This is a genomic window from Cytobacillus eiseniae, assembly GCF_017874625.1.
In the GTDB taxonomy this organism is placed as follows: Bacteria; Bacillota; Bacilli; order Bacillales; family Cytobacillaceae; genus Cytobacillus; species Cytobacillus eiseniae.
The window spans coordinates 1-56,918 of record NZ_JAGIKZ010000024.1 but is presented as its reverse complement, the minus strand read 5'-3'; the positions used below and the strand labels follow the sequence as shown (position 1 = coordinate 56,918).

At 35.5% G+C, this 56,918-nt stretch carries 49 protein-coding genes, 3 tRNA genes and 1 pseudogene; 44 read left to right on the top strand and 9 right to left on the bottom strand.

Features of this window, described 5'->3' with window-relative positions; all coding sequences use genetic code 11:
• Positions 1-560 precede the first annotated feature (560 nt).
• The 18 genes from J2Z40_RS15865 to rlmH (J2Z40_RS15780) all read left to right on the top strand — a co-directional run bounded on the left by J2Z40_RS15865 (position 561) and on the right by rlmH (J2Z40_RS15780) (position 20,804).
• Entirely contained in the window at positions 561-2,555 is a 1,995-nt protein-coding gene (locus tag J2Z40_RS15865; protein ID WP_162840506.1) for a methyl-accepting chemotaxis protein, read from the top strand.
• A gap of 250 nt (positions 2,556-2,805) precedes the next feature.
• Positions 2,806-3,750 carry a YybS family protein gene (locus J2Z40_RS15860; protein WP_066398831.1) on the top strand — a complete coding sequence of 315 codons (945 nt, stop codon included), beginning with the start codon at positions 2,806-2,808 and terminating at the stop codon, positions 3,748-3,750.
• 16 nt (positions 3,751-3,766) lie between these two features.
• Positions 3,767-5,740 (top strand): DHH family phosphoesterase, encoded by a 1,974-nt coding sequence (locus tag J2Z40_RS15855; protein ID WP_066399645.1) that lies wholly within the window; start codon positions 3,767-3,769, stop codon positions 5,738-5,740.
• On the top strand, positions 5,737-6,186 hold the full coding sequence (rplI, locus tag J2Z40_RS15850) for a 50S ribosomal protein L9 (RefSeq protein ID WP_066398829.1): 450 nt from the start codon (positions 5,737-5,739) through the stop codon (positions 6,184-6,186). Before J2Z40_RS15855 ends, rplI begins: the two co-directional genes overlap by 4 nt.
• Before the next feature lie 163 nt (positions 6,187-6,349).
• Positions 6,350-7,711 carry a replicative DNA helicase gene (dnaB, locus tag J2Z40_RS15845; protein ID WP_066398824.1) on the top strand — a complete coding sequence of 454 codons (1,362 nt, stop codon included), beginning with the start codon at positions 6,350-6,352 and terminating at the stop codon, positions 7,709-7,711.
• Positions 7,712-8,183: 472 nt separating this feature from the next.
• Positions 8,184-9,476 (top strand): adenylosuccinate synthase, encoded by a 1,293-nt coding sequence (locus tag J2Z40_RS15840; RefSeq protein WP_066398823.1) that lies wholly within the window; start codon positions 8,184-8,186, stop codon positions 9,474-9,476.
• A 693-nt stretch (positions 9,477-10,169) separates the two neighbouring features.
• Positions 10,170-10,245 (top strand) — tRNA-Lys (locus J2Z40_RS15835).
• Between the two features lie 11 nt (positions 10,246-10,256).
• A tRNA-Glu gene (locus J2Z40_RS15830) sits at positions 10,257-10,328 on the top strand.
• A gap of 204 nt (positions 10,329-10,532) precedes the next feature.
• Positions 10,533-10,605: transfer RNA gene (locus tag J2Z40_RS15825), tRNA-Phe, on the top strand.
• A 407-nt stretch (positions 10,606-11,012) separates the two neighbouring features.
• Positions 11,013-12,482, top strand: coding sequence for a M23 family metallopeptidase (locus tag J2Z40_RS15820; protein ID WP_066398821.1), 1,470 nt, complete (start codon positions 11,013-11,015; stop codon positions 12,480-12,482).
• Between the two features lie 180 nt (positions 12,483-12,662).
• Positions 12,663-13,373 carry a response regulator YycF gene (gene yycF / locus J2Z40_RS15815; protein WP_066398819.1) on the top strand — a complete coding sequence of 237 codons (711 nt, stop codon included), beginning with the start codon at positions 12,663-12,665 and terminating at the stop codon, positions 13,371-13,373.
• 9 nt (positions 13,374-13,382) lie between these two features.
• Positions 13,383-15,212, top strand: a complete 1,830-nt coding sequence (walK, locus tag J2Z40_RS15810) for a cell wall metabolism sensor histidine kinase WalK (RefSeq protein WP_066398816.1) — start codon at positions 13,383-13,385, stop codon at positions 15,210-15,212.
• Positions 15,209-16,540: a YycH family regulatory protein gene (locus J2Z40_RS15805; RefSeq protein ID WP_066398814.1), complete on the top strand. Its 1,332-nt coding sequence runs from the start codon at positions 15,209-15,211 to the stop codon at positions 16,538-16,540. Before walK ends, J2Z40_RS15805 begins: the two co-directional genes overlap by 4 nt.
• Positions 16,527-17,327 carry a two-component system regulatory protein YycI gene (locus J2Z40_RS15800; protein WP_066398811.1) on the top strand — a complete coding sequence of 267 codons (801 nt, stop codon included), beginning with the start codon at positions 16,527-16,529 and terminating at the stop codon, positions 17,325-17,327. Before J2Z40_RS15805 ends, J2Z40_RS15800 begins: the two co-directional genes overlap by 14 nt.
• A gap of 6 nt (positions 17,328-17,333) precedes the next feature.
• Entirely contained in the window at positions 17,334-18,128 is a 795-nt protein-coding gene (locus J2Z40_RS15795) for an MBL fold metallo-hydrolase (protein WP_066398808.1), read from the top strand.
• A 545-nt stretch (positions 18,129-18,673) separates the two neighbouring features.
• Entirely contained in the window at positions 18,674-19,894 is a 1,221-nt protein-coding gene (locus J2Z40_RS15790) for a S1C family serine protease (protein ID WP_066398803.1), read from the top strand.
• A gap of 188 nt (positions 19,895-20,082) precedes the next feature.
• Positions 20,083-20,244, top strand: a complete 162-nt coding sequence (locus J2Z40_RS15785) for a CxxH/CxxC protein (RefSeq protein WP_066398800.1) — start codon at positions 20,083-20,085, stop codon at positions 20,242-20,244.
• A gap of 80 nt (positions 20,245-20,324) precedes the next feature.
• On the top strand, positions 20,325-20,804 hold the full coding sequence (gene rlmH / locus J2Z40_RS15780; protein ID WP_083953984.1) for a 23S rRNA (pseudouridine(1915)-N(3))-methyltransferase RlmH: 480 nt from the start codon (positions 20,325-20,327) through the stop codon (positions 20,802-20,804).
• Here the strand turns inward: rlmH (J2Z40_RS15780) and J2Z40_RS15775 are convergent.
• Both J2Z40_RS15775 and J2Z40_RS15770 read right to left on the bottom strand, forming a co-directional pair.
• Positions 20,706-22,463 carry a recombinase family protein gene (locus tag J2Z40_RS15775; RefSeq protein WP_066398799.1) on the bottom strand — a complete coding sequence of 586 codons (1,758 nt, stop codon included), beginning with the start codon at positions 22,461-22,463 and terminating at the stop codon, positions 20,706-20,708. The two genes, rlmH (J2Z40_RS15780) and J2Z40_RS15775, sit on opposite strands and share 99 nt — an antisense overlap.
• Positions 22,463-23,239 (bottom strand): hypothetical protein, encoded by a 777-nt coding sequence (locus J2Z40_RS15770; RefSeq protein WP_066398798.1) that lies wholly within the window; start codon positions 23,237-23,239, stop codon positions 22,463-22,465. The genes J2Z40_RS15775 and J2Z40_RS15770 overlap by 1 nt, the downstream gene beginning before the upstream one ends.
• Before the next feature lie 127 nt (positions 23,240-23,366).
• Here J2Z40_RS15770 and J2Z40_RS15765 point away from each other — a divergent pair, with 127 nt between their 5' ends.
• The 4 genes from J2Z40_RS15765 to rlmH (J2Z40_RS15750) all read left to right on the top strand — a co-directional run bounded on the left by J2Z40_RS15765 (position 23,367) and on the right by rlmH (J2Z40_RS15750) (position 25,581).
• Positions 23,367-23,522, top strand: a complete 156-nt coding sequence (locus tag J2Z40_RS15765; protein ID WP_157087865.1) for a hypothetical protein — start codon at positions 23,367-23,369, stop codon at positions 23,520-23,522.
• A gap of 56 nt (positions 23,523-23,578) precedes the next feature.
• Positions 23,579-24,595, top strand: coding sequence for a hypothetical protein (locus J2Z40_RS15760; RefSeq protein WP_066398794.1), 1,017 nt, complete (start codon positions 23,579-23,581; stop codon positions 24,593-24,595).
• A gap of 97 nt (positions 24,596-24,692) precedes the next feature.
• Entirely contained in the window at positions 24,693-25,028 is a 336-nt protein-coding gene (locus tag J2Z40_RS15755; protein ID WP_066398792.1) for a hypothetical protein, read from the top strand.
• Positions 25,029-25,101: 73 nt separating this feature from the next.
• Positions 25,102-25,581, top strand: a complete 480-nt coding sequence (gene rlmH, locus J2Z40_RS15750) for a 23S rRNA (pseudouridine(1915)-N(3))-methyltransferase RlmH (protein WP_066398790.1) — start codon at positions 25,102-25,104, stop codon at positions 25,579-25,581.
• A 319-nt stretch (positions 25,582-25,900) separates the two neighbouring features.
• On the opposite strand, the gene radC is transcribed toward rlmH (J2Z40_RS15750), so the two are convergent.
• The 4 genes from radC to J2Z40_RS15730 form a co-directional block, all read right to left on the bottom strand.
• Positions 25,901-26,509: a RadC family protein gene (gene radC, locus J2Z40_RS15745; RefSeq protein ID WP_245350131.1), complete on the bottom strand. Its 609-nt coding sequence runs from the start codon at positions 26,507-26,509 to the stop codon at positions 25,901-25,903.
• A 195-nt stretch (positions 26,510-26,704) separates the two neighbouring features.
• Positions 26,705-27,463, bottom strand: coding sequence for a hypothetical protein (locus J2Z40_RS15740; protein WP_066398786.1), 759 nt, complete (start codon positions 27,461-27,463; stop codon positions 26,705-26,707).
• 25 nt (positions 27,464-27,488) lie between these two features.
• On the bottom strand, positions 27,489-27,995 hold the full coding sequence (locus J2Z40_RS15735) for a hypothetical protein (protein WP_066398784.1): 507 nt from the start codon (positions 27,993-27,995) through the stop codon (positions 27,489-27,491).
• A gap of 37 nt (positions 27,996-28,032) precedes the next feature.
• Positions 28,033-28,236: a hypothetical protein gene (locus J2Z40_RS15730; protein ID WP_066398782.1), complete on the bottom strand. Its 204-nt coding sequence runs from the start codon at positions 28,234-28,236 to the stop codon at positions 28,033-28,035.
• Between the two features lie 340 nt (positions 28,237-28,576).
• Between J2Z40_RS15730 and brxF the strand changes: the two genes are divergently transcribed.
• The 12 genes from brxF to J2Z40_RS15670 all read left to right on the top strand — a co-directional run bounded on the left by brxF (position 28,577) and on the right by J2Z40_RS15670 (position 46,717).
• Positions 28,577-29,029, top strand: coding sequence for a BREX-3 system P-loop-containing protein BrxF (gene brxF, locus J2Z40_RS15725; RefSeq protein WP_066398776.1), 453 nt, complete (start codon positions 28,577-28,579; stop codon positions 29,027-29,029).
• A gap of 14 nt (positions 29,030-29,043) precedes the next feature.
• Complete coding sequence (locus tag J2Z40_RS15720; protein WP_066398773.1) at positions 29,044-32,727, top strand: DUF6079 family protein; 3,684 nt, start codon at positions 29,044-29,046, stop codon at positions 32,725-32,727.
• A gap of 10 nt (positions 32,728-32,737) precedes the next feature.
• Positions 32,738-35,503 (top strand): DNA methyltransferase, encoded by a 2,766-nt coding sequence (locus tag J2Z40_RS15715; RefSeq protein ID WP_066398769.1) that lies wholly within the window; start codon positions 32,738-32,740, stop codon positions 35,501-35,503.
• Positions 35,504-35,519: 16 nt separating this feature from the next.
• The gene (gene pglZ, locus J2Z40_RS15710) at positions 35,520-37,424 is read left to right on the top strand and encodes a BREX-3 system phosphatase PglZ (RefSeq protein ID WP_066398766.1); all 1,905 of its coding nucleotides are present in this window, start codon (positions 35,520-35,522) and stop codon (positions 37,422-37,424) included.
• Between the two features lie 13 nt (positions 37,425-37,437).
• A complete protein-coding gene (locus tag J2Z40_RS15705) occupies positions 37,438-38,154 on the top strand; it encodes a hypothetical protein (RefSeq protein WP_066398764.1) in 717 nt (238 codons plus the stop codon).
• 118 nt (positions 38,155-38,272) lie between these two features.
• On the top strand, positions 38,273-41,491 hold the full coding sequence (locus J2Z40_RS15700) for a DEAD/DEAH box helicase (RefSeq protein WP_066398762.1): 3,219 nt from the start codon (positions 38,273-38,275) through the stop codon (positions 41,489-41,491).
• A gap of 20 nt (positions 41,492-41,511) precedes the next feature.
• Complete coding sequence (locus J2Z40_RS15695; protein WP_066398761.1) at positions 41,512-43,176, top strand: GmrSD restriction endonuclease domain-containing protein; 1,665 nt, start codon at positions 41,512-41,514, stop codon at positions 43,174-43,176.
• A 22-nt stretch (positions 43,177-43,198) separates the two neighbouring features.
• A complete protein-coding gene (locus J2Z40_RS15690) occupies positions 43,199-43,615 on the top strand; it encodes a hypothetical protein (RefSeq protein ID WP_066398755.1) in 417 nt (138 codons plus the stop codon).
• A 262-nt stretch (positions 43,616-43,877) separates the two neighbouring features.
• Positions 43,878-44,957, top strand: a complete 1,080-nt coding sequence (locus J2Z40_RS15685; RefSeq protein WP_066398750.1) for a YecA family protein — start codon at positions 43,878-43,880, stop codon at positions 44,955-44,957.
• 139 nt (positions 44,958-45,096) lie between these two features.
• On the top strand, positions 45,097-45,831 hold the full coding sequence (locus tag J2Z40_RS15680) for a hypothetical protein (RefSeq protein ID WP_157087864.1): 735 nt from the start codon (positions 45,097-45,099) through the stop codon (positions 45,829-45,831).
• A complete protein-coding gene (locus tag J2Z40_RS15675; protein ID WP_066398741.1) occupies positions 45,828-46,151 on the top strand; it encodes a hypothetical protein in 324 nt (107 codons plus the stop codon). The genes J2Z40_RS15680 and J2Z40_RS15675 overlap by 4 nt, the downstream gene beginning before the upstream one ends.
• A complete protein-coding gene (locus tag J2Z40_RS15670) occupies positions 46,151-46,717 on the top strand; it encodes a hypothetical protein (RefSeq protein WP_157087863.1) in 567 nt (188 codons plus the stop codon). The genes J2Z40_RS15675 and J2Z40_RS15670 overlap by 1 nt, the downstream gene beginning before the upstream one ends.
• A gap of 286 nt (positions 46,718-47,003) precedes the next feature.
• On the opposite strand, the gene J2Z40_RS15665 is transcribed toward J2Z40_RS15670, so the two are convergent.
• Positions 47,004-47,630: a methyltransferase domain-containing protein gene (locus J2Z40_RS15665; RefSeq protein ID WP_066398737.1), complete on the bottom strand. Its 627-nt coding sequence runs from the start codon at positions 47,628-47,630 to the stop codon at positions 47,004-47,006.
• Positions 47,631-47,927: 297 nt separating this feature from the next.
• On the opposite strand from J2Z40_RS15665, the gene J2Z40_RS15660 reads away from it, so the two are divergent.
• From J2Z40_RS15660 to J2Z40_RS15650, 4 genes are all read left to right on the top strand, one after another.
• A complete protein-coding gene (locus tag J2Z40_RS15660) occupies positions 47,928-48,185 on the top strand; it encodes a hypothetical protein (RefSeq protein WP_066398736.1) in 258 nt (85 codons plus the stop codon).
• Positions 48,182-48,370, top strand: coding sequence for a hypothetical protein (locus J2Z40_RS19880; RefSeq protein WP_245350129.1), 189 nt, complete (start codon positions 48,182-48,184; stop codon positions 48,368-48,370). The genes J2Z40_RS15660 and J2Z40_RS19880 overlap by 4 nt, the downstream gene beginning before the upstream one ends.
• Positions 48,349-48,564, top strand: coding sequence for a pepsin/retropepsin-like aspartic protease family protein (locus J2Z40_RS19875; RefSeq protein ID WP_245350128.1), 216 nt, complete (start codon positions 48,349-48,351; stop codon positions 48,562-48,564). Before J2Z40_RS19880 ends, J2Z40_RS19875 begins: the two co-directional genes overlap by 22 nt.
• A 159-nt stretch (positions 48,565-48,723) precedes the next feature.
• On the top strand, positions 48,724-48,915 hold the full coding sequence (locus J2Z40_RS15650; protein ID WP_066398735.1) for a hypothetical protein: 192 nt from the start codon (positions 48,724-48,726) through the stop codon (positions 48,913-48,915).
• A 281-nt stretch (positions 48,916-49,196) separates the two neighbouring features.
• Here J2Z40_RS15650 and J2Z40_RS15645 read toward each other — a convergent pair whose 3' ends face one another.
• Together J2Z40_RS15645 and J2Z40_RS15640 are read right to left on the bottom strand one after the other, a co-directional pair.
• Positions 49,197-49,721 (bottom strand): GNAT family N-acetyltransferase, encoded by a 525-nt coding sequence (locus tag J2Z40_RS15645; RefSeq protein WP_066398732.1) that lies wholly within the window; start codon positions 49,719-49,721, stop codon positions 49,197-49,199.
• A 281-nt stretch (positions 49,722-50,002) separates the two neighbouring features.
• Positions 50,003-51,244: a hypothetical protein gene (locus tag J2Z40_RS15640; RefSeq protein ID WP_066398730.1), complete on the bottom strand. Its 1,242-nt coding sequence runs from the start codon at positions 51,242-51,244 to the stop codon at positions 50,003-50,005.
• 108 nt (positions 51,245-51,352) lie between these two features.
• On the opposite strand from J2Z40_RS15640, the pseudogene J2Z40_RS20175 reads away from it, so the two are divergent.
• The 6 genes and pseudogenes from J2Z40_RS20175 to J2Z40_RS15610 all read left to right on the top strand — a co-directional run.
• Positions 51,353-51,427 (top strand): annotated as a pseudogene (locus tag J2Z40_RS20175) (VanZ family protein); the annotation flags it as partial.
• A 120-nt stretch (positions 51,428-51,547) separates the two neighbouring features.
• On the top strand, positions 51,548-52,234 hold the full coding sequence (locus J2Z40_RS15630) for a response regulator transcription factor (protein ID WP_066398728.1): 687 nt from the start codon (positions 51,548-51,550) through the stop codon (positions 52,232-52,234).
• A complete protein-coding gene (locus tag J2Z40_RS15625; RefSeq protein ID WP_066398725.1) occupies positions 52,231-54,090 on the top strand; it encodes a sensor histidine kinase in 1,860 nt (619 codons plus the stop codon). Before J2Z40_RS15630 ends, J2Z40_RS15625 begins: the two co-directional genes overlap by 4 nt.
• Positions 54,091-54,237: 147 nt before the next feature.
• Positions 54,238-55,089, top strand: a complete 852-nt coding sequence (locus J2Z40_RS15620) for a polysaccharide deacetylase family protein (RefSeq protein ID WP_245350127.1) — start codon at positions 54,238-54,240, stop codon at positions 55,087-55,089.
• Between the two features lie 25 nt (positions 55,090-55,114).
• A complete protein-coding gene (locus J2Z40_RS15615) occupies positions 55,115-55,822 on the top strand; it encodes an N-acetylmuramoyl-L-alanine amidase family protein (RefSeq protein WP_157087862.1) in 708 nt (235 codons plus the stop codon).
• Positions 55,823-55,987: 165 nt separating this feature from the next.
• Entirely contained in the window at positions 55,988-56,869 is an 882-nt protein-coding gene (locus J2Z40_RS15610) for a hypothetical protein (RefSeq protein WP_066398720.1), read from the top strand.
• Positions 56,870-56,918: the final 49 nt, after the last annotated feature.

The following is a 56,918-nucleotide window of genomic DNA, read 5'->3' as shown; positions in this document are numbered from 1 at the left end:
CTATACTATATTATACTAGTAGTCCTTCAAAAAAATTGAAGATGAAGGGCCTTATTCAGTAGTGCCCTCTAGCCAAAAAGTGTTTTCATACAAAAATATAAATTTAAATGTTGTAGATAATTTTGCGACAAGTTCTGCGTCCAGCTCCACAAGGAATACTTCGGCAGCATAAGCATCGCACGACTATAAGTGTATTTCTTATAGGAGGAGCGCCTACCCCCGACGTACAGGACGTCGCGTTTTTGTCGACCTCGAGGTCACAAGCCAATCCTCCCAAAAGGTAAAGGACACCTTTCCGTGAGGATTGGCTTGTGCTATGCCTGAGGCTAATCAAGGCGCTTGCGCTTTGTTCTGTCTATTTCTTACTAAGTGGTTGAATTTGTAAAATTTACAATCATCTTTCATTTCGTCAAACGATTTAAGATGTGATATTATAAACCATATGTTGAATAATGTCGAATTGCCAGCTTAGTTCAGCTGATTTGTATTAAAGGGGAGATACAAATCATGTAAGCGAGAACAAATAGATGGAAAAAAAAAAGGTGACAAAGGGGGAGAAAATGTTGTTGAAATCAATAAAAAGCAAATTAATTTTGCTGATTTCTGCATTATTTATTGTTGTTTTATCAGCAGTAGGTTTTTTTGTATACAACCAAACATCAAAAGAAGTAGAATCTGATGTTGTTAGTCAAACTAAGGGAATTGTGTCTGAAATGAATAATTCACTTTCCTTATTTCTCGATAAATTTTCAACACAAATGATCTATTTATCTGAATCACAGCGCGTAATTGATTATATAAAGCAAGCGGAAGACCCAACTGCAAATACTGAATTAAAGAAGGATTTTGATAACTTCCTTGATAAAAATAAGGATGTTGCCTCAGTTTATGCTGCAAGTGAGAATAAAGATTTAATGATTATTCCAGCTGTTGATTTAGGCTCCGACTTTGATGCAAGAACAAGAGATTGGTATAAGGATGCCATTTCTGCTCCTGGTGAAGTGATTTGGAGCGAGCCATATGAGGATCCAGCCACAAATGAATATGTTGTGACTGCCTCTTTTGCTGTGAAAGAGGGTTCGAAAGTTGTTGGAGCAGTAGGTTTAGATATTAAATTGACTGATCTTACGAATATGGTTAGTGCAGTCCAAATCGGCTACAATGGTTATCCATTTGTCTTTTCACAAGAAGGGGTAGCAATTGTTCACCCAACTGAAAGAAGCAATAATTTGATGGATCTTTCTTTTATCAAGGAAATGTATGAGAATCAAGATAAAGACGGTGTAATTGAGTACGTATACGAAAAAGAAGATAAGTTGCTCGTATACGATACAGTTGCTGCTACTTCGTGGAAGGTTGGTGCAGCTTATACAACTTCTGACTTAATGACTACAGCGATTAGTATCAGAAATAGCATCTTGTTAATATCTGTTATCGGAATCATCATTGCGATTGCAATTACTTCTATCGTCGCTTCAAGATTGACCAAGCCATTGTCATTCCTTAAGAAGGCATTTAGTCAAGTTTCAGATGGAAACTTAATGGTTAAAGTGGATATTCAATCAAAAGATGAGATTGGTGAATTGGGCAGTCATTTTAATGCAATGGTAGAGAATATGAAATCACTACTAACTGTCGTAAATCAATCGGTAAACAATGTGAAGGAATCTGCTGAAAGCTTAAGTGCGGTTTCAGAAGAAACAAATGCCTCAAGTGAGGAAATGGCTGCTGCAATCAATGAAATTGCCAAAGGGGCATCTCAATCGGCGGCTGAGGCTGAAACAGCTAATCAGTTATCCCTTCAACTAAGCAATCAGATTAATGACATTAGTGGCAAAGCAGATGAAATGACGTCTTTAGCTGAAAAGGCAGATGTGATGAACCAATCAGGAATGAAACAAATTAATGATCTGAAAGGTTCATTCTTGATTTCTAAGGAATACTTAGGTTCAATGGAAGAAGTAATTAATGATTTAGAAGATAAAATTGAAAAAATTGAAAAGGTAATGACAACTATTACAGAAATCAGTTCACAAACTAATTTACTAGCATTGAATGCTAGTATTGAAGCTGCTCGTGCTGGAGAGCATGGAAAAGGCTTTGCTGTAGTTGCTGAAGAAGTAAGAAAGCTGGCTGAACAATCAGTTGCAGCAACGGATGAAGTAAAGACGACGATCACTGATATTCAAAGTGGAGCATTGCGAGCAGTTGAATCAATGGATCGGACAAAAGAAACATTTAATCAACAGTCTGATGTTGTTAAGGAAACAGAATTGAATTTCAATAATCTTTCCGAGTTTGTCGAAGGAATGAGACAATCCATCCTTTATATAAGCAATGAAATGATTCATATTGCTGAGAGCAAAGAAGAAGTAATCGGTGGCATACACAATATGGCTGCAATGTCGGAACAGTCAGCAGCATCATGTGAGGAAGTAAGTGCTTCAACAGATGAACAGGTTCATGCCTTACAATCAGTTGCAGCATCTGCTGAACAATTAACTGAGTTAAGTAATGAATTAAAAGAAGTCGTTGACCGATTCAAAATCAATTAAGTTTGGCAGGGATATCAATTCATTTGATATCCCTTTTTTTATGGTCTTTGTTGCTTTTAAATCAAATGTTTGATCAACCTTTCTTAATAAGCAACAATGTGTGCGAAGACAGCCTTTCAATAAGAGAAAATTTAGTAGAGAAAGTACGTACCATTCATTTTGACTGCAGTAAAAGTACGGGATGGTTGAATATCCCTTCTTTACTAGATAAAATAGACTTTATGGGTATACCCACGTAGGGGGTGGAAATTTGAAAAATGTACATAAGCTAACAGAAGGGGCCATCCTTTTAGCTGCTTTTGCAATATTGATTATAATGACGGTTTATATTCCAGTACTTGGCGTAGCAACTAATTTGTTTTTAGCTGTGCCGTTTATTTTATTTGCAGCAAAAAATACAAAGATGAATTCATTTGTGTTTTTTATTGCTGCAATCATCCTTTCCTTCATCGTTGGATCTATTCTTGCATTGCCGCTCACCTTTTCTTACGGATTAACAGGACTTGTTATCGGTTACTGTCTTCAGCAGAAAAAGGGAAGAACTCTATCATTTCTTGCTGCTGGCCTCGTTTTTTTATTTACAATTGTAATGGAATATGCGGCGATGGTCGTTTTATTCAAAATCAACTTTATTGAGGAATTTCTAGTTATGATGAGATCCTCCATTGATCGTTCCGTAAGCATATTAGAATCACTTGGCCAAAAGGTTGAAGGATCGATGATGGACCAATTTGAACTCATGTTGGATATGGTTGAGTCATTAACACCTAGTCTATTCGTTGTGGCTTCCTTCTTTGCTGTTCTTATAATTGAGTTGGTTTCTTTTCCAATTGTAAAAAGATTAGGTGTTGCTGTAGATCAAAGCAGGCCTTTCAGGGAAATGAGCTTACCTAAAAGCATTCTTTGGTACTATTTATTAACGCTCATTGCTTCATTAATATTTAATCCAGTTGAAGGGGATTATTGGTATTTAGCCTTTGTGAATCTTGCGTTTGTTTTACAAATATGTATAGTTATTCAAGGATTATCATTTGTTTTTTACTATTGTCATATGAAAAGCTTTTCAAAGGCCGTTCCAATTATTGCAACAGTTAGTGCATTCCTTTTCCCATTTATTCTTTCTATTGTGAGGATATTAGGTATAATTGATTTAGGGTTTGAATTAAGGAAAAGGTTAGAACAGAGCAATGAATAATACGGAGCTGAAAAACATGCCTGCATATTTAGAAAAGCGGTCCATTCGCTATCCAATCTATGGATTGATGGGCATAACAATCGTGCTACTCGGATTATTAGCATACTATAACTGGCTTTTGAGCTTGATTGGCGTTCTTCTATGTTTTCTTCCCTATTATTATATTTTCAAGATGAATGGGATGCGGCGAAAGGAAACAGAAGAATACATATCAACATTGTCCTACCGGGTGAAGAAAGTTGGAGAAGAGGCATTGATGGAAATGCCTATTGGGATTATGTTGATCAATGATGATTATTATATTGAGTGGACAAATCCCTTTCTAGCATCATGCTTTGATGAAGATACGTTAGTAGGAAGATCCCTTTATGATGTGGGAGATATTCTCGTTCCTCTCATCAAACAAGAAGTGGAAACAGAAGTTATTACTCTTCATGACCGGAAATTCCGTGTCATCCTTAAACTTGAAGAACGGCTTTTGTATTTTTTTGATGTGACCGAACAAGCGGAAATTGAGAAATTGTATCAAGAAGAGCGAACTGTTTTATCTATTATTTTTTTAGATAATTATGATGATTTAACACAAGGAATGGATGATCAGACAAGAAGCAGCATTAATAATACTGTAACTTCTATCCTTAATAATTGGGCGATAACGAATGGTGTTTTCTTAAAAAGAGTATCATCTGAGAAATTTATTGCTGTTTTTAATGAGCAAATTCTCCATCAGCTGGAAAAAGGGAAATTTACGATTCTTGATGAAGTAAGAGAGACAACATCCACACATAATGTTCCTTTGACATTAAGTATTGGTGTTGGTACAGGAGTCTCTTCTCTCCCAGAGTTGGGTGTTCTTGCTCAATCCAGCCTTGACCTTGCTCTTGGACGAGGCGGAGATCAAGTTGCGATTAAACAGACAAATGGAAAGGTGAAATTCTACGGGGGAAAAACAAACCCAGTTGAAAAAAGGACGAGGGTTCGTGCACGCGTCATTGCTCATGCGTTAAAGGAATTAATTGCAGCGAGTGATAAAGTTTTAATTATGGGACATAAATACCCGGACATGGATGCGATTGGATCAGCAATCGGTATTCGGAAAATTGCTCAAATGAACCATCGCGAAGGCTATATTGTCGTGAATCCGCAAGAGTTTGAAACTGGGGTTCAAAGATTAATGGCAGAAATTAAAAAGAATGAGCCATTCCACATGGATTTTATCAGTCCAGCACAAGCTTGGGAAATGGCAACCGAGGACACCTTAATCGTAGTTGTGGATACACATAAACCATCGATGGTCATTGATGAAAAATTACTGCAGCGGCTTGAACATGTCGTTGTCATTGATCATCATCGCAGGGGAGAAGAATTTATTAACAATCCATTGCTCGTCTATATGGAGCCATATGCCTCTTCAACAGCAGAGCTTGTAACGGAGCTGCTTGAATACCAGCCGAAAAATGGAAAAGTCGAAATGCTCGAGGCAACTGCATTGCTAGCTGGAATCATTGTTGATACGAAGAGCTTCTCACTAAGAACAGGATCAAGGACATTTGATGCAGCCTCCTATTTGCGCTCGCTTGGGGCAGATACTGTGCTCGTTCAGAAGTTTTTAAAGGAAGACGTGGAAACCTATATTAAACGATCAAAAATAATTGAAAATGTTTATTTTTATCGAGAAGGGATTGCCATTGCTAAAGGCCAGGAAGATGAGGACGTCAATCAAGTAATCATTGCACAAACGGCTGACACTTTATTGACAATGGAAGGCGTATTAGCTGCCTTTGTCATTTCGAAGCGGTCTGAATATACAGTAGGTGTAAGTGCTCGGTCATTAGGCGACATAAATGTTCAAGTCATCATGGAAAATCTAGAGGGCGGCGGTCACTTAACAAATGCGGCCACACAGCTTGCTGACGTTTCAATTGCTGACGTAGAAGATCGTTTGAAAATCGCCATTGATGATTATATCGAAGGGAGAAAAAAATCATGAAAGTAATTTTTTTAAAGGATGTAAAAGGAAAAGGAAAAAAGGGAGAAATGAAAAACGTAGCCGATGGATACGCACAGAACTTCCTTATTAAGCAAGGTTTAGCTGTAGAAGCGAACCAAACAAATGTGAGTACATTAAGTGCCCAAAAGAAAAAGGAAGAAAAACTAGCAGCTGAAGAGCTTGCAGAAGCAAAGAAATTAAAAGAAACAATGGATAAAATTACTTTAGAGTTTCAGACAAAAGCGGGTGAAGGCGGCCGTTTATTCGGCTCTATTACAAGTAAGCAAATAGCAGAAGAGCTTCAAAAGGCACATCAAATAAAAATTGATAAGCGTAAGATTGAATTACCAGATGCTATTCGTACATTAGGTTATACAAAGGTTTCTGTGAAGTTACATACGGAAGTCACTTCCGTTTTAAATGTACATGTAAAAGAAGCACACTAAAATTGGAAGTTCCATTTACTAATAATCATGTTAAAATAATAGGGTTGGGAAAAATGTGATCGGTAGTTGCTGGTCACATTTTTTCTAGTCATTTAAATTGTAATAAGAGAATAGTTAACTAGTAATTTATATAAATGCATTTAAATGAAGGAGGTTTTAATCGATGAGTGATTTATATGCAGATCGTCTCCCGCCCCAGAATATTGAAGCGGAGCAGGCGGTTCTTGGTGCCATTTTCCTTGAACCATCATCTCTCACATTAGCCTCTGAGATCTTAATTCCTGAGGATTTCTATCGTGCAGCACACCAAAAGATTTTCCATGTTATGTTAAAATTGAATGATCAAGGGAAAGCGGTCGATTTAGTTACTGTAACAGAGGAATTGAGTGCAGCTAAGCTGTTGGAGGATACAGGAGGAGTCGGCTATTTAAGTGAACTTGCTGGGTCTGTACCTACAGCTGCCAATATTGAATATTACGCAAAGATTGTAGAAGAAAAGTCATTGCTGCGGAGACTTATCCGTACGGCAACTGGCATTGCTCAAGATGGGTATGCCCGTGAAGATGAAGTGGAAGTTCTGCTTGGTGAAGCTGAGAAAAGCATTCTCGAAGTGGCGCAACGAAAAAATGCGGGGGCTTTTCATAATATAAAGGATGTCCTTGTCCGCACATACGATAATATTGAGGTCATGCATAATCGAAAGGGCGATATTACCGGTATTGCAACAGGCTTTGCAGAGTTAGATAAGATGACGGCTGGCTTCCAGCGCAATGATTTAATTATTGTCGGTGCACGGCCTTCTGTTGGTAAAACAGCCTTTGCCTTAAATATTGCTCAAAATGTAGCGACAAAAACAGATGAGAATGTGGCGATCTTTAGCCTAGAGATGGGTGCCGAACAGCTTGTAATGCGTATGCTTTGTGCAGAGGGGAATATTGATGCGCAAAGGTTACGGACAGGTTCCCTCACGGATGATGATTGGGGCAAGCTGACAATGGCAATGGGAAGCCTATCGAATGCAGGGATTTTCATTGATGATACCCCAGGTGTCCGCATTACTGAAATTCGTTCCAAATGCCGCCGCTTAAAGCAGGAGCATGGCCTAGGAATGATTTTGATCGATTACTTACAATTAATCTTAGGAAGTGGCCGTTCAGGTGAGAATCGCCAGCAAGAGGTTTCTGAGATTTCCCGTTCATTAAAGGCGCTAGCTCGTGAGCTACAAGTACCTGTCATTGCCCTGTCACAGCTCTCTCGTGGAGTAGAGCAACGTCAAGACAAGCGACCAATGATGTCAGATATTCGTGAATCCGGAAGTATTGAGCAGGATGCCGATATTGTTGCCTTCCTTTACCGTGATGACTACTATGATAAAGAATCAGAGGATAAAAACATTATCGAAATTATTATTGCTAAACAGCGTAATGGTCCAGTCGGAACCGTTCAATTAGCCTTTGTGAAAGAATATAATAAATTTGTGAACTTAGAGCGGCGATACGATTCATCTATGCCTCCAGGTGCATAATTCGGTTATTAAGGGAAAAGACTAGTTTTCAGTACTAGTCTTTTTTTATATGCTCTTTTTTAATGGCTGTTTTCTTAAAGATTGTTGTTTTTAAATCAAATGTTAGAATGAATAGTTTACCAAAAAGGTCGGTTGATTGGAGAGGAAATCAACCTTTACCAACTTTATCTTAATATGCAACAATGTTTGCGAAAACAGCCTTTCTAAAAGATTGAAAAGTGATTGAATTAGTCGGTTGAAAGCAAATGGTTGACCCATGACGGGTTAATTAGGAATAATATTTGTGAAATAGGCCTTTTTTAATAGAGAACTAACGAACGAAATTTATAATTTTATATAAAATGTTCGTGTTTTATTGACTTTTATTGAGGGGAATTGATAAAATAGGAATGTTTGTAAGGGATATAATGTTTATTTTTATATATGTAAAGACATTCAAAAAATGAATGGAAATTGCGGAGGTGCTTTAACTATGTCATCAGTAGTAGTTGTTGGAACACAATGGGGAGATGAAGGAAAAGGGAAAATTACCGATTTCCTATCTGAAAATGCAGAAGTGATCGCTAGATACCAAGGTGGAAATAATGCAGGGCATACGATTAAATTCAATGGAGAAACATATAAGCTGCATTTAATTCCTTCAGGTATTTTTTATAAGGAAAAAGCCTGTATTATCGGAAATGGAATGGTTGTGGACCCGAAAGCACTTGTTAAAGAGCTAGCCTATCTTCATGACAAGGGTGTAACAACGGATAACCTCCGAATTAGTAATCGTGCACATGTGATTCTGCCTTATCATTTGAAACTGGATGAAGTGGAAGAAGCAAGTAAAGGTGCGAACAAAATTGGTACGACGAAAAAGGGAATTGGCCCTGCTTATATGGATAAAGCAGCTCGAATTGGCATTCGTATTGCAGATTTATTAGACCGTGAAGTGTTTGAGGAAAAGCTTGCTCGAAATCTTGAAGAGAAGAATCGTTTATTAGACCGGATATATGAAACAGAAGGTTTTACAATAGAAGAAATTCTTGATGAATATTATGAATATGGACAGCAAATCAAGCATTATGTATGTGATACATCTGTTGTTCTTAATGATGCCCTTGATGATGGGAGAAGAGTTTTATTTGAAGGTGCACAAGGGGTTATGCTTGATATTGATCAAGGGACATATCCATTTGTTACTTCTTCTAATCCTGTTGCAGGCGGTGTAACGATTGGATCGGGTGTTGGACCTTCAAAGATTAAACATGTAGTTGGTGTATCAAAAGCCTATACGACTCGTGTTGGAGACGGCCCATTCCCGACTGAGCTTGATAACGAAATTGGGCACCAAATTCGTGAAGTGGGTCGTGAATATGGAACAACAACAGGTCGTCCTCGCCGAGTAGGTTGGTTTGATAGTGTTGTCGTACGCCATGCTCGTCGTGTAAGTGGACTTACAGATCTTTCACTTAATTCAATTGATGTATTAACAGGCATTGAATCATTGAAAATTTGTGTGGCTTACCGCTATCAAGGGGAAATCATTGAAGAGTTCCCAGCAAGCCTAAAAGTATTAGCCGAGTGTGAGCCTGTATATGAAGAGTTAGAAGGCTGGACAGAGGACATTACAGGATGCAAAACGTTAGATGAATTACCAGCAAATGCCCGCCACTACCTGGAGCGTGTATCTCAACTAACGGGCATTCCACTTTCAATCTTCTCTGTTGGCCCAGACCGCACACAAACAAATGTAGTAAGAAGCCCTTGGCGCCAAAACTAGTCGAAGAAGGAAAAGTCTCATAAAAGTAGCCTATGGGACAAAACATCAGAAAAAGCAAGAGGAAATGTCCCATAGAGAAGTTCTATGGGACAAAAGATCAGAATAGGCAAGAGGAAATGTCCCATAGAGGGGTTTTATGGGACAAAAGATCAGAATAGGCAAGAGGAAATGTCTCATAGAGGGGTTCTATGGGACAAAAGATCAGAATAGGCAAGAGGAAATGTCCCATAGAGAAGCTCTATGGGACAAAAGATCAGAAGAAGCAAGAGGAAATGTCCCATAGAGGGGTTTTATGGGACAAAAGATCAGAAGAGGCAAGAGGAAATGTCTCATAGAGAAGCTCTATGGGACAAAAATCTCGATAAGCTACAAAATTCAAAGATAATCAAGTATGAATAACCTATCAATTGTAAAGTAAAAAGAGAAACTAACTCAAAAAGTGCATTCATCAACAACCTCCTAACTTCTCCTTTATCTTTGCAGTAAAAAAGTTATTGCATTTTACTTAGTTTATATGATATTATAAAAAACGTCGTCATAATGAAAGTATTGTTTCGAGCCATTAGCTCAGTCGGTAGAGCAGATTGCAGTCCGAAGCGGATCATCACCGAATAGCAATCTGTGACAAAGCACGCAGAGCTTTGGAACATCTGTCAGATTATAAACGATCTTTATGAAGCAAAATTTTATATCGAGCCATTAGCTCAGTCGGTAGAGCATCTGACTTTTAATCAGAGGGTCGAAGGTTCGAGTCCTTCATGGCTCACCATGATTTATTTAGGCCCCTTGGTCAAGCGGTTAAGACACCGCCCTTTCACGGCGGTAACACGGGTTCGAATCCCGTAGGGGTCATGGCAAATAACGGTCAGTAAGTGGCTGGCAAGTACGGCCTTCTTGCTGATTGTTATACTATATTTTATGGCTCAGTAGCTCAGTCGGTAGAGCAGATTGCAGTCCGAAGGGAACCATCCCAGAATAGCAATCTGTGACAAAGACTAAAAGGCTTTGGAACAAAGGCAATTTACAAACGGTGTGTATGATATAATAACTATATATGGCTCAGTAGCTCAGTCGGTAGAGCAAAGGACTGAAAATCCTTGTGTCGGCGGTTCGATTCCGTCCTGAGCCATCATTGAAAAATAGGAAAAAGGGAACATGAATAAATTCATGTTCCTTTTTGTAATATATTTGTAATAAAAAGCCTGCTTTTGAAAAATCACATGATTAATCCCTCAGCTTCTTTTTGATTTCCTCCTCATTTAACAGAAAAATGGTAGAAACCTTGATAAATTAGGCTTTACTACTTATGTTTTCAGTAACATTCCGACAATTTACCCTATAATCCTTCGTATTTCAATATAAAAAATGGTAATAAAATGTCATCAATTATACAATTCTGTTACATTATGCATACTAGCGGTCTTTCTAGATCATTTTGTGATAAAGTAGAGAAGTGAAAATTTGCAGGAAAATTTAAATAGTTACATAGCACTATATGAAAGTGTGTTTGTTACCGTAGTCTAGGAGGATGTAACAATGCAAGAATCCATAAAAAAATTAATAGAAATGAAAAATAATACATATAATAGATGGACAAAAATAGTTAAAAAGACAGCTATTACTGCTCTTGCTGTAGCAGCCATTTCCTTTACAGGAAGTTCTGCTGCATTTGCAAATGGAGAAAAGTTAATGACTGTCTATTATGTTTACGTAAATGACGAATACATAGGTACTGTTTCTGATAAAAAGATGATTGAAGATCAAGTAAATGCAAAATTAGGGGAATCAAAGGCAACGTATAAAGATATGAACTTATCTATAGCTGCTGAAATATCCTATGTTCCAGAGCAAGTATTCCATCTAAACGCTGCGAATAATGCTGAGGTAGCAAAAGAAGTAGTTAATGAGATTAGTATAAAGGCAGATGCATATGCCATTGTAATTGAGGGCAAACCGGTTGCTTATGTAGAAACAGCGGATCAAGCAAAGGATGTCATCCAGAAGTTAAAATCCAAGTATGTATCTGAAGCTGAACTGCAAACTTTAGAAGCACAAAAGGAAGATCAGTCCACACTTCCACCTTTAAAAGAAAATGAATCTCGTATATTAGACGTTCGATTATCAAAAGAAGTGACAGTTTCTAATGAAAAAATAGAACCTGCAAAAATGATGTCAGTTGAGGATACGATCAAGCTTCTTGAAAAAGGATCAGTTGAAGAAGTGAAGTATAAAGTGAAAGAAGGAGATGTCCTTGGAGGCATTGCCCATGCACATAACCTTGATGTAGAACAATTACTTTCGATTAATCCTGGATTAACAGAGGAAACGCTTTTACAAATAGATCAGGAATTAAATGTAACTGTATTAAAGCCATATGTTCAAGTGATTGTTGATAAAGAAAAGTATGTGAAGGAAAACGTAGCATTTGAGAAAGAAGTGGTCGAAGATTCCTCCATGTTTAAAGGAGATACAAAGGTTAAACAGGAAGGAAAAGATGGAATTCGTGAAGCAACTTATCGAATTTCTGAGCAAAATGGCCAAGCCATTGCAAAAGAATTGACGAAGGAAAATATTTTACAAGAACCAGTTAAGCATATCGTTATTAAAGGGACAAAAGTAATTCCATCTCGTGGTGATGGCAGCTTCATCTGGCCAGCGAATGGCGGATATGTCTCAAGTAAGGTAGGACATCGCTGGGGAAGAATGCATAAAGGAATTGATATCGCAAGACCAAGTAACCGTACAATCAAAGCAGCAGATAACGGAGTGGTCGTATCAGCTGGTTATGATGGCAGCTTTGGAAATAAAGTAGTCATTGATCATAAGAATGGCTATAGAACACTTTATGCACATTTATCTTCTATTACTGTGAGTGTTGGTCAAACGATTTCTAAAGGTTCTAAAATTGGTGTAATGGGCTCTACCGGTAACTCAACAGGCGTCCATTTGCATTTTGAAATTCATAAAAATGGGAAAATCCAAAATCCATTAAATTATATTCGTTAATAAGAATGCTAAGCAAAGTCTCTAGGTACTCTCTAGAGACTTTTTTCCTTTAAGTGATTTAGGATACTTCTTTCTAAGTAAGTGTATTCCCAATTGAAAAATGGTAAAGTAACATTATTACTACACATAAAGCTTGTAACGAATGAATTCCCAATAATCGAGTAGGAAAGGGAGAATAATATGGAAAAGAAAATTCTAGTTGTCGATGATGAGAAGCCAATTGCAGATATTCTACAATTTAACTTAAAAAAAGAGGGATACGAGGTTCATTGTTCATATGATGGCAATGATGCTTTAGAAAAGGTTGAAGAACTTAAGCCAGACTTGATTCTGCTTGACATTATGCTTCCTCAAAGGGACGGAATTGAAGTGTGCCGAGAAGTTAGAAAAAAATATGATATGCCGATTATCATGCTGACAGCTAAAGACTCTGAAATTGATAAAGTAATTGGTCTTGAGCTTGGTGCAGATGATTATGTAACAAAGCCTTTCAGTACGCGGGAGCTTATCGCCCGTATTAAGGCAAACTTAAGACGCCATCAGCAAATTACAGCAAATGCAGTTGATGAGGATGAATCGAATGAAATTACAGTAGGCTTACTGACTATTCATCCAGATGCTTATATCGTTTCAAAACGAGGAGAGACGATTGAGCTAACTCATCGTGAATTTGAGCTCCTCCATTATTTGGCTAAGCATATAGGTCAAGTCATGACCAGGGAGCATCTGCTGCAAACGGTTTGGGGATATGATTATTATGGAGATGTTCGAACGGTGGATGTAACAGTTAGACGTTTACGTGAGAAAATTGAAGATAACCCAAGTCACCCGAACTGGATTGTTACTCGAAGAGGCGTAGGTTATTATTTGCGAAATCCTGAACAGGAGTAAGGATCACTAATGAAAAAAGTTGGTTTTTTCCGTTCGATTCACCTGAAGTTTGTCATTATTTATGTTTTGTTAATTTTGATTGCCATGCAAATTATTGGTGTTTATTTTGTAAGGCAGCTTGAATTTACTTTAAAGGATAATTTTAAAACAACGATACAGGATCGGATTAATTTGCTCGGTTATTATCTTGAAGAGCAGCTAATGAAAGAGCGCTTGTCAGATGAAGAGGGCCCTACGCTTGAGGAAGATGTTTATAAGCTCTTAAAAGACTTCTATTCGCCTGATATTACAGAAGTAAGGGTCATTGAAGGGGATACGTTAAAAATCATCGGAACATCTGACCAAGACAATCAAGGAGTTGTTTCACAAAGGACAACGGAAACCCTCATTCGAATGTCGATTGCAACAGCTCAACAAGCAAGTGAGAATCGCATTGACGAGGCGGGAAATCGCATATGGGTATTGGTTACACCGATTACGCATAATGGAGAGGTAGAAGGGGCGATTTATTTAGTCGCCAAAATAGAAAATGTCTTTCAACAGATGAGGCAAATTAATAATATCTTTATTTCTGGTACAGCCATTGCACTCGCAATTACGGCCGTATTAGGTGTTCTTTTAGCACAAACAATTACAAGGCCAATGTCAGATATGAGAAGACATGCACTTGCGATGACGAAAGGGAATTTCTCCCGAAAAGTAAAGGTATATGGGTATGATGAAATTGGCCAATTAGCGATGACATTTAATAATTTAACGAAAAAGCTTCAAGAAGCACAGGCAACGACAGAAGGGGAAAGAAGAAAATTGTCTTCTGTTCTTTCCTATATGACCGATGGGGTCATTGCAACTGACCGGAAAGGACGCGTCATTTTAATTAACGAGCCAGCAGCGGAAATGCTGAATGTTTCACGTGAAACAGTCCTCACGTTGCCGATCGTTTCCCTCCTTGGGTTAGAAGAGGACTACACGTTTGATGAGCTCCTCGCTGAACAGGATTCTGTTATTTTGGATTATAGTCAGCCGTCGCAAACATTGATTTTACGGGCAAATTTTTCTGTTATCCAGAAGGAAACAGGGTTTGTAAATGGCTTAATCACAGTTCTTCATGATATTACAGAGCAGGAAAAAATTGAAACTGAGCGTCGGGAATTTGTTGCCAATGTATCTCATGAGTTACGAACGCCTTTAACAACAATGAGGAGCTATTTAGAAGCACTAGCAGAAGGGGCATGGCAGGATCAAGACATTGCACCGAAGTTTTTAGATGTCACCCAGACAGAAACTGAGCGAATGATCCGTCTAGTCAATGATTTGCTACAATTATCCAAAATGGATAGCAAAGACTATCGCTTAAAAAAAGAATGGGTCGATTTCATTTCGTTCTTTCACCGGATTATCGATCGGTTTGAAATAACGAAGCATCAAAATGTGACATTTGATCGGAAGCTTCCAGCCCATACAGCTTTTGTTGAAATGGATGGGGACAAGCTTACTCAAGTATTGGATAATATTATATCGAATGCACTGAAATACTCTCCAGAAGGTGGAAAGGTCACTTTTCGCATGGAAGAGAATATGGATCTGATTATTATTAGTATTTCTGATCAAGGGGTAGGAATACCTAAGGAGAATATTGAGAAAGTATTTGACCGGTTTTATCGAGTGGATAAGGCGAGAACAAGGAAGCTTGGTGGAACAGGGCTTGGCCTTGCCATTGCCAAGGAAATGGTGGAAGCGCATGGCGGGGAAATTTGGGCAACAAGTAAAGAAGGGAAAGGAACAACCATTTCATTCAGCCTGCCCTATGTTCGTACGGAAGAGGATGATTGGGAATGACATATGAAAATATTAAATCCGCCATATTAATCATTTTAGTATGTTCTAGTGTGCTATTAACGTGGAGCATATGGACATACCAGCCGAATGTTGAAGTAATGGATAAACAAAATAATACCGTTGAAAAAGTAGCCATTAGTGATAAAAAGGAAGTAGAAGAAATAGTGAAGCCAGAGCGGATTTACTATCATCAGGATAAGGAAAGGCATTTTGGCACGGTAGATAATAACGAAATAAAGAAAGTCATTGCTGAAATAAGCAGATGGAATTTTACTGATTTTGAGAATGTCATGAGCGAAATCAGCAATTATTCTTCTTTCATACATCAATCAGGTCATGCAGTCATTGTGTTCCCTGATTCCGTTCCAATCGATCTCTACAGATCAAGCATTGATATAAAAGAGAAAGAACTGCCTAATTTTCACTTTGATCGGATTGTGATTGATGTAGAAGGGACTGAAAAGGAACAAAGCTACGTATATTTCGTTTCCTCTCAAGGAGATCAAGCATATAGAAGCCATGTTGCCTCTTCTTTTGTCCATAATTTTAATACGGGCTTCTTTAAGAATGTGGAGTACAATTTAAATTATGATAAATATTTCTCCTATCAAATAGCGGAGGAACGCTTATTGTTCTTGCCCGTACAGGAAACAAAAATGCTCAGATACCAGTATTTATCGAATCCATTAGATGCAGAGAAATATAAATATGCGCTATTTACAGATCCAAGTGTTGTTCAGAAAAATTTTCAGTCATCAGGCGAAGAGTATAAGGATTATTCAAGCCTCATGCGAGTGAATAATGAAAGAAATACACTTTCTTATGTGAATCCAGTCGAGAGTAGTAAAAATCATTTTACTTCTAATAATCTATTGAAACGAAGCATCGATTTCATTAATGAACATGGTGGCTGGACAGGGGACTATCGCTATGTTGATGTAGATGAATCGACCCACGATGTCTTATTCCGCTTGTATGAGAGCAATGGCTATCCAATCTTTAGTGAGGAGTATGGCATCTCTGAAATTAGTCATACTTGGGGACAAAATGAAATTATTGAGTATTCACGAAGCAATTTCTCATTAGGTACTCAAATAGATACATCTGAAGTGGTTCTCCAAGCTGGCCATGAAATTATTGATGTACTCGAAGGGATGGACGAAATCAAAATGGATCAGATTCAAGATGTCGTAATTGGTTATACGATGAAGAAGGACTCGCAAACCGTATTAGTCCATCTTGAACCGTCTTGGTATTATAAATACCATGATTCATGGAGCAAAATTTCCGTCAACGAAATGGGAGGAGGCAATCATGGATTGGAGTAAAATTAAAACAATCTTTATATTGACCTTCCTAGTCCTAAATACGTATTTAATGTATGAATTCTTTAAATTAAATAACTCCGAATATCAATTTATTACAGAGGCATCTTTTGATAAAAGACTGAAGGCTGACGAAATTGAGTATGGTGAGCTCCCGAAGAATTTCCAAAAAGATATGTATTTAAGTGCTAAGCCTAAGGATTTCAATAATGAAAAGCTGGAAGAGATGGAAATAGACATCCTAAAAGAACAGAAAGTAACAATTAATGATGGGATGGTTTTACTCTCTGTTCTAGACAAGCCCTATGAGCTTAGTGATAAAATAGAAGTAGCAGAAATCAACTCATTTATTAAAAACCATGTGTTATTCGGAGATCAATATCGCTTTTACAAAAAAGAAGGAAACTCTATTATGTACTATCAGCAATTTAGAGATAAGATTTTTTATGAAAACATTGGTGGAGAGCTCACGATCTATCTTAATTCAGAGAACGATATTGTATCCTATGAGCAAACGTTGCTAGAAAATATTGAAGAGCTTTCTGATGAAGAAAAAATTATTCAGCCGAATAAAGCGATTGAAACATTGTATGAAAAAGGGTCATTAAAGCCAAAAAGCAAAATAACAAAAGTTGATTTAGGGTATGTGACGTTTGTTCATACTGGAACATCGCAGGTTTTAACACCAGCTTGGCGTTTTATTATCAACGAAGAGGAGAATTTATTTGTTCATGCGTTTGAGGGGCAAATTATTCAATTAAATAACGAAGATAAACAGATAGTGGAGTGAGAGGATATGACTTTGCAATTTAGTGTTCTTGCAAGTGGGAGCACGGGGAATGCAGTATTCGTTGAGACGGAGGATCATTCATTTCTGATTGATGCAGGTCTAAGCGGAAAACAAATGGAAGCCTTATTTCAGAAAATCGACCGGGATATTGCAAAGCTCTCAGGGATTTTAGTCACTCATGAGCATAGTGATCATATTAAAGGCGTAGGGATTATCGCTAGAAAGTATAAGCTACCTGTCTATGCTAATCAAAAAACATGGCAAGCGATGGATGGCCTAATCGGACAAGTCCCTGTAGAACAAAAGTTCACCTTTGATATGGAAACAGTAAAAACATTTGGCGGATTAGATATTGAATCCTTTGGTGTTTCACATGATGCTGCTGATCCGATGTTCTATGTTTTTCATCATGGGGAAAAGAAGATTGTCATTATTACAGATACAGGTTATGTGAGCGACCGAATGAAGGGCCTTATTTCGAATGCAGATGCCTATGTATTTGAGAGCAATCATGATGTACAAATGCTACGAATGGGTAGATATCCATGGAGCATTAAAAGAAGGATTCTGAGTGATGTTGGCCATGTATCCAATGAAGATGCAGCCATTGCAATGAGTGAAGTGGCGGGTGATCGAACAAAACGCATCTACTTGGCCCATTTAAGTCAGGATAATAATATGAAAGATCTCGCCAGAATGGCTGTTGCTCAAACACTTGAGAGCAGAGGAATTCGAGTAGGGGAACAGTTTCAACTATATGATACAGATCCGAAAATACCAACTGCATTAACAGCTGTTTAATAGATGAATGAGTGCCACAATCGTTGGTGCTCATTTTTTTCGCTCTATTTATTGAAAAGATTGTTGTTTTAAATTGGCCCTTTTAAAACTGAATATTGATTGTACAATATTTGAAAAATAAGCGGAGAAATTCCGGCTATATTGGGAAATACCTCTATTTCCTTAAAAATAAGCGGAATTATTCCGCTTATTTAACCCAAATTGATGGATTATGTCTTATTTTAAGCAATTAACCGGACTTTCTCCGCTTATATTCACTTTTTAAGCTTTCTTTTTTAAATTAACCGGAATTATTCCGCTTATATTTTGTTTCCTCAGCTTTCTGGGTAGAAATCCTCCGTGTATGAATAATTAAGTATGAAATAGCCTTTTTTAAACAAATTTCATCTAACTTATGAACAAAGTCGTAAGATTGCCTTTTAGCATCGTATTTTTCTTAGTTTATTAAAAAGGAGAGAGTATAATAATGGGTAAGAAGGAAGAATAAATCATAGGACTTATATCGGCATTATTAGGGATGCCATAAAGGAAAGGACTGGTGTTGTATGGGTTATTATGATCAAGATTATCAAAATCGGTCGAGCAAACAAAAAAGGAATACGGGTGGCTACTTTTTAGCAAGTCTTGTTGGTGTGATTCTTGGTGCGATGCTTGTTATTATTGCGATTCCTAAGCTTGTAGATTACAATATTCTTCCTTATTCAGTCGAACCAAATGAACAAATAAAAAGTGAAACAACAGATCAGGGAGTTCAAACACAAAATGTATCTTTAAATGTTGTAACAGATGTGACAAAGGCTGTTGATAAAGCAGGAGATGCAGTCGTAAGTATTACAAATATCCAAGCAGCGGGCTTCTGGTCAAGCATGGAGGGAGAAGCGGGTGTGCCTGCAGGAACAGGATCAGGAGTTATCTATAAAAAGGCAGGAAATAAGGCCTTCATCGTTACGAATCACCATGTAGTAGAGGGAGCACAGCAACTAGAGATCAGTTTGGCTGGTGGAGTGAAAATTCCCGCAAAGCTTGTTGGCAGTGATATATGGACGGATCTAGCTGTTCTAGAAGTGGATGCAAAGGAAATTAAAACGGTTGCAGAGTTCGGTAATTCAGCTGCCTTAAAAACGGGAGAGCCTGTGATTGCCATTGGTAACCCGCTAGGAACGTTTGAAGGATCGGTTACATTAGGAATTATTTCAGGTTTAGAACGGACAGTACCGGTAGATATTGATCAAAATGGCAGTGCAGATTGGCAGGCTGAGGTGCTCCAGACAGATGCAGCGATTAATCCAGGGAATAGCGGTGGCGCACTCGTCAATATTAGCGGGCAAGTAATCGGCATTAACTCCATGAAAATTGCAGAATCAGCTGTTGAAGGCATAGGGTTAGCGATTCCGATCAATTATGCACAGCCTATTATTGATGATCTTGAAAAGTATGGAGTGGTTAAGCGTCCATACATGGGAATTAATTTAGCATCCGTAAGTGAAATTCCTGGCTATTATCAGCAGGAGGCATTAAAGCTCCCAAGTGAAGTAAAATCAGGAGTGGCCATTACAAATGTGGAGCCAAATTCACCAGCTGCCCAAGCTGGCTTGAAAGAAATGGATGTAATTGTAGAGATGGATGGAGAGCCAATCACAGATGTGATTGAACTTCGCCAGCATCTATACATCCAAAAAAATGTTGGCGACCAAATGAAAGTGAAGTTTTACCGAGCAGGTAAGCTAGAAGAAACAACATTGAAATTAAGTGGAGATACGTTTTAAAGAGTGAAAGGCAGGAGCAAGGTGCTCCTGTCTTTTTTATTGTGGATAAAAGATAAATGGTTTTATTAGCGGGCATGTTTTGATAAGATGGGAGAGATGTGGATAAGTAAGAAGAGTAGAGTGGATGAAAATCATCCACAACTCGAATAATAATAAGACATTTTTTTTAGAAGAAGGAGAAGGTTTATATGATCTATAGTTGTGAGGAACATATTGATATAGCAATAGATACAGTCGTTGATGAGTATGAAACATTTCCATTATTAACGAAGGTTTCGGAAGGAGGAGAGTTATCAACAACCTGTGAATATTGTCGAAATCAGGCAGTATATATGGTAGAGAACGCATGATCTCCCACAATATGTGGATAGAAAATGTGGATATGTGTATAACTCTTGTGGATATCTTGTTTGTAAAGTGAGGATGACCTGTGAATATCTCAATTATTACAGTTGGCAAACTAAAGGAAAAATACTTAAGGCTCGGAATTGATGAATACTTAAAAAGACTGTCAGCCTATGCAAAAGTCGAAGTGATCGAAGTTCCTGACGAAAAGGCACCAGAAGAGCTAAGCGAAACAGAAATGCGCCAAGTGAAAAAAAAGGAAGGCGAGCGAATTTTAGCAAAGATCCACCCAGATGCGCATGTCATTGCCCTTGCCATTGAAGGAAAAATGAAATCATCAGAAGAACTTGCTGATGGCTTGGACAAACTAGCCACGTACGGAAAAAGCAAAGTTGCCTTTGTGATAGGTGGATCGCTTGGGTTAAGTTCAGAGGTCCTGCAACGAGCGAATGAGAAGCTAAGCTTTTCAAAGATGACATTTCCACATCAGTTGATGAGGCTGGTGTTGGTGGAGCAGGTGTATCGGGCGTTTCGGATTTTGCGGGGGGAACCGTACATCTTTTAAGGGTAAAATATTAAGCGAATCCATCATTTCGCTTAACATTTTACCATCCTCATTTTCTAACATCCATGATTCCACAGGTGCAATAAAATCCATAGAAACTGTATCTAATAACTCTAGGGTATGTTCTTCTAATCCCTCTATTGTAAAGTCAAAATATAGATTGATTTTCTTTATATGTCGCCCAATCCCACGAGGTGCCTCTTTACTAATCTGTATATTCTTTATGATTAAGCGGAGTAATGCCTTTTGTTGTTCAGGCTCTGCATCCTTTATCACCTTATCAAAGTTTGTTAAAAGATTATGCAATGCTTGAGCATCAATAGGTGTTGTATCACATTCTTCTAATTCAGTATTTAAAGCTTTAAGTTTGCTTTGAAGCTCTGCTTGTTCTTCGGTAAGCCCGGTTAATTTTGGCTTGAAAATAGCAACCAGTGAGGGATCATCCATTAATTGATTCGTAATGTTATTAATTCGAACTTCTACCTTATTCAGCTTAGTTTGTAATATCTTAATCTCATCATTAATTGGGGTTCTTGCATCAATACGCTTCTCATTAACATTATCAACAATCCGTTTCAATACATATGGCTCAGACACGATGCGTTCCAATTCCTCAAATACTTGTTCTTCTGCTCGATCTGCACGAATGGAATGTGCACTACATGCTTTGCTACCTTTGTTGTGGAATAGTCCACATACATAATAACGGTATTTTTTACCCTTCGCTCCTTTTGATGATCCAGAAACCATTCCATATCCGCATTCAGGGCATCTAATAAGTCCATTTAATATGTATGGATTATTGGATTGGGCTGGCTTTATTGAGCGCTTTTTTCGAGATTGTTGTACTCGATTCCATTGCTCCTGTTCGATAATGGATTCATGTCTCCCATCAACAAGGATATAATCTTTGTTCTTTCCTTTACGATGTTTTTCAGCCCAGTTTTCATACATATTAAAACGAATTTTACCTATGTAAAGTGGATTGTCTAGGATTTGTTTAATGGTGTTAATGGAAAAGTCAAATCCTCGTTTTGTTTTATAGCCCATGGTATTAATGCGACTTACAATGGCCTTATAACCTAAATCCTGCTCTGCATAATCAAATATTAGACGGATGATATTAGCTTCTTCCTCATTTATCACTAAATGTTTATTAATACTGTCGTAACCAAGCACTCTTCCTCCATTGTAATAGCCTTCTTTGGCACGTTGAACCATCCCCATTTTAGCGCGGTCAATAATAGTGGAACGTTCCATTTCTGCAACTGAACTCAAAATAGTGAAAAACATCTTTCCTCCAGGGGTAGTAGTATCGATGTTTTCAGAATAACTGATTAGCTGAACATTATGGAAATCAAGCTTCTCTGCAATTTCTAATGCGTCCTTTGTTTTTCGAGATAGACGATCGAGCTTATATATAATAACAGCATGAAAATTTTCCTCACGAGCGTCTCTCAACAGACGTTTCATTTCAGGTCTACCTTCAATACTTTTACCACTTTTTCCTTCATCGATATACTCTTCGATGATTTCAATGTTATTCTTGTTGGCGTATTCGTATAGAAGCTCTTTTTGAGCATTTATACTATATCCTTCTGTAGCTTGCTCTTCTGTACTAACCCGTGCATAAAGGACGGCTTTTGTTTTGTTATCCATTATTTCTTCTCCTTTTCTTTTGGTTTTTGGTTAAGATTTTCTGAAAGTCTTTCAGTATACTCTGCAGCTTTTTCAAATGCTTTATTATCAAGGATTAACTTATCTTTACTAGCATGCCAAGGAAATGCATGTAAGGAAGTTTTCCCATATTGGATATAATCTTTAGCTAGTTTTATTGAATCTAGTTGCTTACTACTTTCCCCAAGTTCTGGTTCAATTGTTACATCAATCGTATTAATTTGATTAATGATTTGAGAGAGCAAGTAAAACAGGTGTTGTTCAGTATATTTTACTCGGCTCTTAAAGATAAACGTTATTTGTTCATCTTCATTTGAAGCTACTTTACTAACTGTTGTTTTTATTGCGTATTCATTTTCGAGAAGCGGGTTTGTTTTAATAGCCATTTGATTTTTATTATGTTCACTATTAGCCCAATTTTCCTCATCGATATCATCCTTGTTGTATAAAGGTGGAATTAATACAACGGATTCCTGGCTGCTATTTTTATAGAAGTCGTCAAAGAACATGTATAAGTCAGCGCCGAAATCCTTGGCAATAGCGTATAGAACCTTTGAGGGAATATCTTTCGTTTTATCTCTTTCAAACGTTGTTAATGTGGATTGAGAAAATAACTGAATTCGATTTGCTACGCTTTTTCCACTAAATGAATTCCCACACTCCTTTTGAAGATGTTCACGAATATAGCGTACTCTTTTTCCAATTGATAGATCTGCTAGATCAGTTAGGTTTGTCTTATTTAACGTAATCTTCTTCATTGTTTCACTTCCTGTCATTTTATTTTCTAAATACACTATAACACAAAATTAAAATATTAGATAGGGGTATTGATATTTTGAATTATGTTGTGTTATGCTTTCAATCAAGAAAGCGGGGTGACTTAAATTGAGTGAAACAATAAATGTAAGTGAATGTGATATTTCCTTTTTAAAAAATGAAGAGAGTATTGCTGATTGGCTAAAAGAGAAAGAAGAAAAGGGTAATCAGTTTATTCAAAGGATGGCAGATGTTGTGTATGAGCAATTCAAAAATAAGGAGTAAATTTCGCATTTCTCTGTAATACGTGCACAACTAGCTACTTAAGGAGCGTGAGATACATGTTTGATACTGTGAAAATAGCAATACCTTTAATGTTGTCGAAACTGGAAATAGAGAATATAGAGTGGGATCAAACGGATTCTTCAAGAAGACAAGCTGTAAATAACACCATTTTCAAGAAGCTGTACGATAATGATTTTAAAGGCTTGCCATTCATAAGATACACATACAGGGAGGATGATCCTTCTAAATGCAGGTTAAAAGTGGAGGTATCTATACCGGCATTTTTATATGGTTCTAATGTCAATGAACTGCAAGCTGATGATATTGATACGTTTTTTAAAATGATGCGTAAATATATATCAGTAAAGCTCAAGGCTGATCTTTCAAGAATACCGCCAATTAATACTTGGACGGCTGAAAAGGTGCATGTTTGTAAGAATTTTAATGTTGGTCAACTAAAGAGCCGATATTTAAATGCTATGTCCAGTCGCTCAATAGCGAAATACCAAAAAAGGACGTATAACGCTAAGGGAAGTGATAGGGTAGAATCGGTAGAATGGAAGGCCGCCAAGAAAAAAGAGAAGATTTACGATAAAGAAGCGGAGGTGGAACAACAGCATCAATATCCTAATAAATCCCGACATCTTAAGAGGGCAAAAGGCATACTTAGATATGAAATTGAGCTTTCAGATACAGAAATACGTAAAATAAGTCCAGACAGAAGGGCAATGGAGATTTTGAAAATGGATGTCGCAGCTGAGATATTGCAAAAGGGTTTGGATCGGAACGGGTTAAGTAGTGGTGTAAAATACACATCATTGCAGCAAGTAATAGATGCTATAAACCAGGAAACCATTCCACTTAGAACCAAATCATCTCTAATAGCATTTGCTACAGAGTTGCTGTTTAGCGGTGAGGATGAGTGCCTAAACAAATATGCTGCATCAACATTCAGAAAGAGAAAAATGCAATTAAGAGGTATTCTTGGAACAGATGTATTGCTTATTGGAGATAACATGTTGCCTCCCTTACGAATAGTGCCACAAAAAAAGACTGCCACTGTAAAACAGTAGACAGCCATAAAAATTATAAGTTGATTTGATTATACCATTTGCTAAAATGTGCATCAATGCCTTGATACGTAGAGATAATGATAAGGAGCATCATGATATGAGTGTAATTGTCGATATTATAGATACTTTTCCAACACATGATATACTAGCTGTTGGTCGGGTTAAACTTGACTCAATACATACGATGAACGGTGTTATATTAAAAATAGATGATGACACAGAAATGTATGTAGTTGAGTTCCCGCAAACAAATGGACGGGCTGTTGTAGAGATTAATGATAAAGTTGCTCAGAAGATACAGGATGCAATGGTATTTAAATATGAGCAATATATTATGTCTATTGATTTTACTGATATATCAAGCCATATTCCTTATATTTATACATTGGAGAAAGAACGAATAATGAATAACAAAGGATATCAGTACGCGTAAAAATTAATTCAAACTAGTGCCTTGGAAAATACCAGGGTACTAGCTGAAGAATCTAATGAAGAGGTGATTATCAATGCAAATACAGATTGTAAGTGTTGGTAAAGTGAAAGAAAAATACATAAAGCTGGGTATTGCCGAGTTTGAAAAAAGATTACGTCCATATTGTAAATTAACAATGGACGAAGTGAGTGATGAGCAAGCCCCTGAGCAATTAAGTGATAAGGAACTGTATCAAGTGAAACAAAAAGAAGGAGAACGTATCTTAAACAAGATTAAACCGAATCAATATGTTGTTGCTCTTGCTATACAAGGAGATAACTGGTCATCAGAACAATTGGCTAGTGAAATGGAGAAGTTGAGCATCCATGGTAGAAGTCAGATTTCATTTGTTATTGGTGGATCAAATGGATTAAGTGATGATGTGCTAAATCGAGCAGATCAAAAATTATCCTTCTCTAAAATGACATTTCCACATCAACTAATGAAGCTTATCTTAATAGAACAGGTATATCGTGCATTCAAAATACAGAAAAATGAACCTTATCATAAATGATTTTTAAGCGATTATATTCATATCCGTAGGTAGGGTATTTATTAAATATATCAAGTTTCTCCAATTTCAATGTTACAATTTTGGGTTGTAGCGGATTAATACATAGTAATAGAGCATTTTTAGTTTTTAGCAGTTTATAATATTTATACAGAATTCATAGGAACCCCCTGTATACCAAGGTTTAAGGTCATTTCCATAGCGGTACTCATCAAAAAAGTGATAACTTATTCTAACTTTAGCCCATAACTTGATGATTTTAAGAGAAAGCCAGTGTTGGTGCTATTTCTAGCACCTTCACTGACATTCCTAAAAATATTTTTTATAGATATCCTTTTTCTTTCAAACTAGTATATTTTTCATGACCAACGATGATATGATCCAAGATCTCAATACCCATCATCTTTCCGGCCTCACCTAAGCGTTTTGTTACATTAATGTCCTCCATACTTGGTGAAACGTCGCCACTAGGGTGGTTGTGTGCCACTATTGCACTTGCACAACTACGACGAACTAAATGATTAAACACCTCCCTTGGATGGACGATACTAGCATTTAGTGAACCGACAAATACTGTTTCACGGAAGACTATTTGGTTTTTAGTATTTAAGCCAAGAACTACAAAATGCTCCTGATTTAAATATTGCATATCCTTAAGGTAATCATAAGCATCTTGGGGCGAACGGATCGTAAATCGTTGTTCAACTGGACACGGGTTCATGCGAGCAAGTTGTAAAGCAGCAATGATTTGTTTTGCCTTTACTTTTCCGATTCCCTTGATTTGTAGCAACTCATCCTCAGTTACAGCTAATAATTCCTGAATAGATGGGTAGCGGGTGAATAGTTCGTTCACTACATAACTATCTTCCTTTTCGCGAGTTGTTGTTGCTAATAAAGTTCTAAAAGTGATTTTATCGATTGAATTGTTCATTATAAATTCCTCCATTATTTGTTTGATTGAATTAAAAAAGGAGAGACGATGAGCGTCCCTCCCGATTGAGTTAATACCTGTTCTGCAATATACTATTGTTGAGTAATACTTTTAGATGAGTTCATATGCCGATGAGCTCATCTATTTTTGTGCATTAAAAAAAGCACATCGACCGCAATTGCAATCCATGTGCTTTCAATCAATATGGTTTTCCATCATCCTCACCTCCTTCAGCACCAGTAAATCTTGGATAAAGTCTGAAGCCTGTTTCTTGGTTAGCTGTGTACTACGCTCAACACCAAAAGTCATCTTCATCAATTCTTTTGCAACATCTGTCGGCATGTCCATTTCGTCGACGATACGGAAAATCGTCTGTAATTGAGCCTTTGTTGCTTGTTCACCACCTCCTTTACTTGCCTTAACTTTTGCTTGTGGAAAATCTTCAATGTCCTGGGTGAAGATACCACTTGAACGTGTTGCAGATAGAACTGCATCAATCAACGCTCTTTTTTTTGCCATCTTCAATACGGTGTTAACGATTGTATAAGGGTCTTGTTGCTGAAAAGATGACTCTTTACTATTACAGCTACCTAGGCCTTCAGCCTCAACAAGCCCATTGTCTTTGCGTACGAGCGTCAACTTTACTTCATATGCAAAGATTCCTGATTCCCATTGTTCGATGCGATTGACGACATCTACTGTTTTCGAGAACCCAAATACATCGCATAGTTTTTCAGCACCAGGTTTAAGTAATGTAGGTTTTAAAAATCCATTTACTAACCCATAATCAACACCTTTCACTAGTACTTCTTCGACGAATGCTTGTAGTTCTTCTACCCTTCGTTTTGATTCGGCAGTCGATACGATAATATTAGGTAGTGAAACAATCTCAGATTCAATATTGTTGGAAAAGGGTACTATTTTGTTCCTTTTAGAATGCATACCTGATTTCATATGATTGTCACCTCATTTCAATAGATTAAGATTTTTTATTAATTGCATTAGCAAGCTTGAATAATCCATTCGATGTCTTCTTTACTAGAAACTTTCCTGCTTTATGATTAAGTTGATTACCTTTACTGACTGCTTTAGATGAAATATCTAATGACTTAGTTACCAAGCTGTGTGCTGATTGATTCAATTTTTCTAAGCTGTTTGTAACTATTAACAATACATCTTCACCATTTGCTTCCATAGAATTTGCAGCATTGCTAAGTACTTGCGAAACTCGCTCTTTAGTAGAAACATAATCTTTCAAATCGTCTTCATGTAACGATTCAACATCCTTTATAGCGGATTGGATCTTACTTCTACTAACTAGTAAATGAGATAGCCTTACGTAGTCATTACATTCAATGGAATCAACTATCTCATCTCTAATTTTTTCATTTTCATTTAATAAAGATTGATAGATTGTTTTAATCTCTGGAATAGGAACTCCTTTCCCATCAATCAATTCATGATCCAACCATAAGTTCTTCCGCATAATAAAATTCCTCCTAAATGTTATTGGATAATCCTAATTATTTGTTGAAGTGGTGATAGCCCTTGAGTGTTAGCTTCAATACCAATCCATCTGACTTACTTTTCATAGTCAGAATGAGTCCATCATCCTCAAGTTTTGATAGATTAAGCTTCTGAATGTCATACTTCACTAGAAACTTTGCAGGGATCCATTTGTTTAGTTTCTTAGCTTCGATTAGGATATTGATCAATGAGTTGTTCATCTTCATTCCTCCTTTCATAGTGCGCTCCTCTCACCACGCATGTCGTCTCTGTAACGCGAAAAACCGTTATCTATCCAAAGGAATAAACAACGGTTTATATAAAGGGGTGGGGCATGAAACGGATGGGTACCCCCTTTCGTATATAAATGGTGGTAGCGGCAGAAAATTTGTGTGTTTTTTTAAGCTATATAAGATTACTGGAATATGGTTCCTTAGTACGGAAGAACAAATAGGTGAAAAGACATAAGGAAATATCGTTAATTCAAGTGAATCCGTTCCCATCTATCTTCCAATCGTGTAATATTGATATAAGGATATCTCTATAAAAAGAGGTGAGTAAGTGAATAATATAGAGCGGTTAAATGAAGAAATACTGGCTATACGAAGACAAAGGTATCAATTCTTACTTTTGATGTATCAACAAAGTAATGAAAAAGAACTACATAATGGAATTGCAAAAATGGGTATACCATCTATCAATGTTAATAAGGAACTGGCTATACGTTTAAAAGATGTGCCAGTTTCCAGACGAAAGCGGGTAGTTAAGGATGAATTGCAAAATCTAATAAATGAACTTGACAACGAAGTTATTTTGTTAAGTCGAATTCATTATTTATTTGACGAAGAACTAAAACAAAATCCAATCGGATTAATCGAATATATCAGTGGCAACAAGGTAATTCTAATTGATTGGCCAGGAGAAGTAGTTAAGGGATCAATAAAATATGGAACACCTGATCATCCAGAGTACTTTGAAGCAGACGGATATGAAGATCATATTATACATGTCTAAAAGGAGAGGTCATTATGCAATATCGTGATTTGATTCAATTTGATCCAGTCGAAACAATTGTACAGTTAAAAGAATCCACCAATACCGAAAAGGCATTTGAATTAGTTGATACATATGTAATTTCTGATCGTATGGCAGAAGTGATAAACGAAACGATTATTGAGCAATTACAATTTGAACGACCTGCAGATAATAAAGGGTTACTCGTTGTAGGTAACTATGGAACGGGTAAATCACATTTAATGAGTGTTATCTCAACGATAGCTGAACTCGAGAATTCTGCTGAGAGGGTCAATCACTCACAAGTTGCAAAAAAAGCAAAAGAGATTGAAGGTAAATTTAAGGTTCTTCGTACAGAGTTAGACGGTATACGTATGTCTCTTCAGGAATTTGTGTTTGGAGAGCTGACTGATTATCTACAATCAATTGGAGTTGATTACGAGGCTCCAGACCTAGAAAAAATACGAAGCAATAAAGATGAATTAATCAAGATGATGGCTACTTTTGAAGAAGAGTATCCAGAACAAGGTTTACTTTTGATCGTGGATGAGTTACTTGATTATTTACGTTCTCGAAATGAACAAGAACTTATGCTCGACTTAAACTTTTTACGTGCAATGGGTGAAATATGTAGAACATCTCGTTTCCGATTCATTACAGGGATACAGGAGATGTTGTTTGATAATCCAAAATTCTCGTTTGTTGCCGAACAACTAAGCCGCGTAAAAGAGAGAACAGAACAAGCCGTTATTGTACGTGAGGATATTGAATATGTAGTTTCAAAACGTTTACTACGAAAAGATGACCGGCAAAAGGCTATTATTCGAGAACATTTACAACGGTTTACACCGCTATATAATAAATTAAATGAACAACTAGAAAAATATGTTGAATTGTTTCCAATCCATCCATCTTACCTATCTACATTTGAAAGAGTAACAGTAGCAGAAAAACGTGTAATTCTGAAAACATTAAGCCTCGAAATGAAAAAATTGCTTGATCAAGAAGTTCCAAATGACCAACCGGGATTCATTTCGTATGATAGTTATTGGCCATATATTGAAGGGGATAAGGCATTAAAAGCAAACCCAAATGTTAAAGAAGTGATGTCAAAAGCGACAATTTTATTAGACCGTATTGAAAATGCTTTTACGAAACCATTATATCGTCCAATGGCGTATCGTGTCGTTCAAGCACTTTCCGTTTTCCGATTAACAACAGATAATATTTTTTCAAAAGTAGGGGTTACTGCTGAGGAATTACGTGACCAACTCTTTTTGTATGCTCACCTTCCAGAAGAAGACTCTGAATTTCTAAGAGGCTTAATTGAGGTAGTTTTAAAGGAAATACAGAAAACAGTGAGTTACCAATATATTTCAGTCAATCAAGAAAACGGACAATATTATCTAGATTTACAAAAGGATATTGATGTAGATAGTTTAATTGAACAAAAAGCCGAAATGCTAAGTAAAGACAAAATGGATCAATATTATTTTGATGTGCTTTCTGTACAAACGGGTAATACTACAGAAACTAGATATAGATCTAATTATCGTATATGGCAACATGAGCTCCCATGGTATGAGCATAAAGTAACTCGTCCAGGCTACTTGTTCTTTGGTTACCCTGATGAGCGTTCCACTACTCAACCGGAACGAGATTTTTATATTTATATGCTACCTATTTTTGATAAGAAACATTTAAAAAATGAAAATAAACCAGATGAGGTATTCTTCATACTGGAAACAAAAGATGAAGATTTTTATCGTAATTTAAGATTCTATGCTGGTGCAAGAGAAATGGCAACGACGGCCTCTAGTGGCTCACGTAATCTATATGAGGATAAGGCTTCTCATTATATGAAGCAACTTACTGCATGGTTTAAGGTAAATATGCCGACAGCTTATAAAATGACGTATAAAGGTGAGACAAAACGAATTGCGGAATGGAGTATTTCAGCACCTGCACAAGCATCTGTCAAAGAGGTAATTGATGCTGCTGCAGATGATTGCTTGAACGGATGGTTCAATGATAAGTATCCGGATTATCCGACATTCCGTAATATTAGAGAGCCAATTACAAGAAGTAGTATGATTACTACGTATATCCCTGAAGCTATTCGAAATATCAAACAACCTAAAACGAAAAATGGAATTACAATTTTAGATGGGCTAGTCCTCCTTGATGAAAATCAAAAGTTAAATGTTCGTAAATCAGGTTATGCCAAATGGGTAATTGAAGTATTGGAATCAAAATCGGAAGGACAAGTTGTTAATGCCTCTGAATTATTGGATATTATTGAGACATTTAATAAAAATGAAGAAGTAAAAAGAACCCTAAAATTTGATTTGGAACCTGAATTATTTGCAGTGCTTCTAGCAGCACTCGTCTTTAACGGTGACATTGTGATTACAATTAATGGTAATACATATGACGGGATGAAATTTGACGAGCTGATTAGGTTATCTGCTGAACAAATTGCTGATTTCACTCATATTAAAAAACCAAGTGATTTACCATTAGCTGCACTAGGAGAGCTATTTGATTTATTCAATATAGGTAGAGGGTTACTACAAAATAATGCCCTCCAATTAGCTGTAGGACAATTAAATAGGGAGTCGAAACTGTTATTGGATAAGGTAGTTCGATTAGACCATGAAATTAAAAATGGCATACCTTTCTTAGATGTAACATTATTTAATACGGATCAAGTAAACGACTTCCGTAATGAACTTGCGAAATTAAAAACATTTTTAAATGATTTACAAATTTATGATACACCTGCAAAGCTAAAAAACTTTAAATTCAGTGTAGATGAAGTCATTGAGCAGAAGGAACGTATAACCTTAACCAATAATTTAATTGAACAACAAAAACGTGCAATAGAGATATCGCAGGAAGCAATTTATTTGGTTAATGCACAAAACCATTTGCTATCATCTCACGAGTGGCATGGAAAAGTAGAAGGGGCATTGGAAGACCTTATTCACGCATTAAGAAACAATGAAGATGGTCAGCAAGAAAGACAGGTTCTAAGGAAATTAAAAGAGGAATATTACTCAATTTATTTAGCTCTTCATGATAAAGCAAGAATTAACGCAACAGAAGAGAATAAAAAAGAAGCTTTATTAACAGATAACAGAGTAGATGCCTTACGAAAGCTTTCAAAGATTTCCCTTCTTTCATCCCAACCTCTTGATCAATGGTTACAAAAAGTTGATGATATGATAGCATGTTGGGATTTAACAAAAGAGAAATTAGAGCATTCACCAATTTGTAAAACTTGTCATTTCCGACCAAAAGACGAACCATATACTCGCCATCAGAATTTAGATGAACTAGAAGAAGAGTTAGAAGATTTATTGAATAATTGGACATCTTCATTGCTTACTACTTTACGTGATCCAGAAATAAAAGAGAACATTGATATGCTACAGCCGGATCAAAGACAATTAGTTGAAGAATTTATTCAACAACAAACATTAACATTACCTATCAATATAAAGCTTGTTGAGGCAATTACAGTTCTACTGCAAGGAATTGAGAGGGTAATCATTACAGTATCTGAATTAGAGCAGATGATGAACAATGGACAGCCTTTAACTGTTGAAGAACTAAAGCAGCGTTTTGATCAAATGTTACGACAAAAAGTTGGAACACAACCAAAGAATAATGTGAGAATATTATTGAACGTCTAGGAGGTATAACATGTCTGAAAAAACTGAACAAGCAACCTTGTTCGAAGAAGAAACAAGCAAAGGCCCAGTTACATGTCTGGGCTTTACTTTCAAAAATGATGCAGAGCGAAGGGAATATTTTCGAGAAGAATTACGAAAGAAATTACCTGAATTAAAAAAAGTAGAAGGCTTTCCAATTGGTGAAGATGAGGATATACTTGCACTTTCTGATCCACCTTTTTATACAGTATGTCCTAATCCATGGTTAGATCAAATTATTAATAATTGGTCTGAACTGGAAGATAATACTAATGAATATAAAAGAGAACCATTCATTGCAGACATAAGTGAAGGTAAGACAGATATCATTTATAAAACTCATGGTTATCACACTAAAGTTCCTCATAAGGCTATTATGAGATATTTGCTTCATTATACAAATCCTGGTGATGTAATTTTAGACGGATTCTCTGGTACAGGGATGACAGGAGTTGCAGCACAGATGTGCGGCGAAGAGAAGGTAATAAAAGAATTAGGATATAGTATTAGCGAAAAAGGGGAAGTATTAGACGAAAATAATAATATTTTTTCGAAAGTTGGAGTTAGAAAGTCTGTTTTAAGTGATCTTTCACCTGCTGCATACTTTATAGCATCAAATTTTAATAAAGAAATAAATCAACGAAAGTTAGAAAGAGCAATTAATTCGATTCTTTCTGAATTAGAGGAAGAATGTAAGTGGTTATATAGAACAAAGCATAATGGTGATTCCTTTGGTAATGTGAACTATACAGTATGGAGTGATGTCTTCTATTGTCCTGAGTGTAATCACGAATTGGTTTTTTGGGATATTGCTGTTAAACCTTCAACTCAAGAATTAAAGAAGGAGTTTAAATGTTTAAACTGTGATTCTATTTTAAATAAGAGGAATCTTCAAAGGGTTTGGGAACCTATTTATGATATTTCCTTAAAGAAGGTAACGGAAGTAGCAAAACAGAAGCTTGTATCAATAAACTACAAATATGGTTCAAAAAGATTTGAAAAAGCACCAGACGAAAATGATTATGAGTTATTGAAAAAAATTGATGAATACCATATTGATAATTGGTTTCCACAAGACCTTTTACCTGATGGTTATAATACTCTACAACCCAAAAATAGCCATGGCATAAATCATATTCATCAATTCTATACAAAAAGAAGTTTAATAGTATTATCTACGTTTTATAAATTAGTTGAAAATCATGAATTAAGAAATGAACTACTAATGTTATTAACAGGAGTTGCATTTTCTACAACGAAATTATACAGATGGACTCCAAATTATGAAGGTGGAGGCCCATTAAGTGGTACATATTATATTCCAGCCTTATTAAGGGAGATTTCTGCTCTTGATGCAATCAACAGGTTCGCAAAAAAAGTACCTAAGAATCTGTCATTTAAAAAATCATATGGGAATGTATGTCTTTCTGTATCTACAGCAACTAAATTACAGTTACCCAATGAATCAATAGATTACATTTTTATTGATCCTCCATTTGGGGGGAATATAATGTACTCTGAACTAAACTTTCTGTGGGAATCATGGTTAAGAGTAAAGACAGATAATAAATCCGAGGCAATAATGAATGATAAGCAACAAAAACAATTAAATGAATATCAATCCCTTATGACCCAATCCTTTGAAAATTATTACAAAGTATTAAAACCGGGAAGATGGATTACTGTTGAATTTAGTAATTCACAATCATCAATTTGGAATGCTATTAGAGAAGCAATGGAAAGAGCTGGGTTCATTATTGCTAATGTATCTGCATTAAACAAGAAGCAAGGTAGTTTCAAGGCTATTACTTCTACAACAGCTGTTAAACAGGATCTGGTTATTTCTGCGTATAAACCAAAAATGGAAAATATAGAGAAAATGCAAAAAGAAATAAACACTGAAGAGTCATCTTGGACATTTGTAAGACAACATCTAGAACAATTACCAAAATTCATAGGTGTAAAAGGCGAAGCTCAAGTAATTGCGGAAAGAACACCAAGAATACTATTCGACCGTATGGTAGCATATCATGTCCAAAGGGGATTACCAGTACCTATTTCTTCTGCTGATTTTCAAATTGGTATTGCACAGCGATTTCCAATGAGGGATGGAATGGCTTTCTTAGAAGATCAAGTAGCTGAATATGATAAGAAAAGGACTCTCGTAAAGGAATTTTCTCAGTTGAGCTTATTTGTTTCTGATGAAAATAGTGCTATCGAATGGATTCGTCAACAATTAATGAATAAACCTCAAACTAGGCAGGATTTACATCCTAACTTTATGAGAGAAATTCAACATATTGCAAAACATGAATTATTGCCAGAATTAGATGATCTTTTGGAACAGAACTTTTTAATATACGATGGTAATGAAGATGTTCCGAGTCAAATCCACGGATATCTAAGCTCAAATTATAAGGACTTACGTAATTTAGAAAAATCAGATTCAAGGTTAAAGGAAAAAGGGAAGAGTCGTTGGTATGTTCCTGATCCAAATAAACAAGCGGATTTAGAAAAATTACGTGAAAAGTCATTGTTACGTGAGTTTGAAAGCTATAAAACTGAAATTGAAGGTAACAAAAAGAAACTAAAACAGTTCCGTACAGAAGCAATTCGTACTGGATTTAAAAAGGCATGGAGCGAAAAAGACTTCGAGACAATTGTAAAAGTAGGAGAACGATTACCTGAAAAAGTAATTCAAGAAGATGATAAATTACTGATGTATTTTGATCAAGCGCAAATCCGCATAGGAATGTAGAGGAGTTGTGGAGGAAATGAATGGTTGGCGACAAAAATTAATATCACAAATTCCTTTTCAACAACATAAACTTCTTTTTGTGTATGATCGGGATGACATTTTATCTGATGAGGAACTCTTATCATACCTACAACAAAATGAGGTAAATATATTTACATTTAAGGATCGTGCCGAATTAAGAATTCATTATGAAGAGCAGTTGGAGTATTCTAGCGGTAAATGGATTTATAAGTATGTGGGGGAAGGGTCGTTCACCTTCCCTTTCGACATGCTTAAAAACCAGGAGCCGGTTGAGTTAACTCTTCACATTGCTTTTCCAAATCTATCATTACCAATATTACATCAGCTTGATCATGACGCACTTGATGGGGTATATAAGGTTTCAGATTCTTTACAAAGTCCTCTTACCGATTCAGAAACGATGGAATTTCTATTAAGGAGGGTGTATAAGCTTTCCTTTGACACGATTGAAAATGAGGTGGAATGGCTTTCCTTCTTGATACAATTACATGACCACCGATTATCAGTACCGAATGTACTAATTGATTTTATAATAGAACATATATCTTCAAAATCAGTACAATTTCAGGATCTATTTCCATTAGCATACTTTAAAAATAAATTTATGGAATTTTTGCAGAATCATTGGGATGAATATGTGAAAAAAAATATTAATCAAGATATATCCATACAAGAAGGTACTACGTCAACCTATCATAAAGATCATCTGTTTTCATATGAGTCAATGCGTAGAATGATACAGCATTATTTCATTGAAGGAAAGCTCCTTCCAAAAGAAGTTGATAAGGAACGTAATATTCCAGTTTGGGCGGAACATGGTGTGAAGCAAAAGTCTTATCAGCCATTAAAAGATATTCATCATTTAGGTGAAAAAATTGATTTGTTTTTGGATGAAGGAAAGATTCAACATAAAGATTGGATTGAGGTAGCAGTTCTTTATGGTCAAATGAAAATGCTGCAAATCCAGTACGGAGTCGGTGAACAGATTGTAAATGAATTAGATAAGAAAATAAATCAATTATTTCAAGACTGGATGCTGTTGAACTATCAAACACTAGCAAGTTTTTCGCCTTATATCCGACCGGCTATGGTTCATCATGTTCTCCCGTATATGCAATTTCAAGAAGAACGAAAACAAGTACTAATTGTTTTGGATGGTATGAGTTTTGTTCAATGGAAGCAAATAAAGCAGGCTCTTGATGTTTCCTTTGTATCTGAAGAAAATGGTGTCTTTGCTTGGGTTCCAACTATAACTGAAATTAGTAGACGTTCTATTTTTCACGCGAATATCCCTAGACTTCAATCTTCAATTTCTGAAGAAAAGGCTTGGAGGCAATTCTGGAAACGAGAATCGATTGCTGATATGCACATTACTTTTGAAAATCACTTGGCTCAAGGAGAATTTGATGTAAGTCAAATTGCTGCACTACAAAAAACAAATACAAAAAAGGCTTCGATAATTTTACGGAACATTGATGCTCTGACACACGGTGCAATTCAAGGGTTAGAAGGTATGTACGCTGAAATTGATGTATGGTTGAAATCAGGCTATTTACAACAACTCATTCTTAAGCTTTTAGAGGAAGGGTATGCAGTATATATTACCTCTGATCATGGGAATACAGAAAGTATTGGGATTGGTAGACCAAGACAAGGAACATTGGTTGAAACGAAGGGTGAACGTGTTAGAATATATAAAGACCAAATGTTTCGGGATGAAGCAGCAAGTCTATATACTTCTATTAAATGGCCTAATGATGCTTTATCCAAAGAACACTATTATCTACTGGCAGAAGCAAGAGAAGCGTTTGTAACAAAGAATGAACATATTGTAAGTCATGGTGGTATCACGTTAGAAGAAGTGATTGTGCCATTTATTAAAATAGACAAACGCAAATAAGGATGGATTCAAAATGAAAAAAGCAGTTGGATTTGATCAAAAAATCCTTCTTCATCAATTAGATTTTATAGCAAGAGAAATTCCGCGAACAGAATCTCGTAATGAATTGTATGAGAAAGTTGAGGAATTTTTAACTGCGGATATTGCTGGTCAAAAGTCACGCTTAAATGCAAGAACAATCCTGTTTAAGATATGGTATCTAGTTGAAGATCAGCATCTTCATTTGCAAAAGGAAGCTTTACATTTTTTTGACGAAGTGACGCAAGAAGAGCGTAAAGTATTGCATTGGGGAATGACACTACTGGCTTATCCTTTTTTTACAGATTTAGTAAAAGAACTCGGTATTTTATTTAAAATCCAAGACGAAGTACCTTCTGAACAATTATCTAGAAAGATGAAATCATTATATGGTGATCGAAGAAGAGTAGAAGTTTCCATTAGTGCAACAATGACTACTCTACGTTTTTGGGAAGCTGTTGTATCAGAAAAAAGGAATACACAGGGATTACCATCCATTCGAACTGTTATAAGGTCAGAACGATTAAAACAGTGGACGGCTGAAGTATTAATTCGAGTTCTACAAGTTACCTCATTACCAATTGAGGATTTTAAAGACCACCCACTTTTATTTCCATTTCGCTATGATATTACGACAGATGAATTAGATAAGAATCGTTTTGAAATTATTCGACAAGGCGTCGATATGCGAATGATAAGTCTTAAAAAATGATAAAGTGAAATCGACCTATTACATATTTTGAGTAATAGGTCATTTTTTTAGGTAAAATGAGAGAAGGAAATGGAAATTTTCTGTATAATTATAAGAAAATAATATCAAAGGTGATTGTATGATTAAGGTTGGAGATATTGTAAATGGTTCACATTTTCCAGAAACAGTAGAAATTAAGCAAGTAGAGTCATTCGGAGATGAATATTTTTCTGTAGCAGCAACTGGTCGGGATTCACATACATATTATGAACGAATGCTAGAACGTCATGAATTGTTATCCTTAACTAAGGTTAAAGGTGAATGTGATGAAAATGATGAGGTTGAGCCTACTGTTATTCAGCATCTCCTTCAATATTATACATTTCAAGTTGAAGAGAGGTATTCGAAAGGAAGAGCATTAGGAAATAAAAACTTAATGCCTCTGCCACACCAAATTGAGGCTGTTTATAGTAAGATGCTTCAAGTCCCGCAAGTTCGTTTTCTATTAGCGGATGATCCAGGTGCAGGAAAAACCATTATGTCAGGTATGCTTATTAAAGAGTTGTCTGCTAGGGAGAGCGTAAAACGTATTTTAATCTTAGTACCACCTCTAGTTCTTAAACAATGGCAGGAAGAACTACATGAAAAATTTAATGAACAATTTTTTATCATTAATCGTTCAGTAGTTCGGCAATATGGTGGCAAAAATCCATTTATAGAACATGACTTATGTTTGGCTTCAATTTATTGGGCAGCTCGGGAAGACGTTAAAGGCTTGGTGCAAGAAGCGGATTTTGATCTAGTTATTGTTGATGAGGCTCATAAGATGGCTGCATATACTCATGGAACCATTAAGAAAAAAACGAGTAAAACGAAGCTTTATCACTTGGGAGAGTCAATTTTACGTAAAGCACAGCATTGTGTTCTTTTAACGGCTACTCCTCATAAAGGGGATGTTGAAAATTTTCGACATCTCATGAGATTAGTTGATTCTGATATTTTTTCAAGTGTCACAGTAAATGAATCATTGAAAGAAAAGTCCAATCCTTTTATTATTCGGAGATTAAAAGAGAATTTAACAAACTTTGATGGTACACCACTTTTCCCGAAGCGAGTAACGAAAACGCTTCAATTCGATCTATCCGAAAAAGAGTTAGCTCTCTATGAAGCTGTTACAGAGTATGTACGTAATCATTTCAATCGTGCAATTAGTAACGGGAATAACAGTACAGCTTTCGCCATGATGTTATTGCAAAGACGGCTATCTTCTTCAACTGAAGCTATCCATCTCTCGTTACAACGAAGAAAAGAACGCCTGGAAAGTTTATTAAAAGAAACCGAGCAAGAGCGGAAAAAACTAGTTAAAAAACTACAAAAATTAGAGATAGATGATTTTGATGATGAAGGTTTCGAAGAACAGCAGCGATTAGAAGCTTCACTTGAACAGGCAGTAGATTTAATTGATACAGAAGAACTAAAAATTGAAATAAATGAGTTAGAAAAGCTGCTTCAGCAGACAAGTTATCTACGTTTAAATATGATGGAGCGTAAGTATGATGAATTAGAAAGAACTCTTTTTGGAACAAACGGTTTACTAGAAAAAGGTGAAAAAATTTTACTCTTTACTGAATCTACCGATACTCTGAATTATTTGGAGCGACGATTAAAGGCACGCATTCCTGTGATCGCAAAAATTATTGGGAAGTACTCAATGGATGAGAGAAGAAGACAGGTTGAGCTTTTTAGAAATGAAAGTCAAGTGATGCTTGCTACGGATGCCGGAGGAGAGTCTATAAATCTTCAATTTTGTAATCAGATGATAAATTATGATATACCGTGGAACCCCAATAAATTAGAGCAAAGAATGGGACGTATTCATCGAATCGGTCAGAAGAATGAGGTTGCAATTTTCAACTTAGTTGCAGCTAATACCCGTGAAGGGGATGTAATGATACGTCTATTAGAAAAGATGGACAGAATGAGAGAAGATCTAGGATCTGACCTTGTTTATGATTTTATTGGTGAAATCCTTGATGATGAGTATGGTAATCTAGCTAATTTAATGGAATCAGCAATTCTTAATAGGGAAAATTTAGATGACATCATTGCAAAAATGGATAAAAGTATGTCCGAAGAGCATCAAAGATTGCTTAAATTTTTTGAAGAAGAAAGAATTGCTGAACAGGCTTTTGACCTGCCTACTATGAGGCGCGAACAACACGACCTATTAATTAAAAGGATACCACAGCGGGTTTATGTCCCTTTCGTAGAGCACATTTTTCAAAAGAATAATATTCGAATATATGATTCATTTGAAAATAAAGTGCACAGGATTGATAGATTCCCTAAGTATATTAGGGAGATAAGTCGGAAATATCATTTTGGCATTGAGCAGTTGAGGGACACCATTAGATTTACAGGATATACAGAGTATGAGACGGCAGAAGTTACTCGACTAGATAGCGATCATCAATTAGTTAAACTAGGAATGTTTTTAAGCAAAAAGGGAGCGGAAGAACATTCATTTAAAAGATTTTCAATATCATATCCAGTTTTAGAGCCTTTGTCCCTAAATGTGTATTCAATCATTATTACAGATGGGACAGGTGCGGAATTAGCAAAGGATCTTCTATTTTTAGCTAAGCGTGAAAATGGAGAAGTAATGCTAATGGATTCCTATTGGTTATTTCAGCAATTTACTGGTACAGTCATGCAATTTGAAAATAAAACGTATCCAGACATTCAACGTGAGGCCGTGAAAGCAACTATTGAGTTACGGAATCAGGTTAAGAAACAACGAGAGCAGCAGCTAGACAAGGTTGCAGATTATCTTCAAAAAACGTTTAAGAAACAAATTGATGACATATTAGATAAGCGGTTTATATACGAACAAGAGAATATGGATAATAAAAACAGCGCGTTAATCAATCAAATGAATGCTAATTTAACTGATACTGAAATTAGACGTGACGAACGCCTCATGATGATTGAACGACAAAGAAACATTGGAATGGAGCCACCTAAATTACTAATGCAGCTTGAATTAACTCCAAATCATCAGTTAAATAGACTGTTTTCAATAGATTACAAGGATATTGTAGAAAAATACGAACAGAGTAACGGAAGAGGTAATTTCAAAACCTTTAATACATTCGCTTTAGTCGACTTTTATAGTGAACGATTCAATGGTGAACCTAGATTTATTATTGTAACGGATAGAGAAGATTACTTGCCATCAGAAGATCATTTAGAGGATTTACAGGATATTTTAGATAAGGTTTATATATATGTTGTGCATAATGATGAAATTGTACAAGAGAGAGCAATGAGAGATGAAATATTAATTTATAAACAATAAACGTTCGGGGTGAGCAGTTAATGAAAAATCAAAGAGAAACTATTCGTAGGATGGTAGGGTATTTAAATAATGAGGAAAAGGATGGGGGCTTCTGGCTGCCGAATATTCAAAGACCATTTGTTTGGAAAGAGGAGCAAACAGAGCGTCTATTTGATTCAATTCTTAGGGAATATCCTATTAGTACGTTGCTTGTTTGGAAGACCAAGAGCAGTATCAAACGTCGGGAATTCATCCAAAATTATAAAAAGAAACAGAAGTTGTCAGATTTTTACGTATTAGAGGATTCAAGAATAAAGATGTTAGTACTAGATGGTCAACAACGATTACAAAGTTTGTTCATTGGCTTGAAAGGTAGTTACGAGGGTAAAGAATTATATTTGGATATTTTAAGTGGTGATTTAACACAACCTGATGATATTAGATACCGATTTAAGTTTATGGAAAAGGACAAGGTTAAATTCCCTTGGATAAAGTTCAAAGATATCGTATTTAGTAATGAAGAATACGATGAAATCAGTGAAAGACTCATAGATAATAGCAATATGGATCTTACTAGGGAGCAAGAAAAGCGCATTAGAAGAAATGTTTCTAAGATAATTAGAATCTTTACATCGGAAGAAACCTTAATTTACCAAGAGTTAGATAGTGTAGACAATCAAGAAGCATATACTGAAGATGATGTTGTTGAAATTTTTATAAGAGCCAATTCTGGGGGAACAGTTCTAGGTAAATCAGACCTTTTATTTTCACTTCTATCAGCTAGTTGGTCAGAATCCGATGAAAAAATGGAGGAATTGTTGGAGGATCTCAATAACACGGGATATAAGTTTAATCGTGATTTTGTACTAAAGACATGTCTTGCTTTACTTGATAAAGGGGCAGCTTATAACGTATCAAAATTCAGGGATGAAACAACGAGAGAAGATATTTCAATTAAGTGGGATGACATTGCAAATGCTATAAAAGATGTGAAGGATTTCTTATATGGCAAGACTTATTTAAGATCCGACAAAGCTTTGACATCATATCTCGGGTTAATACCGGTGATATATTTCAGATATCATTTTAAAAACAAGTGGGCAAATGTGAAGATGCTAGATGAGTATATTCTAAGAACTCTACTAACAGGTGCGTTTAGTGGAAGTCCAGATACGGTTATTGACCGTTGTATTGACACTGTAAGAAAGGCGCGGGATTTCAAAGTAGATGAGTTATTTGATGCTATACGTAGAAGCGGAAGAAACTTACAAATTGATGACGAAACAATTCTCGATCTTTCTTATGGCTCGAAGAATATTCATCTCATATTTAATTTATGGTACAAGGATTTTTCATATCACCCGGCGTTCGTTAATAATCAACCGCAAGTTGACCATATCTTCCCTCAAAGTGCTTTAAAGACAGTAAAGAAAGTAAACCCTGAAACAGGAAGAAAGGTCTTAAAATATAAATCTGAAGATCGTGACCAAATTGCTAATTGTATGTTATTAAAACAACAAGAAAATGGTTCTGGTGGCAAAAGTGATAGTTTACCAGAGAAATGGTTCGAAGATAAGTCAGATGATTATCTAGAAATGCATTTAATTCCGAAAGACAAAAACCTATGGAAAATAGAAAACTATGAACAATTTTTAACGGAAAGAAAGAAGCTAATATTGGATATGTTTAAGGAATTAATCTACTAATCTATTGAGAGGTGTTAAGACTATGGAATATAAATCAGTAGAAGATATTTTTCCTCTTATGAAGGATGAATATCATCGGAGAATGGCAGAAAAAAGCTACTACTTTATAGAGGAGAATTTTGATGATATAGAAATTGTTTCCCTTAGAAAATGTATTTCGATCGCAAAGAAAGGTTTTATAAAGTTTGCTACGATTACGACAGAAAATGGTAATGCATTATTACTGCATTTTCCTCCCGAAATTAGGGATCACCTTTTAACAAGAAAAGAGGAATTTAGTGTTCAGTTCGAAAAGCCAATGCGGGAACTGTATATTAACCAAATCAATATTCCTTTTGCTTATATACATGATGTGAACGAGTTACAAAAGTTAATTAAGATTGCTTATGATAATCCGAGAATGAAGAGGCATAAAGGTAATCAAAAAAGCTCTCTGTGAGGAAGGTGAAATTATGTGGATAAATGTTGATCACCCGACAAAAAAGATTACGTTCCACTTAGATGACTGCATTTTTATTCCTACAGCAGATTCAAAGTACAAAAAAGTTAATGGTCTACTTCGTGATGGTGGCTGGCTTTATTATAAAGATCTCCAAGAGGCACAATCCTATTATGAGGATAATTATAAGAAATATAAATTTGGAAGTTGTAATAGTTGCAAAGAAAACTAATTAATACATTTTTATAGTTAGGAGATTGAAATGGCTAAAGTAGGTAGGAATGATCTTTGTCCTTGTGGTAGTGGAAAAAAGTATAAAAAATGTTGTATCAACAAAGCAGATGATCCAAATTTTAGAAACCCTGAAAACTTCCTAGCAAATTATAAAAATTTAAAAAAGCAATCCAAAATAAAACAATGCCTTCATCCAAATAAGAGTAGGTGTAGTGAAAAAATAATTGGTGCTCATTCTATTCAAAATAATAAAATACTAAAAAGAATTGCTGATAACGGAATGTTGTATATGCCTTATCCGAAAAGTGATAATCCCTTTGAGATCGCCACTAAGTGGGGAAGAAAGGAAGCAACTGTATTTACAGGATTTTGTGGCCACCATGACAATGAACTTTTTAAACCGATAGAGAATTATGATTTTGATTATAGCGATAAACATGTGTTTCTTTATACGTATCGAGCGTTCGCTTTATGCTATCAAAGAAAGCAAGAAAACATAAAATTCGAACAAGGAATATTTAGTAAGACTCCATCCTTAATTAATCATAATGAGTTTGAGGATATGTTTAAAGGAGATAAGTTAGCCATAGATGACTTGGAGAAACCTAAGGGGATTTTTGAAAAAGCTATATTAAAAGATGAATATGATGTTTTAACATCAGTAGTGTGGAAATTTGAAAAAGCTGTAAACTTTGCAGCGTCAGGATTTACAGTAATAACTAAAGACTTGAAAGGAAAAGCTGTTCAAGATTTAATGAATCTTAACATCCAAATGAAACATGTTTTCTTTTCTGTATTCCCTGAAGGAGATAATTCATACTGCATACTTTCCTGGATAAAAGAAGAAAATGATATTTTTGAAGAATATAGAAAGCAATTGTTAGAATTAACTGAAGATGAAAGAATAACTTATTTAAATAATCTAATTCCAATGGAATCGGAAAACATAGTTATTAAACCGTCATCATGGGATGCCATGGATAAACATCAGCAGGAGGAATTTGGAATGCTTATATGGAACCTTGGACAACTTTATGAAGTGATGTGTGAAGAGGAAGAGCCTTATAATATGTTAGAAGAGACCTCATTCGACTTATTTAGAATATAAATGAGATGTGTTATCCAGCTAATCCAAAACAACAACTCAATTTCTAATTTTATGAATAATATATATACTTTAAGGTAATAATTGTCAAGTAAATAAACTTATTATATAATGAGATATAATAAGACTGTACGGAGTGAGAATGATGCTTATAAAAAATACAAGGTATAATATTGTTTATCCTAGAATAAGTAACTTGAGAAGGAAAGCCTTTGAAATTGAAGATCAATTAAAGGATTTTTTCCATCAAGTAACTTTAATTCCTGTTCCAGATGATGCTCCTGAAGACATACCTAGAATTTCCACAACATCTCATAATGGACACTCTCAATTAAACATATCATTATCTAATACACAACTTTTAACAAACTATGATGATGCTTTTGAGGGAAATTGGGAAAGATGTCTGGATTATGTTGAAAATAGGGTGGATATCCTTTATTCAACCTTGGGGAATTATATTAAAGATGGATATCTATTTTCAGGATTAACTACTGAAATAGTGTTTGATTCCATACTTGACGAAGATCCAATAGATTTAATGAGAAATAAATTTATTAATTTAAAAACAGATTTAAGTCCCCATGAGATAGAACAAAAAATAACGTTTGTAATAGAAGATGATTATTATGTTAATATTACATTTAAAAATTTAAGAATATATGAAGGATTAAATTATCAAGGCCCTGGTATGTTAAAAAATGAAAAAGACCATTATTTGGTTTGCATTTTAGATGTTAATGATCGGCATGGTTTTAATTATAAAGATGGGTATACTTCAAATATTAAAAATGCCAAAAAAATCGTGAAAATTACCCGAACAATTTTAGAGGAAAAACTAAATAAAATGATAACAGAGGGGGTTTTTGACGTATGAGTGAAGCATTATTAGTACAAAAAACTAATTCCCCGAAAATTATGGTTAGTCTTGGAGCGCTTTTAGCACTAGGCTCATTTTCACTAAACACATTTAGCTCAAGTATGTCTGGTGCATCACCAAATGTAGAGCATGTTTATTATGAAGAGGAAACAAGCACACCGGAGATATCAAGTATGGCTAATAAATTCGACAGATACAAAGAAGCTAGAGAAGTTTTTACTGGGGTAAGGGATTTTAGTGAACAGGAGTTATTACAATATAACAGTTCTTTGGATAAATTATTTAAGCCATTAGGAGTTAATCTATTTGACTTATGATGAATGAATTTATTGATTTTGTCACTGAAGTATTTCCTTCAATTCACCCTTACACAAAAGAACAAGTAAAAGCTTCGATTCAACAATTTGAAAAGAGTGGGGTGCAAAGAAACTTTTCAATGCATTCTGCTTTGCCTTATCTAGCACAAGGGGATATTTTTGGAGAGTTAATCCCCTTTATCAAACAGGACAAAAATGGAGAGTTATCTGTTTTAAAGGCTAAAGCAATTCTTTTATCAAATACCTGTGATTCTGAACGGGATGATATTTTGATATTTGCTCCTTTAATCCCGATTAAATCACTTGATATGGATGAACAAGCAATAAAAAGTAATCAAATATATAGACTGTTGTACTTTCCTGATCCTTTAATTGAAGAATATGTGGTTGACCTCAGTCTTCTAAATTCGTTTTCAAGAGTAATGTTTGAAAACAAATTAAGAGAAGGTAAATTTAGTAAAATTATGTCCTTAAATGATTTAGGGTACTATTTATTTTTATGTAAATTAACTGTTCATCTAATGAGGCCGGAGGATACAGGAGTACAAAAAATTAGATCAGCATAAATAAAAAAGAAGTACAAAAGGACACCCTTTGTACTTCTTTTTTTAATAATCTATAAGTCTATTAACGAATATTTTACCCTATCCAACGTTACGGTGAACCGTATCATAAGTAGATGAGGTTTTTAGGGATAAAAATTAAAAGCCAAAAAATTCAAGTGTTGAATGAAATTTGGATTTTTTGGCCTGTTTAGATTCTTTCTTAGGTAGATAAGTTCCTTTAGTTGAACAAGAAATGAAATCCCAAAAGTGAAGAAGTAACAATGTAAACTTGCTACTCCCGCATCCTTTATTTAGAGATGATAATAACCCCGCCACAATGAGAAATTGAATAAAATTTGCAATTACATATACTTGCTAATGCGGATTTTAATTCATCAAAAACGAAATAAAACTCATCATCGTCCCAATGATGAAGATTGTTTTCTCTACAAATATTCAGTTTTTCTCTGCTCTGAAAAGCGATGTCTCCAATTAATATTTGCCCTTCTGCTTTTAGGAGAGATAATAATTTAGTAACAAAGGAAACCTTTTCGCCTTCTGTTAGATGGTGCAATGTATAGGTGCTTACAATTGAATCATACCTGTTGTCAATGATTTTGGATGGTAGACCCTTTGAAATATCCCACTCTATTAAATTAGCTCCGGGCATTTTTGCCTTTGCAATAGAAATCATTTTAGGTGAAAAATCCAACCCATCTATTTGATGCCTATTTTCATATAGCTTACTCGTTAATACACCTGTTCCAAACCCTATATCCAACACGTCTGAACAAGTTTTTTGCATTACTTCATTGAAGATAACATTTAATATTTGTTTGTAACCTGCAAACGGATAATCATTGTTTTCTTCACTAATTTGTACAGTGTTATCATAATTGTCTGCCCATAAATTAAATCCCTGTTTATTTAACACGAATGCTCCTCCTATATTTTGAAAGAAATTACGAGCATTCAAATTAAAGTATTTGAATTACTCGAATTTAATCCCATTTAATTTATTAATTTGACATTTAATTATTTTGCAATTTCCCATTCCAAATCCCACCCCTCATTTAATTAAATAAATTATAACATTCCTTGGAAAAATCTTCATTTATTCAAAATTAATTATGATAGTGATAAAGCCTATAAAAATTATTATTGACAAGCTAAGTAATTACAATTGTTTTTTGATACAATAATGTCAAGTAAACTTGAACGGAGTGATGAGATGCGTTGGATAGAAGTACAAGAACGGTTTCCAAATGAATGGGTTGTATTAGAAGTTATCAAGGCGCACTCAAGAAACGGACAAAGGCATATTGATGAAATTATAGTAATTGATCGCTATGAAAAATCTGTTGACGCAATGCGCCGATATGGCGAATTGCGGCAGGAACAGCCAAATCGTGAATATTGCTTTTTTCATACTTCACGCCCCGACTTAGTTGCTCGTGAAAGGTATGTCGGGATTCGAGGTGCCAGATGAATATTGACATTTTGTATGGGCTTCCTTTTGTAAAATTAGAAATACAATACCGGGGGAAACGATTAATTCTTAATAAAGTATTAATAGATACTGGGTCAGCAGGTACGATTTTTAATGCGAATGTGGTGGATGAAATTGGTGTTGTCCCGAGGAAAATGATACAGTGGATACTATTCGAGGCGTAGGCGGTGTAGAATACGTTTACGTTAAAAATTTTGATAGAATTGCTTTAGGAGAAATAGTGCAAGAAAACTTCCAAATTGAAATTGGAAATATGGATTATGGCTTAGAAATTGACGGTATATTGGGATTTGACTTTATACAATCTTCTAAGCTTGTAATAGATACTAAAGAATTACTTGTCTATACATCGAATTAAATTCATTTATAATAACCTCATTTAGATTCATTACGGTAAATCTTACCACAAGTAACTAAGGTTATTAAGAAAATCATTTATAAGATTATTTAAGCAAAAGAAACAATCATATCCGTGTTAGATAGAACTGCTATTTGAATGGAGGTAAGTAAACATTTTATGAGATACATACAATCACAAATGAAACAACTGGTGAAAGACAATAAAGAGCTACAAGGGCAATTAAGAGAGTTGATGGAAGAACACGAACTTGAGAAAAATTTTGCCTTAAAGGCTTTGTATCATTCACAAGTGGCGGATGGTGGAAAGTATCAAACAGATTACCAAGCACTTGACCTGCCCAAGGGGTAAGTCTTCTTTACCAAATCCAATGAAAAATAAATAACTCATCAAGATTCATAGCGGTGAACGTTACCATAAGTAACTAAGATTTATGAAAGGAAACCCCTAGAGCGTTGATAATACAACGATTTAGGGGTTTTGTAGTTTAATAATCAATATCACCTTAAAGTAATATACCTGCCAAACTAAATAAATGTTCGTTTCAAACAAATTTCTTCTGATTGTAGTGCGATATTGTATTTCTTAGTATACAAAGGCCGATCGTTAGCACAACAAAATAACAAAATCTATTACTTCAAATCAGAGGGCAACATTCCATACACAATACTATCTGTCCATTCGTTTTTATTCCAAAAATCTTGTATGAAATGTGCTTCTTTTCTCATGCCTATTCGTTCACACAATTTTTGTGAAGCTGTATTTCGTGCATCAAGATTAGCTTGTATACGATGTACATGAAATTCATTAAATAATCTAAATACCAAACTACTTACTGCTTCTGTTGCCAAGCCTCTCCCTGTTACTTCATTTGAAAAACTATATCCAATCTCAACAGTGTCTTTCATATCTGTATACCATACGGATAGATCACCAACTACTTTAGTTTTATAGATCACTGCCAAACTTAACATTGATTCTTTAGTGAGCACATTGTTTGCTAACTTTTTATTAAATCTTTTCTGCATATCTTCATGAGTCCACTTATGATGTAATAGAAACTTACATGTATCATCATTATTATAAATTGCAAATACATCCTGTAAATCAGTACTCTTAAAAGGTCTAATTATTAACCTTTCTGTTGTCATTTCCAAGTTAGCTGACCTCCCTTACATTCATTCAATAGAATATTTTTATAGTATTTAAATCGCCTTCTTAGATTTTACCTTTATTATAAATTTCCATCATAGTCAATTAAAATCCTTCTTCCACTAAACTGCCTGTTAGAAAATGTTGAAATTTAACAGTTTAAATACTGCATAAAGTTCACTATGTTTACTTGTCAAAATTATTGTATATGGATCTATCCTATCGTTTAACGCAGTCTAAATAAAAAAACCATACTTCCTTTTTGAAGTATGGCAACCTATAATCTTTAAGGCATAATCACAAAACCAGTTGCACGTCTTGATTTAAGAACTTTAATCAACTGGTTTTGCAAAGAGGTATTGCATGTTATATCAATAATAACCTCACTTTTACGGGTTGAAAAAACTTTTAATTTCTTTTTAGTTATTACTAATTCGATTATCAATCCTAAGATAAAACCGCCAATTAACCCAATCAACCCCCAAATAATAGGTCCCCAGTGCCATACGAAGCCATAAATCCCTCCAAGAACCGAAAAGATTGTTGCACCCATCATGGCTCCATCGAGAACACTTGTACCATCGACACGATGGATAGAGTCAATGATATGTGTTTGAGAATCAAGATTTTCAAGAGGCAATGCAATGATATCCTCTGGTGGAATCCCCATCTTCTCCATATCATGAATAGCGATCTCTACAAAGGATGAATGATCAAATGTAGCAATTATTTGTACGGTATTGTTTTCATTTTTGCTTAGTTGTCCCAAGTTTTCAGCCCTCACTCTTAGATACCGTATTTGCTCAATATCGAACAGTGTATTGTTTTCAGTTACCGCTACATAAGCTTGATAGATGGAGAAGGCATACATAGAGGGCAAAAAGAGGAACCACTGCCAATCCACAATCTCAGTGGCTTTGTCAAATTCACCTAGAAAAGAATATAGCCAGGTACGAACAGCCATCGCCTTATAGCAAACAAATATCCACCAAGCTAAAATAAATGTGCCAACAAGTGTATTACTGCCATATAATTGCCCCAAGCCAGGTGTAAAAAAGGACCAGATCGAACCAACCAAGGGATTTTTCTTGTCGAGGACATTTATATCAAAGTAATTAACATCTGAAGGTGTTACAGGTGCATCTTCAATTTCAGATAGAAGGTGAGCTTTCTTGATTTCAACTGCACATCTGTAACTGTCCCAGATGCTATATATATAGACAGCTATATAAAGCATCGCCCAGTCCATATTTATGATGGCTTTAGCCTCTTCGAACCTGCCAATAAAGGAAAAGGCAATGGCCATGTTTAGATGGGACAAATTGTTTACCACAAGCTCCCAGATAATTAAAATAAAACCGTGTAGGTATTTCCCCAGGAACATGTGCCCGAAACCTGGAAAAGCAGCCGACCACCAAGCGGAAATCCAAGGTGTTCTGGGATATACCGAATTGATTCCCCAAACAGATATTTCCCCTTTGGAATAACGAGGTTTTATGTTAGCTGACTCAAACTTTTGATGCGGCATTGGGGAAGTTCTCCTTCGGCTTAATGTCTCTCTATAGAATTATCAATAATTACCTGTTTTATTCAGTGGCTCACCCACTGATTATGAATTTGATTTTGGAATGGGAGAAGTACTGATATTAATGATTTGATTGTGAATACATTAGGGGCTGTGATAGGATTTCTAATAATAAAGGAAATGTAAAAAAATTCATTTATTTATCACATTTTGAGGAATTTTTCAATCTGGTTTCCATCTTTATGTCATCTTTACATCGTTATGATATCCTAGGTTCGAACCTTTAAGATAATGTGGGGTAGGAAAATGCAAAAGTCAGTATTAATTGTAGAAGATGAAGACATCTTACGTGAAATTGTGAAAGATTATTTATTGGAAGAAGGATATAAAGTATTAGAAGCAGTTGATGGAAATGAAGCTTTAGCTATTTTTGATGAATATGAAGTACATTTGATTATTCTAGATATTATGTTGCCAGAATTAGATGGATGGTCTGTTTGTCGCCGAATTCGAAAGATATCCAATGTGCCTATTATTATGTTGACAGCTCGGGTAGATGAAGATGATACCTTACTAGGTTTTGAACTAGGAGCGGATGATTATGTGACAAAACCATATAGTCCACCGATTTTGTTAGCAAGAGTGAAACGATTAATGGAAAGTCGATATGCTCAGATAAGTAAGACAGCACATAAAGATACTTTAAATAGTAGTGGGATCCTAGTCGATTTTCCTACACGTACGGTATCTGTAGATGGAGAACAAATAAGTTTGACCTATACGGAATTTGAAATATTAACCTATTTAATACAAAATCAAGGAATTATAATTACGAGAGAACAACTTATCACGAAAATTTGGGGTTATGAATTTACAGGCGATGATCGTACAGTTAATAGTCATATCCGTAATTTGCGTCATAAATTAGGAAATAAAGCCAATTGTATTGTAACGGTTATTCGAGCAGGTTATAAATTTGAGGGCAACGCATGAAAAAAGGAATTGTTTTTAAGTTATTTATTCTAACAACTTTATTATGCATGTTCATTTTGGCAGCTATTTTTATTGGACAAACCATATTTTTTAAGCAATATTATGCTAACCAAAAGGTAAATGAGATTGAAACAAGTATTCAATCATTTATGGTGGAGTACTTGAAGGCAGGAAATGATGTTGAAAAGATCCAAAAGCTCGAGCAGGATTTTTACCAAGAAAATATGACATGGATTGCCACATTAGATAGTGCAGGAAATATTCATTTTGCTGATGATTTTTCCTTAAAGATTCAATTAGACCCTTCACGAGAGAAAGATTTTTCGAATCGAACGATTCACATTCCTTTGTATAGTTTGATTGGTTTAGAGGATATGGAAAGGGTCAGGTATGATTTAAATCAGGGAAATCGTATTTATATAGATGGTGTGAAAAAAGATGATCGCTTCGTTCCAGCTATTGTAACAGTAGAAAATAGGAATTCTGTCTTAGAAAATATGTTGCTTTCAGAAAAATTATTTGGCAGAAAAGAGGTTGCTGAACCTTATCCAATCGAGCGATCACAGCAATTAATGGAAGAGGTCAGGGAATTACAATTGCCCGCAGATCCTGGCCGTATAATCAGGGAAGATTACTTGAACTTATTTTTAAAGGGAGACATTCTGGAATTGAATTTACCTGTCGGGTCAGGCAGTTCTAATATTTATTCAAATCGCGTGTTTATCGAAAGAGTAAAGAAATTTCAGGTAGACTTACTATTTAAAGAACGCCAACTTTCGGTTACAGATACAATCGATTTTGAGGAAAATAACATCAATTACAAAATTTTTATTAGACCCTTAAAAGATACGACTGGTGAAACAATGTATATATTTGCGATGACCTCCTTACAACCAGTAGATGAAGCAGTACAAATGTTAGAGGATTATTATATCTATCTAATCATATTGGTCTTGTTTCTTGTGGTTCTGGCTTCATTTTATTATTCAAAAAAGATTGCCAAACCCCTATTACAAATAAACGATACGACGAGCAGGATGGCGAACTTGGACTTCACGGAGACAATACCGATTACATCAAAAGATGAGATTGGTACCTTGTCAAATAATATTAATACACTCTCCAATACATTGCATTCGTATATTCATCAATTGCAGCAGGATATTGAAAAAGAAAAAAGGTTAGAAAAGATCCGAAAAGAATTTATTTCAAGTGTTTCACATGAATTAAAGACGCCTTTAAGCATTATGAAGAGCTGTATCTCCATTTTGGAGGATGGTGTTGCAAGTAATAAAAAAGATTATTATTTTAAAGCAATGGCAAAAGAAGTAGATAAAATGGATATGCTCATTGTTGATATGCTCGAATTAGCCAAATTTGAATCGGGTACGTATAAAATGAATATGGATGTGTTTTATATTGACGAGGTCATTGAGTATATATGTGAGCAATTACATATAGACATAATGAAGAAGCAATTACATGTCCATAAACAGCTTTCCAAAATAAAGGTTGTTGCCAATCAACATCGAATCGAGCAAGTGATTACGAATTTTATTACCAATGCGATCCGTTACACACCGAATAATGAAAGAATCATTATTTCTATGATCGAAGAAGACGAGCAAGTGAAGGTATGTGTGGAGAATAAAGGTACACATATTGCTGAGGATCATTTGGAAAAAATATGGGATCGTTTTTATCGCGGGGATACGTCACGCAACCGCTCCAAAGGCGGAACAGGGTTAGGCCTTGCTATTTCAAAAAATATATTGGAGCTGCATGGTTCACAATATGGGGTATCAAATACTGAAGATGGAGTATTATTTTACTTCTATATAAAGAAAGATGAGTAGAATTTCAATTCTACTCATCTTTTTTTTGCTAAAAAAGGATTTAATCTAGTCTAAACTTTAGCCTAAATCAATTTCATCTTCATCTCTTCTTTATCTCATTCTATTAATCTATTCACAACATCAAAAGAAATGGAATAGAGGTCCCATATGAGAAAGCGTATACTACTATTATTTTTCCTTGCAAGCATGGTTCTTTTTTATAGCTGTCAGCTTGATTTGAATCGGGATCAAGTCGATTCTAAGTCAACAGAGCCAATTGAAACATCTCATAATCCCGAGTTGGAGCGTAATAAAAAATCCTCTGAAAGAGAAAAAACGGAATCTGAGAATTTGGAGTCGGATATAGAACTCGTTTCTCCCAATATTGAAAAGACGGTCTATCTCACCTTTGATGATGGTCCCACTTCTGTAACAACAGATATTTTAGATGCCTTACATCAATTTAATGCAGAAGCAACATTCTTTATGCTGGAACCTTTGATGAGAGATATGCCAGAGGTTGTTACTAAAATTGTAGAGGCTGGTCATGCTGTCGGTTTACATGGTGTGACTCACAACAAAGAGCATTTCTATCAATCCGAACAATCTGCTCTCGAAGAAATGATGACCGCACAGAAGACACTTCAACAGATTACAGGTATTCGATCAAATCTAATTCGGACCCCTTATGGAAGTGTTCCTTATTTAACAAATTCTTTTCGAGATATTTTAGATAGCAGAGGATTTAAATTATGGGATTGGAATGTTGACAGTAGTGATTGGTCTTTATCCAGTGGACAATATGTAGAAACAGTCATTAATCAAATCGAAAATCTAGTCAAAGCAGATGTGGCACCAATTATTCTTATGCATGATAAACAAAAGACAGCTGAACATTTGCCAATTCTATTAACCTATCTATCAGATCAGGGATATCAAATGAAGAGAATGGAAGAAAATATGCTGCCATATAACTTCAACTGTTATACGCGTTGTCATCGACTAACTGTACAGAAGTAAAAAGAGAATGAAAGAAGAGGGGAAAATGTTAAATAAAAGAACGCGTTTAATCATATTTAGTGTATTAGTATTATTAATTGTTATTAGTTTAGTTGAATTTCGGGGAACCTCTACTTTTGATTCAAATAAAAATAATATGCAATCTGATAATAAAGAGTATATAAATAATCAAAAGATAACAGATAAAAAATATAAAATAGTCATTGATCCAGGACATGGGGGAAAAGATGTTGGATCTACAGGTGTGAGTGGCCAGTATGAAAAGGACTTTACTTTGAGTGTATCAAAAAAGGTGGAAAACCTATTAAAACAGGAATCTCAAATAGATGTATATATGACGAGAGCGGATGACAGCTTTCTATCGCAAGAAAGTCGATATAGGCCGAAATATGCCAATGAGTTAAATGCAGATTTACTTATTTCTATCCACGGTAACACTTTTGATGATTCGAGTGTTTCAGGTACTGAGGTGTTTTACTATCACAAAAATTCTCGAAAACTTGCAGAAGTTTTACTGAAACATGTGGTTGAAGCAACTGGATTTAGAGATAGGGGAGCCAAGAAGCAAGATTTATTTGTTGTTAAAGATACAGAAATGCCAGCAGTCTTAATAGAAGTAGGTTATTTGACAAACCCTCAGGATGAATCCAAGATGTGGACGGCTGAAGGTCAAAATGATGTTGCTGCCGCGATTGTAGAGGGGATAAAAGAATACATTTACGGGAATTTTTGATCTCACATGGAGGCCTCTTTTTTATATGTAGAAATTGCATTTTCCCATATTTAAGAGAAGCTTATCCCTTTCTTAAAAAAAACTTTAAACTTCGTGGATATAATCAGCACATAAGCAAAGATTATTTGCTTAAATCAGAAGTAGAGGGAAGAAGGGATGATCATAATGGATAAGAACAAATCTGGAAAGAAAGCTTTTATGAGTATGCGAAAAAGGGTAATAACGGGCGTGGCAATTTTAGTAATAGGTACTTCAACTACTGTCGCAGCATCTCAGGACACAGGTTATTTTAATGAGTTTTTCGGAGGGGGAACAAATGGCTTTGTAAAAGACACACACGATCAAGAGGTTGTACAATCTGGAATAAAAATGAAAATAGAGGAAAGTTTGAGTGCGGGGAAAAGCGCGCTCACCACTGTTTCTTTTGAAAAGGAAGATGGAACGGGATTTCCTGAAGGAGCTTTAGTTTCCAATCTGGAATTAGATGTAAAGCATGGTGCAAGTTATATGGTTGAGCAACAATTAACAGAGGATCATAAGAAGATTATTGTCATGTTTGATATCGATACATTAAGTAGCTTAGAAGGCAAAGGCATCACGATTAAAGCTGATGCCATTGTAAATGATGAAACAGACAAGGTCATAGCTAATGGCCCTTTTAAAAATAAATTTACAGCAAAGGATCGCTCAGATAAAACGGATATTGATTTAACACTCAAACAACAAAATGAAGAAGTCGTATTGAAAACGATCTATGTTTCAGCTATTGGAATTGGAATTGAAGGGGAACGAATGGATGGTCAGTCAAGCTATTTACCTGAAATTAGCCCAATTGTTAAGGTGATGACAAAGGATAATCAAATCATTGAATTAAGTACAAGTTCAACAAGCTCAACGGACAATGGGTTCAAATGGCAATATAGCCTAGATTCAGAAGGAAATCGGATATTTTTAGATAAATCTGCGATTAAAAATATCATGATAAATAATCATAAAATTAGTATCGGTGTTTGTCAAGATAGTTGTCGCATTTCACTTGTTTGCTAGTGTAAAAATGTTAGGGGTTACTACCGCGCTTCGCTTGGTGGCCTTCTCA

What these genes read in the sequence shown, in the direction of transcription:
- J2Z40_RS15865 (WP_162840506.1), top strand. Translation starts at nt 561, where the DNA reads ATGTTGTTGAAATCAATAAAAAGCAAATTAATTTTGCTGATTTCTGCA.
- J2Z40_RS15855 (WP_066399645.1), top strand. Translation starts at nt 3,767, where the DNA reads ATGCCTGCATATTTAGAAAAGCGGTCCATTCGCTATCCAATCTATGGA.
- rplI (WP_066398829.1), top strand. Translation starts at nt 5,737, where the DNA reads ATGAAAGTAATTTTTTTAAAGGATGTAAAAGGAAAAGGAAAAAAGGGA.
- dnaB (WP_066398824.1), top strand. Translation starts at nt 6,350, where the DNA reads ATGAGTGATTTATATGCAGATCGTCTCCCGCCCCAGAATATTGAAGCG.
- J2Z40_RS15840 (WP_066398823.1), top strand. Translation starts at nt 8,184, where the DNA reads ATGTCATCAGTAGTAGTTGTTGGAACACAATGGGGAGATGAAGGAAAA.
- J2Z40_RS15820 (WP_066398821.1), top strand. Translation starts at nt 11,013, where the DNA reads ATGCAAGAATCCATAAAAAAATTAATAGAAATGAAAAATAATACATAT.
- yycF (WP_066398819.1), top strand. Translation starts at nt 12,663, where the DNA reads ATGGAAAAGAAAATTCTAGTTGTCGATGATGAGAAGCCAATTGCAGAT.
- walK (WP_066398816.1), top strand. Translation starts at nt 13,383, where the DNA reads ATGAAAAAAGTTGGTTTTTTCCGTTCGATTCACCTGAAGTTTGTCATT.
- J2Z40_RS15805 (WP_066398814.1), top strand. Translation starts at nt 15,209, where the DNA reads ATGACATATGAAAATATTAAATCCGCCATATTAATCATTTTAGTATGT.
- J2Z40_RS15800 (WP_066398811.1), top strand. Translation starts at nt 16,527, where the DNA reads ATGGATTGGAGTAAAATTAAAACAATCTTTATATTGACCTTCCTAGTC.
- J2Z40_RS15795 (WP_066398808.1), top strand. Translation starts at nt 17,334, where the DNA reads ATGACTTTGCAATTTAGTGTTCTTGCAAGTGGGAGCACGGGGAATGCA.
- J2Z40_RS15790 (WP_066398803.1), top strand. Translation starts at nt 18,674, where the DNA reads ATGGGTTATTATGATCAAGATTATCAAAATCGGTCGAGCAAACAAAAA.
- J2Z40_RS15785 (WP_066398800.1), top strand. Translation starts at nt 20,083, where the DNA reads ATGATCTATAGTTGTGAGGAACATATTGATATAGCAATAGATACAGTC.
- J2Z40_RS15775 (WP_066398799.1), bottom strand. Translation starts at nt 22,463, where the DNA reads ATGGATAACAAAACAAAAGCCGTCCTTTATGCACGGGTTAGTACAGAA.
- J2Z40_RS15770 (WP_066398798.1), bottom strand. Translation starts at nt 23,239, where the DNA reads ATGAAGAAGATTACGTTAAATAAGACAAACCTAACTGATCTAGCAGAT.
- J2Z40_RS15760 (WP_066398794.1), top strand. Translation starts at nt 23,579, where the DNA reads ATGTTTGATACTGTGAAAATAGCAATACCTTTAATGTTGTCGAAACTG.
- J2Z40_RS15755 (WP_066398792.1), top strand. Translation starts at nt 24,693, where the DNA reads ATGAGTGTAATTGTCGATATTATAGATACTTTTCCAACACATGATATA.
- rlmH (WP_066398790.1), top strand. Translation starts at nt 25,102, where the DNA reads ATGCAAATACAGATTGTAAGTGTTGGTAAAGTGAAAGAAAAATACATA.
- radC (WP_245350131.1), bottom strand. Translation starts at nt 26,509, where the DNA reads ATGAACAATTCAATCGATAAAATCACTTTTAGAACTTTATTAGCAACA.
- J2Z40_RS15740 (WP_066398786.1), bottom strand. Translation starts at nt 27,463, where the DNA reads ATGAAATCAGGTATGCATTCTAAAAGGAACAAAATAGTACCCTTTTCC.
- J2Z40_RS15735 (WP_066398784.1), bottom strand. Translation starts at nt 27,995, where the DNA reads ATGCGGAAGAACTTATGGTTGGATCATGAATTGATTGATGGGAAAGGA.
- J2Z40_RS15730 (WP_066398782.1), bottom strand. Translation starts at nt 28,236, where the DNA reads ATGAACAACTCATTGATCAATATCCTAATCGAAGCTAAGAAACTAAAC.
- J2Z40_RS15720 (WP_066398773.1), top strand. Translation starts at nt 29,044, where the DNA reads ATGCAATATCGTGATTTGATTCAATTTGATCCAGTCGAAACAATTGTA.
- J2Z40_RS15715 (WP_066398769.1), top strand. Translation starts at nt 32,738, where the DNA reads ATGTCTGAAAAAACTGAACAAGCAACCTTGTTCGAAGAAGAAACAAGC.
- pglZ (WP_066398766.1), top strand. Translation starts at nt 35,520, where the DNA reads ATGAATGGTTGGCGACAAAAATTAATATCACAAATTCCTTTTCAACAA.
- J2Z40_RS15705 (WP_066398764.1), top strand. Translation starts at nt 37,438, where the DNA reads ATGAAAAAAGCAGTTGGATTTGATCAAAAAATCCTTCTTCATCAATTA.
- J2Z40_RS15700 (WP_066398762.1), top strand. Translation starts at nt 38,273, where the DNA reads ATGATTAAGGTTGGAGATATTGTAAATGGTTCACATTTTCCAGAAACA.
- J2Z40_RS15695 (WP_066398761.1), top strand. Translation starts at nt 41,512, where the DNA reads ATGAAAAATCAAAGAGAAACTATTCGTAGGATGGTAGGGTATTTAAAT.
- J2Z40_RS15690 (WP_066398755.1), top strand. Translation starts at nt 43,199, where the DNA reads ATGGAATATAAATCAGTAGAAGATATTTTTCCTCTTATGAAGGATGAA.
- J2Z40_RS15685 (WP_066398750.1), top strand. Translation starts at nt 43,878, where the DNA reads ATGGCTAAAGTAGGTAGGAATGATCTTTGTCCTTGTGGTAGTGGAAAA.
- J2Z40_RS15680 (WP_157087864.1), top strand. Translation starts at nt 45,097, where the DNA reads ATGATGCTTATAAAAAATACAAGGTATAATATTGTTTATCCTAGAATA.
- J2Z40_RS15675 (WP_066398741.1), top strand. Translation starts at nt 45,828, where the DNA reads ATGAGTGAAGCATTATTAGTACAAAAAACTAATTCCCCGAAAATTATG.
- J2Z40_RS15670 (WP_157087863.1), top strand. Translation starts at nt 46,151, where the DNA reads ATGAATGAATTTATTGATTTTGTCACTGAAGTATTTCCTTCAATTCAC.
- J2Z40_RS15660 (WP_066398736.1), top strand. Translation starts at nt 47,928, where the DNA reads ATGCGTTGGATAGAAGTACAAGAACGGTTTCCAAATGAATGGGTTGTA.
- J2Z40_RS19880 (WP_245350129.1), top strand. Translation starts at nt 48,182, where the DNA reads ATGAATATTGACATTTTGTATGGGCTTCCTTTTGTAAAATTAGAAATA.
- J2Z40_RS15650 (WP_066398735.1), top strand. Translation starts at nt 48,724, where the DNA reads ATGAGATACATACAATCACAAATGAAACAACTGGTGAAAGACAATAAA.
- J2Z40_RS15640 (WP_066398730.1), bottom strand. Translation starts at nt 51,244, where the DNA reads ATGCCGCATCAAAAGTTTGAGTCAGCTAACATAAAACCTCGTTATTCC.
- J2Z40_RS15630 (WP_066398728.1), top strand. Translation starts at nt 51,548, where the DNA reads ATGCAAAAGTCAGTATTAATTGTAGAAGATGAAGACATCTTACGTGAA.
- J2Z40_RS15625 (WP_066398725.1), top strand. Translation starts at nt 52,231, where the DNA reads ATGAAAAAAGGAATTGTTTTTAAGTTATTTATTCTAACAACTTTATTA.
- J2Z40_RS15620 (WP_245350127.1), top strand. Translation starts at nt 54,238, where the DNA reads ATGAGAAAGCGTATACTACTATTATTTTTCCTTGCAAGCATGGTTCTT.
- J2Z40_RS15615 (WP_157087862.1), top strand. Translation starts at nt 55,115, where the DNA reads ATGTTAAATAAAAGAACGCGTTTAATCATATTTAGTGTATTAGTATTA.
- J2Z40_RS15610 (WP_066398720.1), top strand. Translation starts at nt 55,988, where the DNA reads ATGGATAAGAACAAATCTGGAAAGAAAGCTTTTATGAGTATGCGAAAA.